The following is a 56,328-nucleotide window of genomic DNA, read 5'->3' as shown; positions in this document are numbered from 1 at the left end:
TCCGTGCCGCATCGCCCACGCCGCGCTCGACGCACCGTGGATGTGCTCGCCCGGGTCGACCCCGAGTCCTTCGAGGTAGTCGTACGCGGTCTCGATCCCGTCCATCGCGAACACTGCGGGGGCGAGTTCGCGCAGGAACGGTGACTCGGGCTCCCCGGTGTCGAGCGGCAGCCCGAGCGCGGCGGGGATCGCGTGCAGGGTGTCGACGACGTCGGGCAGGTCCTCGGACAGGTAGTAGTAGACCCCGCCCATCTCGCCGTTGTGCAGCGACACCAGCAGGTCCGGCTCGGTGTCGTCGATGAGCCGCATGAACGCGAGCGTCTCCGGCAGCACCTGGTCGAAGTACACCGACTTGTGGCTGTTCGGGAACGTCCACTCCACCTGGCTGTCCGGTGCCGGGCGGTAGAAGTGCCGCGAGTAGAACACCCGGTCGTGCGGGTCGTGGAACCACGCCTCGTTGAGCCGCATGCCGTCCGGGTCGATCGTCGGGACGATGTGCCAGGTGACGTCGAGCGCACGGGCGTCGTCGTCGGTGAGCACCGTCTCGGCGAGGTGCAGGGCCGTCCACGAACCGATCGGTTCGTTCGGGTGCACGCCGCCGACCACGACGGCGGCGTGCGACCCGGTGCCGATCCGGTAGGAGTGCAGTGGTTCGCCGAGGCGGCTGGTGCCGATCCGGGTGACCGTGACCTGGTCCGGGTGGGACGCTGCGAGCGCGTCGAACCGGGCGTGCAGGTCGTCGACGAGCGGGAAGCCGTCGTGGTCGGGGACCTCGGCCGCCAGGCGGAGGATGGTGCGCTGGTCCATGTGGTGGTGCCCTACTTCACGGCGATCTGCGCGACGACCGGGCTGCCGGCGACCGCGGGGAGCTTCGTGACCTTGTCGCTCGTGACGTACGAGTACTTGTCGAAGAAGGTCGGCACGACGGGGAAGTCCTCGAGCACGGCCTCCTGCGTCTTCGTGTAGTACTCGTTCGCCTCGTCCTGCGAGCCGGCCGAGTCCGCCTTCGCCAGCAGCGCGTCGACGGTGTCGGACTGGTAGTACCCGGTGCAGGGCGAGCAGCCGCCGGCCAGGGTGAACAGGGCGCGGAGGGTGTTCTGCTGGCTGATGTACAGCGCACCCCAGTGACCGAAGTGCGGGCCGGCGACCTTCTTGTCCGTCAGCTCGGAGTAGTACGAGGCCCAGTCGGTGGTGGCCTTCGCGACGGTGTCGACGCCCAGGTTCTGCCGGATCTGGTTGGCGTACGCCTCGTAGAGCGAGTCGAGGCCGCTGCCGCCGGGGTAGACGAGCGTGATCGTGCCGTCGAAGCCGCCGGACTTCGCCAGGAGCTTCTTGGCCGCGGCGGGGTCGAACTCGCACGCGTCGCCGCAGATGCCTTCTTCGGTGCCGGACATCGACGGGGGCGTGAGTGCGGTGGCGGGTTCGTACAGGCCGCCGTAGATGGCCGTGTTCACCTCGTCGCGGTCGATCGACATCGAGATCGCGCGACGGACGTCGGGGTCGGAGTACCGGTCGTCCCAGAGCGGGAAGCCGAGGTAGTCGATGCCCGGGGCGTCGAAGGAGTGCAGGCGGTCACCGAAGTCGGCCTTCGCGCTCGTCATCTTGTCGGTCGGCAGGAACAGCACGTCGGCGTTGCCCGCGAGGACGTCGGTGTAGGCGGTGTTCATGTCGGAGTAGCTCCGGAACGTGACGTCCTTCGTGACCGGCTTCGTGCCCTCGTAGTCCTTCCACGCGGTGACGGTGAACTCCTTGTCCGCCTTCCACGCCGACTGCATCTCGTAAGGGCCGTTCCCGATCGGCTTCTCGTCGTACGCCTTCAGGTCCTCGTAGGCGGCCGACGGCATCGGGTAGAACGCCGTCTGGGCCTGGCTGAGCTGCAGCGGGAACTGGCTGTCGGCGTGGGTGAGCGTCACCGTGAAGGTGTCCTTGCCGGTGACCTGCAGCCCCGACATCTCCTTCGTCTTCGGGGTGCCCTTCGCCGGGTTGAGGTCGGTGTACCCGACGATCGCGGCGAGCTGCCCGCTGTTCTCCCACGCGTTGGGACCGTAGGCGACGTGGTTCCAGGCCTTCACGTAGCTCTCCGGGGTGACGGCCTCGCCGTTCTGGAACGTCCAGCCGTCCCGGAGGGTGATGGTCCACGTGGTGGCGTCGTCGCTCTCGACGCTCTTCGCGGCGACGTCGTGGAGCTCGCCCTTCGCGTCGGTCTGCGTCAGCGGCGCGAACAGGCTCTGCACCTGGTCGAACGCGACGGTCTGTCGTCCGGGCGTCAGGTGGTCGGGCTCGCCGGTGGCGTACACCAGGCTCGATCCGCCGGCGGAGTCGGCCGTGCCGCTCGCCGAACAGCCGGTCACCACGAGCGCCAGTGTGGCTGCCGTGGCCAGGGCGGCGATGGTCCTGCGTCGCATGGGGGTCTCCTCGGGTCGTCGTTGATGAGTGAAGCTAGGCCTGTTCGAGCACCCGGCACAATGCTTCTTTCAATGAACTCTGAAACTTTTACCGTTCTGAAACACTCGCGAAACGACAGGTGTCGCGCTCGACCGGGGCCGTGTGCCACGCTCGGACCATGCGGCACACACCCCACTTCCTGATGACGGACGTCGACGAGGTCAAGCGCCTCGTCGCCGGCAACCCGTGGGCCACGATCGTGTCGCACACCGACGCCGGGATCGTCGCGTCGCACTACCCGTTCCTGCTCGAGACACCCGGGCCGGACGACGACCCCGACCAGGTCGTCCTCGTCTCGCACGTCGGCCGCCCCGACGAAGTCGCGCACGAACTCGGCCGCCACGAGGTCCTGGTCGTGGTGCAGGGTCCGCACGGCTACGTCTCCCCCGCCTGGTACCCACCCGAGCAGTTCGTGCCGACCTGGAACCACGTCACCGCCCACCTGTGGGGCACGCCGGAGCTGCTGTCCGACGACGAGAACTTCCGGGTACTCGGCGAGCTCGTCGACCACTTCGAGCGCGTCATGCCCGAGCCGGTGTCCCTCGAGATCGACGAGGAGACCGCACGCCGGATGGCGAAGGGCACCGTGGGCATCCGCATCCGGGTCACCCGGTTCGACGCCCGCGCGAAGCTCTCCCAGAACAAGGCACCCGAGGTCGTCGACCGGATCATCGCCGGCCTGCGCGGCGACGGCCCCTACGCGTCGCCGGCGCTCGCCGACGAGATGGAGCGGGTCCGGTCCGTCGGGTCCACGACGGACAGCCGGGAGGCGCGATGAGCGAGATCCTGCTCCGCACCGTCCGCAGGGTGGGCACCTCCGGGGCCCCTGCCGACGTCCGCATCGCCGACGGCCTGGTCACCGGGATCGCGCCTGCCGGCACGCTCGACCCCGCCGGTCCCGACACCGAGGTCGTCGAGGCGGCCGGCGCCTGGCTCGGCCCCGGCCTCCGCGACCACCACACGCACTTCGACCAGTGGGCCCTCGTGCGCCGCCGCGTCGACGTCTCCGGCTGCGACTCCGCGGAGTCGACCGCCGACCTCCTCGCCGCGGTCGCGCGGACCGGGGTGCCGGACCGCGTGCTGATCGGACACGGCTACCGCGACGGGTTGTGGCCGACCCCCGCACGACGCGAGCTGCTCGACCAGGCCGCACCGGGCCTCCCGGCCGTCGTCATCAGCGGTGACCTGCACGCGGTCTGGTGCAACGCCCTCGCGCTCGCGCACTTCTCCGCACGCGTCGGCCGCTCGCTCGAGGCGGGTGACGACGGGATCCTGCGCGAGCAGGACGCCTTCGACGTGACCGGTGCGCTCTCGCAGGTGCCGGACGACCTGCTCGACGGGTACGTCGCCGACGCCGTGGAGGCCGCTGCCGCGCGCGGTGTGACGGGCATCGTCGACCTCGAGATGCGCTTCGGCCTCGACCGCTGGACGCGCCGGATCCACGCCGGCACCGACGCGCTCCGGGTGTCGTCCGGCGTCTACCCGGCGGAACTCGACGCCGTGATCGACCGCGGACTCCGCACCGGCGACGTCGTCGACCGGACCCGCGGCCTGCTCACGATGGGGCCGTTCAAGGTCGTCACCGACGGCTCGCTCGGCACCCGGACCGCGGCCATGGCCGACGGCTCCGGCGTACTGGCGTGGGAGTTCGACGACCTCGTCGCGATCACCCGCCGAGCCGTCGACGCCGGACTCGTCCCCGCGATCCACGCCATCGGCGACCGGGCGAACACCCTCGCGCTCGACGTCTTCGAAGCCGTCGGCGCCCGCGGCACCATCGAGCACGCGCAACTGCTCGTCGACACCGACGTCGACCGGTTCGCCAGGCTCGGGGTGGCCGCCTCGGTGCAGCCCGAGCACGCCATGGACGACCGCGACATCGCCGACCGGCACTGGGCGGGCCGCACCGACCGCGCCTTCGCGTTCGCGTCGCTCGCCCGAGCCGGAGCGCGCCTGCTGCTCGGTTCGGACGCCCCCGTCGCGCCGCTCGACCCGTGGATCTCGATGGCCGCGGCCGTGGGACGCGACCGGGACGGCCGCGACCCGTGGCACCCCGCCGAACGACTCTCGGCGCTCGCCGCGTGGCAGGGGTCCACGGACGGTCGGGTCAGCGTCGCGGTCGGCGACGTCGCGGACCTGGTGCTCGTCGAGTCGGACCCGCTGGCGGCGTCGTCGTCCTCGTTGCGGTCGATGCGGGTGCTCGCGACCGCGATCGCCGGACGGTTCACGTACTCAGAGCTCTGAAGCGCGCTACTTCTGGTCCTTCGGGCACCAGTAGAGCTTCCGACCGGCCATGTCGGCCACCCGGATCTCGGTGCCGCACACCCGGCAGGGCTCACCCTGGCGGTGGTAGACCCAGTGCCGGTCCTTGCGCGACCGCTGCGCCTTCTTGTACTCGGCGTCGGACAGGCCGTCCATCGTCATCATCAGGCCGTCGCGGACGCCGTCGTGCAGCAGCTTCGACCAGTCCGCCCACAGCGCCTTCGCCTGCTTGACGGTGATCTTCTTGCCGACCTTGTACGGGTCGATGCGCTGCCGGAACAGCAGTTCGGCCCGGTAGATGTTGCCGATGCCGCTCACCACGGACTGGTCCATGAGCAGCTGGCCGATGGCGACGTTCCGCTTCCGGACGTTGTCCACGAACGTCTTCTCGGCCTCGGGACCGTCGTCGTTCATCGGGTCGGGGCCGAGCTTGTCCAGGGCACGCTGCACCTCGGCCGGGGTCTCCACCACGCAGGCCGTCGGGCCGCGCAGGTCGGCGACGGTGTCCTCGGTCAGGATGCGGACGCGCACCTGGCCGACGGGGTCCGGCGGGAAGGACTCGATCGGGTCCTCGACCTTCTCCTGCTCGGCCATCCGGTACCGCGCCAGGCGGGGAGCACCGATGGAGGTGAGCGATTCCTCGCCGTCGTCGTCGGCGGACAGCGCCGTGGCGGTCGACAGGTCGCCGGCGAAGTCCCACGCGCCGTAGAGCCCGAGGTGGACGCGCAGGAACAGATCACCCTCGAACTCGAGGAACATCTGCTTCGCCACCGCCCGGGCAGCGATCATCCGCTTGCCGTCGAGCTGCGCGGCCCCGGCGGCGAACCGCCCCTGCGGACTGGACACCTCGCAGCGCTTGCCGACGAAGTGCCGGGTGAACTGGTTGGCGATTCGGTGGACGGAGTGACCCTCGGGCATGGGACCTGTCTACTCGGCGGAGCCGTCGATCTGCTTGCCGGCGATGTGCCCCGTCTGCTCGTACTCGGCCAGCTGCGCGATGCGGCGTGCGTGACGCTCCTCGCCCGAGAACGGCTCGGCGATGAACAGGTCGACGAAGCGGATCGCTTCGTCCTCGGTGTGCTGGCGGGCACCGATCGAGATGACGTTGGCGTCGTTGTGCTGGCGTGCGAGGAGTGCGGTCGACTCGTTCCAGACGAGCGCTGCGCGGACACCCTCGACCTTGTTCGCGGCGATCTGCTCACCGTTGCCGGAGCCGCCGAACACGACGCCGAGCGCCTGGACGCCGGCCCGCTGGTCCTGCACCACGGCGTGCGCGGCGTTGATGCAGAACGAGGGGTAGTCGTCGAGCGCGTCGTACTCGGTCGGTCCGTGGTCCACGACCTCGTGACCGGCTTCGGTCAGGTGCGTTGCGAGGGTCTGGTTGAACTCGAGGCCGGCGTGGTCCGTTCCGAGGTGGATGCGCATGGAACCGATCCTATTCCTGCGACTACTGCCCCCGGACCACCACGACGACGTACCGCGTGGGCCCCTCGCCCGGGTTCCGGTAGACCACGTCGGCGGGGTCACCGAGCTCGATCCGGTCCCCCGCGGCGAGCCGCGTCGGCTCGCCGCCGACGACGAGCTCGAGCACGCCGTCGACCACCCAGATGCAGTGCCGCAGGAACGCGTAGGCGGACGCCGGGTAGGCCACTTCGCGGCCGGCCGGGAGGCGCACCTCGGTGACGTCCGCGGGGAACGCCGCGCTCGAGACCGGACGGCGGCGGTACCCGGTGTCGGGATCGGTCCAGGACTCCGCGGTCGCGCCGCGTTGGATGCCACGTGCGTCGTCGGGGTCGGTCGCCCTGGGCACCTCGTGCTCGAGGGCTTCGTCGAGGAGCTGCGAGATCGTCAGGCCGAAGGCGCCGGAGAGCCGGCCGAGGATCGTCGCGGTGGGGCTCGACACCCCGCGCTCGACGCGGTTGATCATCGCGCGGGAGACACCGGACTCCTCGGCGAGCTCGGTGAGGCTCCACTTCCGTTCGGTGCGCAGGCGCTGGAGGCGCTCGCCGAGGGCCCGTTCCGCGAGACCCGGCTCGTCGTCTACGATGTGAGACATGACGACAGCATATGCGACGAACGGGGCGGATCCGGTCGTGGTGCGCGATTGCGGACCCCGCGACCTCGACGTCGTGCACGCCCTGCACGTCGACGCCGTGCTGCACTCCACCGCCATCTGGCAGGAGACCCCGCACCCCCGCGCGTACTTCGACGACTGGCTGGCCGAGCGGCAGGGCGACGGGTACCCGGTGCTCGTCGCCGAGGTCGACGGCACCGTGGCCGGGTACGCCACGTACTCCCAGTGGCGGCCGCACCACGGGTACCGGCTGACCGTCGAGCACAGCGTCTACGTGGTCGAGTCGTTCCGCGGTCGGGGCATCGCCTCGACCCTGATGCGGTCGCTCGTCGAGCGCGCGACCGCCGAGGGCCGGCACGTCATGATGGCCGGGATCTGCAGCACGAACACCGGGTCGATCGCGCTGCACGAGAAGCTCGGGTTCAGCACGGTCGCGGTCGTGCCCGAGGTCGGACGCAAGTTCGACCGCTGGCTGGACCTGACGCTCATGCGCCTGCCACTCGCCTGACGCGAGCCGAAGGGCGGGGGCGAGCCGCGCCTCCCGTCCGCTTGCCGGAGCGTCAGGCGGTGGTGTCGAAGATCGGGCCGACGGTGCGCGAGCGCTTGAGCTCGAAGAAGCCGGGGTACTTCGCCACGGCGACGACGCCGTCCCACAGGTCGAGCGCTTCCTGGCCCTTGGGTGCCGGGGAGATGACCGGGCCGAAGAACGCGGTGCCGGCGACGGCGATGACGGGCGTGCCGACGTCCTGTCCGACGCGGTCGATGCCGTCCTGGTGGCTGACGCGCACGGCGGCGTCGACCTCGTCCGTCCAGGCGTACTCGAGCAGGTCGGCGTCGAGGCCGAGCTCCGCGAGCACGGCGGGGACCACCTGGTCGGGGTCCTGCTCCTGGCGGTGGTGGATGTGCTCACCGAGGGCGTCGTAGAGCGGCTTGACGATGTCCTGGCCGAGCCGGAGCCGCGCCGCCGTGACGATGCGCGGGTAGAGCTGCCCCTTGTGGATGCGCTCGCGGTACTCGTCGGGGATGTCCTGGTCCTCGTTCAGGACGAACAGGCTCATCACCTTCCACGTGACGTCGAGGTCGCGGTGCTCGGCGACCTCGCCCACCCAGCGGCTCGTCATCCAGGCCCAGGGGCAGTTCGGGTCGAACCAGAACTCCACGGTGGTGCGTTCGGTCGTGTGTTCCTTCGTGTGTTCCGTCGTGTGTTCCGTCGTCTTGTCCACAGTCGTCTCGCTCACGCTCCGAGCGTACGCGGCGTCGCTAGGCTGGGGATGACCGTCCCGCCGGTGCACGACGCCGTGCCGGGACTCCCCCTCGCGGACCACGATCGTCCGCGTCCTCAGCGAAGATGGAGCGTTGCGTGCCCGGAGAGAACCTCACCAGAACCGAAGCCCAGGAACGTGCCGGCATCGTCAGCGTGCAGACGTACGACGTCGAGCTCGACCTGACCCGCGGCGCCGAGACGTTCGGCAGCACCACCCGCGTGCGCTTCACCGCGACCGCCGGTGCGTCCACGTTCATCGACGCGATCACGAAGACCGTGCACTCCGTCACCCTGAACGGCACGGCGCTCGACGTCGCCGCGGTGAACGACGGCGTCCGCATCCAGCTCGACGACCTGCAGGAGCAGAACGAGCTCGTGGTCGTCAGCGACGCGCTGTACACGAACACCGGCGAAGGCCTGCACCGCTTCGTCGACCCCGTGGACGACGAGGTGTACCTGTACTCCCAGTTCGAGGTCCCCGACTCGCGCCGCATGTTCGCGGTGTTCGAGCAGCCCGACCTCAAGGCACAGTTCTCCTTCACCGTGACGGCGCCGTCACGGTGGCAGGTCGTGTCGAACTCCCCGACGCCCGAGCCCCACGTCGACGGTGAGAACGCGACCTGGGCCTTCCCGCCCACCGCGACCATCTCGAGCTACATCACCGCGCTCATCGCCGGCCCGTACGAGGTCGTCCGCGACGAACTCACGAGCAGCGACGGCCGGACCATCCCGCTCGGCGTCTTCGCGCGCAAGTCGCTGGCCGAGTACCTCGACCCCGAGTACGTGTTCGAGACCACGAAGAAGGGCTTCGCCTACTACGAGGAGAAGTTCGACGTCCCGTACCCGTTCGAGAAGTACGACCAGCTCTTCGTGCCGGAGTTCAACGCCGGCGCGATGGAGAACGCGGGCGCGGTCACGTTCACCGAGACCTACGTCTTCCGCTCGAAGGTGACCGACGCCATCAAGGAGCGCCGGGTCGTCACGATCCTGCACGAGCTCGCCCACATGTGGTTCGGCGACCTCGTCACCATGAAGTGGTGGAACGACCTGTGGCTGAACGAGTCGTTCGCCGAGTGGGCCTCCACGATCGCCACCGCCGAGGCCACCGAGTGGACCGAGGCCTGGACCACGTTCCAGGCGATGGAGAAGTCCTGGGCCTACCGCCAGGACCAGCTGCCCTCGACGCACCCGATCGTCGCGACGATCAACGACCTCGAGGACGTCCAGGTCAACTTCGACGGCATCACGTACGCCAAGGGCGGCTCCGTCCTGAAGCAGCTCGTGGCGTGGGTCGGCATCGACGCGTTCTTCGCCGGCGTCTCGGCCTACTTCAAGAAGCACCACCACTCGAACACCGAGCTGCGTGACCTGCTCGTCGAGCTCGAGGCCACCAGCGGCCGTGACCTGTCCGAGTGGTCGAAGCTCTGGCTCGAGACCGCGGGCGTCAACACGCTCCGCCCGGAGATCGAGGTCGACGCGTCCGGCGCGATCACCGCGTTCGCCGTCCTGCAGGAAGCGCCGGCCGACTACCCGACGCTCCGCCCGCACCGCCTTGCCATCGGCGTCTACTCCTTCGGGACGGACGACTCCGCGCCGTTCGGTGCCGACACCGCGTCGTCCGGCGGCAAGCTCGAGCGCGTGCACCGCGTCGAGATCGACGTCGACGGCGCACGCACCGAGGTCCCCGAGCTCGTCGGCGTGCAGCGCGGCGACCTCGTGCTCCTCAACGACGACGACCTGGCCTACGCCAAGATCCGTCTCGACGAGCAGTCCCGCACGACGGCGATCGAGCACCTCGCGGCCATCGCGAACCCGCTCGCGCGCTCGATCGTGTGGGGTGCGATGTGGGATGCCACGCGCGACGCCGAGTCGCCCGCCAGCGACTACGTCCGGCTCGCGCTCGGCAACATCGCGACTGAGTCCGAGTCGACGACCATCCGCACGACCCTGTCGCAGCTGCTCCTGACGACGCGCAACTACGTGGCGCCGTCGAAGGTCGACGCCACGGTCCGCACGGTGGGCGAGACGCTCTGGCAGCTCGCGGCCTCGGCCGAGGCCGGCTCGGACGCCCAGTTCCAGTTCGTGAAGTTCTTCGCGCAGATCGCGTCGACACCCGAGCACGTCGCCACCCTGCAGGGGCTGCGCGACGGTTCGGTCACACTGAACGGGCTCGAGATCGACACCGACCTGCGCTGGGAGCTGCTCGAGGGCCTCGTGCTCGCCGGTGCCGCCTCCGATGCCGAGGTCGACGCGGAACTCGCGGCCGACAAGACCGCGTCGGGTGAGCAGGCCGCGGCCCGCGCCCGTGCGACGATCCCGACCGCCGAGGGCAAGCTGGCCGCCTTCGCGTCGCTCGTCGACTCCTCCGAGCTGCCGAACGCGATCGTGCGCCAGACCACGGTCGGCTTCCAGCACGTGAACAGCCCCGTCGTGCTCGAAGGCCTCGTGCCGAAGTACTTCGAGGTGCTCACCCGCATCTGGGCCGAGCGCAGCTACCACATGGCCGACACCATCGTCTCGGGCCTCTACCCGGCGCCGCTCGCGTCGGCCGAGCTCCGCGACGCCGCCCACGCGTGGCTCGAGGCGCACCCGGAGACCCCGGCGCTGCGGCGGATCGTGTCCGAGAGCGTCGCGGGCACGGAGCGTGCGCTCCGGGTGCAGGCTGCCGACGCCTGAGTCGCTCGTGAACACGGGCGGGGCCTCGGCGTTCCTCATGGAACGCCGAGGCCCCGCCCTCTAGCATCGACCGGATCATGAGCCTCGCTGCAACCACCGATGAGACCACGAAGGCCGTCTCCAACGCCTTCACCGACTTCGTCACCACCTGGCACGACGCGATCGTCATCGTGATCACGATCCTCGTCGCGATCATCCTCCGGCTGATCCTGCGCCGAGTGATCCGTCAGGTCGTCGACCGCGTCGTCTCCGGCGTCAAGAAGCGACAGGGAGCGACCGACACGCAGGCGCTCATCGCGTCGCCGGTGCAGACCGCACGCGTCGTGCAGCGCACCCGCACACTCGGGAGCGTCCTGCAGAACCTGGCCACGGTCATCGTCGTGGTGATCGCCCTGGTCGTGATCATCCCGCTCCTGGTGCCGAACGCCGCCGTCGGCATCGTCGGTGGCGCTTCGCTCGTCGCCGCGGGCCTCGCCGTCGGCGCGCAGTCGATCGTGAAGGACCTGCTCTCCGGCATCTTCATGATCCTCGAGGACCAGGCCGGCGTCGGCGACGTCGTCGACACCGGGCAGGCCACGGGCGTCGTCGAGAACGTCGGGCTCCGTGTCATGCAGGTGCGCGACGTCAACGGGATCCTGTGGTTCGTGCCGAACGGGCAGATCCTGCGCGTCGGCAACCTGTCCCAGGGCTGGTCGCGGGTCCTCGTCGACATCACCGTCCCCTACGACACCGACATCGACGCCGTGCAGGACGCCCTGCTCGCGGCCGCCGTCACCATGTCGCAGGAGCCCCGCTGGCGCCAGCGCATCGTCGAGAAGCCGGAGATCTGGGGGCTGCAGTCGGTCTCCCCCGACGGCATGGTGTTCCGGCTCGTCGTGAAGACCCGCGCCTCCGAACTCGACGTCGTCGGCCGCGAACTCCGCGCCCGCCTGAAGCACGCCGTCGACGAGATCGGAGTCACCCTGCCGGCGATGGCGATGATCATGCCCGAGGGCTGGGAGAACGCGACCTCGATCAACGGGCTGCGGTCGGTGCAGACGCGTCCCACCCCGGCGCCGACCAAGCCGCGCCGCACCAAGCGCAACGTGCTCGGGCAACCCATCCGGACCGACGACCACCACGACGGCGGGAAGGACCCCCAGTGACCGATCCCACACCTCCGAGCAGCGGTCCCGGCGGGGCTGGCCTCGGCATGCCTGGCGTGCCCGGCGTGCCGGGTGTTCCGGCACAGCCGATCACGCTGCGGGTCGGCGAGCACGGGGTCTCGGCCACCGGATCGCTCTTCGACCGCATCGGTGGCGCCCCGACCTTCGACCGGCTCGTGCGCCGCTTCTACGAGGGCGTGCAGCAGGACGACGTCATCTGGCCGATGTACCCGGCCGACGACCTCGAGGGCGCGATCTGGCGCCTGTCGGCCTTCCTGCAGCAGTACTGGGGCGGGCCGGGCACCTACAGCGAGGAACGCGGACACCCCCGGCTCCGGATGCGGCACAACCCGTTCCGCATCACGTCCGAGGCCCGCGAGCGCTGGCTGCACCACATGCGCGAGGCCGTCGAGTCCCTGCAGCTCGCGCCCCTCGACGAGGCCGAGCTCTGGGCGTACCTCGACCGCGCCGCGCACGCCATGACGAACACCTTCGACTGACGCCTGCTCTTCTGCCGCCCAGGTTCCGACCGCCGTTCAGGTTCCGCCCGCCGCCCACGTTCCGACTGCCGTTCAGGTTCCGAAATCTGCACATCTCGGCGCCGCCTCGTCCCGTTCGTGGAACCTCGGCGAACGGTGCGCGGCATGTTGTGGAACCTCGACGGCGCTGACGCCGTCGTCGAGGGCCGTTCGTCGTCCTCAGCGCGCGTACGAGCCGGTGGCGAGGTCCTGGACCAGGGACGGGTGCGTCGGGTTCCAGCCGAAGGCGGAGCGGGCGTGGGCTCCGGACGCCTCCTGGTGCAGGAGCAGCGCGTCGGCGAAGGCCCCGCCGAGTCGCTCGCGCGAAGCATCGACGCTCTCGGCCACGACCGGTGCGCCGTGCGCCCCTGCTTCGGCGAGTTCGCGCACCGTCGGGTTGTCCCCGGTCGCGGCGACGATGTACCCGTCCTGCTCGGCACGCTCCAGCGCGAGGACGTAGAGCTCGCCGAGGTCGTCGACGTGCACCGTGGTCCAGCGCTGCGAGCCGTCACCGACCAGCGTGACCGGCTGGGTGCCGTCGCTGACGAACATCGCAGGGATGCCGGCACCCCGCCCGTACACGATGCCCGGGGCGACGATCGTGGTCCGCACGTCGCTCGCCCGCACGGCAGCCTCGTTCGCCGTGCGCCACGACGTCAGCTCGGGCGGATCGATCGGCGACTGCTCGGAGATGTCCGTCGAGTTGCCGAAGGTGAAGATGCCGCCGGTGTGCACGAACGGCTTCGGTGTGCCGGCGGACGCGCGCAGGACCGTCGCGGTGAAGTCCGGGTCGACGTCGGGCGCGGACGCCGTGTGGACGACGCCGTCGGTCTCGTGCACCAGTCGTTCGACGACCTCGGTGTCGGTGACGTCCCCGCCGAGGGCGTGCCCACCGGCGTCACGCACGTGCTGCGCCTTCTCGTCGGAGCGGACGATGGCGGTCACCTCGTGCCCGTGGGCGACGAGGGCGCGGAGGACGGAAGAGCCGATGTACCCGGACGCACCGGTGAGCAAGACGTGCATGCGGCCAGCCAACCACCTGGCCAGGACGTGACGTTCGCTACAGGTTCAGGGTCCAGGCGCGGCGTTTGACGAGCACGTGCCCGCGCGACGTCGTGAGACGGCTCCACGGACCGGTCTCGAACAGGCGGACCGGGTCGTGCCCGAGGAAGCCGAGGCTCTCCCCCGCGAAGCCTGCACCAGCGGGCAGGTGCTCGATGCCCGGCACCGGACGGCCCCAGACCTCGGATCGCACCTTGCGGATGATCGCCTCACCCGCGTTGGTCGGGACGGCGTCGGCGACCTCGGCGATGCCGTCACGGGTGGCGCGGCGCAGCAGCTCCGGCGAGACGTCGGGCAGCGGCACCCATCCGCCACGGGGCGGGGAGATCGCCGCCCACGTCACGGTGTGGACCTCGTGCGGGAGCTCGACCTCGATCGGGGTGGCCCGCGTCGGGTCGGCGCCGTCGGCGTGCTCGGCGTCCTGTTCCTCGGCGAGGAGCCGGAGCCGCTCGAGCAGGGACTGCAGCGGCACCACGGCGTCGATCGTCGCGGGCTCAGTGAGCGAGAACGTGCGGAGGCCGAGCACCGTCGGCAGCTCGTCGAGGAGTCCGAGGGGGTACAGGATCGCCGTGTAGACCGCGAGGACACCGGAGTCGGCGATGAACCGGACCGAACCGTCCTCGATCCGAGCGGCACGTCCGAGGTACGTGCGGAGGTCCCCGAGGGAGGCGGCGTCGGGAAGCGTGAACGAGGTGCCCATGTCGAACCGATCCTACCGGCGCACCCTGTGTTCGTAGACTGCACCACGTGAACGGCGAACCCGACTTCCTGCGGACCCTCCGACTCGAGGACACCGGTGCGAGCACGGGTGAGACGATCCTCACCGGCGCGAACCACTGGTCTCCCGGCGGGCGGGTGTTCGGCGGCCAGGTGCTCGCCCAGTGCATCGTCGCTGCGCAGGCCACCATCGAGGGGCGTGACATCCACTCGATGCACGGGTACTTCCTGCGCCCCGGCGACATCGACGTGCCGATCACCTTCGGCGTCGAACGCATCCACGACGGCCGGTCCTTCGCGACGCGGCGCGTGCAGGCCTACCAGCGGGGCGTGCCGATCTTCTCGATGATCGCGTCGTTCCAGGTGCCGGACACCGGGGTCGAGCACCAGGACCCGTACCCGGTGGACACGCCGTCACCGGAGTCGCTGCCGTCCGCCGCGTCGATCCTGTCCACCATCGACCACCCCGTCGCCAAGGCCTGGGCCGAGCGCTCGATCGACCTGCGGCACGTCGAGGGACCGGTGTTCGTCGACGTGCAGGGCGAGCACGTGCCGCACCAGGCGGTCTGGTTCCGTGTGCAGGGCGACCTGCCGGACGACCCGGCGCTGCACCGTGCGGTCCTCGGGTACGCCAGCGACCTGTCGATCCTCGAACCGATCATGCGGCGGCACGGCGTCGCCTGGGGCACGCCCGGCGTGAAGAGCGCCAGCCTCGACCACGCGATGTGGTGGCACCGCGACGGTCGGGCCGACGAGTGGATCCTGTACACGCAGGAGTCCCCCAGCGCGCAGGGCGGCCGGGGGCTCGCGTTCGGCCGGATGTTCTCCCGCGACGGATGCCTGCTGGCGACCGTGGCGCAGGAGGGCATGATGCGGGTCCCTACGGGCGGCTGAACTCCACCGGGGCCTCGAGGTACTGCTCGCACGCCGCACGCTCGGCCGCGGTCAGCCGCCGAGGACGGTTCGTGGTGGCGTCCACCATGACGAGCGCGGTCGTTGCCCGGGTGTAGAGCTCGGCCGGCTGCTGCCCGACCGGCGACCAGACCTCGTACGACACGTCGACGCTCGCCCCACCGAGCCGTCCGATCCACATCTGGATGTCGAGCGGCTGGCGCAGGTACGGGATCGACGCGAGGTACTCGAGGCGCTGTCCGGCGATCACCGTCATCGTGCCGGAGCCCGGCCGACCGTCGATGATCGGCTCGGGCAGGCTGCCGTCCGCCGACAGCTCACCCTCGTCCGGACCCCAGAACCCCACGATGCGCGCCTCTTCGAGCAGGCGCAGCATCGCGGAGTTGTTGACGTGGCCGTAGGCGTCGATGTCGCTCCACCGCATGCGGATGGGAGCGTGCAGTCTCGCCACGCGGGTCAGTCGCGGGTGAGCTTGCGGTACGTCGCGCGCCCGGGCTTCGCGGCATCGGCACCGAGGCGCTCGATCTTGTTCTCCTCGTACGCCTCGAAGTTGCCCTCGAACCAGTACCAGTTCGGCGTGCCGTCCTCGTTGAGGCCTTCCCACGCCAGGATGTGGGTCGCGATGCGGTCGAGGAACCACCGGTCGTGGGTGATGACCACGGCGCAACCGGGGTACTCGAGCAGGGCGTTCTCGAGGCTGCCGAGGGTCTCGACGTCCAGGTCGTTCGTCGGCTCGTCGAGGAGCAGCAGGTTGCCGCCCTGCTTGAGCGTCAGCGCGAGGTTCAGACGGTTGCGCTCACCACCGGACAGGATGCCGGCACGCTTTTGCTGGTCCGGACCCTTGAACCCGAACTGCGAGACGTAGGCGCGGGACGGGATCTCGGTCTTGCCGACCTGGATGTAGTCGAGCCCGTCGGACACGACCTCCCACAGGTTCTTGTTCGGGTCGATGCCGCCACGGCTCTGGTCGACGTACGAGATGTCGACGGTGTCGCCGATCTTGAGCGTGCCGCCGTCGAGGGGTTCGAGCCCGACGATCGTCTTGAACAGCGTCGTCTTGCCGACACCGTTCGGGCCGATGACGCCGACGATGCCGTTGCGGGGCAGCGTGAACGACAGGTCACCGATGATGACGCGCTCACCGAACTGCTTGTGCAGCTTCTCGGCGTCGATGACCTGCGAGCCCAGACGCGGGCCCACGGGGATCACGATCTCCTCGAAGTCGAGCTTGCGGGTGCGCTCGGCCTCGGTGACCATCTCTTCGTACCGAGCGAGACGGGCCTTCGACTTCGCCTGACGACCCTTGGTGTTGCTGCGGACCCAGTCGAGCTCGGAGGACAGGCGCTTCGCGAGCTTCGCGTCCTTCTTGCCCTGCACCTCGAGGCGCGCACGCTTCTTCTCGAGGTACGTCGAGTAGTTGCCCTCGTACGGGTAGAGGCGACCACGGTCGACCTCGGCGATCCACTGGGCGACGTGGTCCAGGAAGTAACGGTCGTGGGTCACGGCGAGGACGGCACCGTGGTACTGCTGCAGGTGCTGCTCGAGCCACTGCACGCTCTCGGCGTCCAGGTGGTTGGTGGGCTCGTCGAGCAGGAGCAGGTCGGGCTTCTGGAGCAGGAGCTTGCAGAGCGCGACGCGACGCTTCTCACCGCCGGACAGGTGCGTGACGAGCTCGTCCCCCGGGGGGCACTGGAGCGCGGCCATGGCCTGCTCGAGCTGCGAGTCGAGGTCCCACGCGTCGGCGGCGTCGATCTCTTCCTGCAGCGTGCCCATCTCGGCGAGGAGCGCGTCGAAGTCGGCGTCGGGCTCGGCCATCAGCGCGGAGATCTCGTTGAAGCGGGCGAGCTTCGCGTGGATCTCGCCGACGCCTTCCTGGACGTTCTCGAGGACGGTCTTCGTCTCGTCGAGCTCCGGCTCCTGCATGAGGATGCCGACGGTGAAGCCCGGCGTGAGCTTCGCCTCGCCGTTCGACGGCTGGTCGAGACCGGCCATGATCTTCAGGATCGTCGACTTGCCCGCACCGTTCGGTCCCACGACGCCGATCTTGGCGCCGGGGAGGAACGACATCGTGACGTCGTCGAGGATCAGCTTGTCGCCGACCGCCTTGCGGGCGCGGACCATCTGGTAGATGTACTCAGCCATATCGGCCCCAAGTGTAGTGACCCCGTCGGTGCGTCGCGCGCCCGGAACGGGATCGCCGCTTCGCGCACCCGGCGGGACGGGGGTCTGTCGGGATCCCTGGCGACGACGTAGGTTGTCCTCGCCAACCACCTCGGGGACCGTCGCTCACCACGACGCGGACCGATCCAGGATCACGGACGGGATGACAACCATGACCAGGCACGCCACACGACTGCGCCGACTCGCGCTCCCCTTCGTCGGAGCGATCGCGCTCACCGTCGCCCTCGTCGCACCGGCCGCGCCGGCATCGGCCGCCGGTGCCGTCCCGAAGGGGAACCCGTACCTGCTCTACACGGCGAGCATCAGCGCCAACGGGTCCGGCACGGGCTACTCGTCGTACATCAACGTCCACGACGCCCACAACAACGCCTACTCGTTCGGCATCCAGTCGGACAAGGGGTCCCCCGAGAGCAAGGGAAAGCCGCGCTACATCTGGGAGCGCGTGCAGAACGGCAAGTTCACCTACGGCTACCTCGGTCCGGCGACGAACAAGCTCACGCCGATCGGGATGCGCTGGTACAAGAACGACGTCGCGACGATGATCGTGAACCACAGGACGATCGGCACCCTCAAGCTCAACCTCGACGGCCGGCTGTTCTTCAACGCCGAGGCGAACGCCCGACTGAACGGCGACGTCGTGCACTCGACCGTGCAGAACACGCGCATCACCGTCGGCGACCGGAAGGGCCAGACCGGCTTGAACGGCACGTGGGACACGAGCTTCTCGTTCCGCGGGCTGAAGGCGACGCAGACGAACAAGCCGCGGATCCAGGGTGCGACCTTCAAGATCGACGGCCGGGTCGCCGGGCTGCCGCGCGGTGGGAACTGGGACACCGAGCAGGTGTCCGGCATCGCGATGATCGCGCAGAAGTGGTGACCGTCCGGCGGGTCTGACCGGACTCACGCGGCGACCCGGGCGAGGGGTCCGTCGTCGTCCGGCGACTCGGGGTCGAACGCGGCACCGTCCTGTTCGAGCATGCGCTCCGACGGCCCGACCGGGTCGGCTTCGTCGAGGGCGTCGTCGATCCCGGCCCCGGTCCCGTGGTCGCTCCCGGGTGCGTCACCGTCTTCGTGGCCGGCTCCGGCCCCGGGGTCGGACTCGTGCTCGTGCGCCTGACCGTCGAGCGCAGGAGCGGCGCCCAGCCCGCCGCCGTGCACCTCGCCGGTCCGGGGATCGACGCCCCGCACCCCGCCGTGCCCCGACGTCGTGTCGTTCACCTGCCGCGGCACCCGGACCCAGTTGCTGATGCCCCACGCCAGGTCGTGCCCGATGCCGTCGGCGTCGATCTCGACCGACGTTCCACCGCGGCCGTCGCGCTCCCAGGTGCGGATCCGGACGCGGCCGGAGACGACGATACGGTCGCCCTTCTTCAGGGACTTGAACACGTTCGACGCGAGGGAGCGGAACGCGGTGACGGTGTACCAGTTGGTCGCACCGTTGACCCAGGCCGCGCTGGCCCGGTCCCATCGACGTGACGGTGAGGCGAGTCGGAGGCTCGTGATGGCGATGCCGGTCTCGGTGACGAGGTGACGGGGTTCCGTGGCGACGATTCCGCAGACGGTGATGATGTCGTTCATGCGTCGATCGTCATCGAGCCCGGGGCTGCGGAAGCAGCCCCGGGCTCGATCTGTGGCGAGTGGACCCGATCAGGCGACCTGTGGAGGACGAGTCCCCCGGGCCTCCTGTCCGGCACTGGACCGCTAGTGCGCTCGGAACTCGGGCCGCGCCGCGAGCGGGCCGAGCGCGGCGTGGACCGCGCCCTTCGCCGACTCGAGCGACGGGTAGAGCCCGCCGGTGCGCCCTCGTCCGTAGAGCTCGACCTGGAAGCCGTCCGCGGCACGGTGGATGCTGCCCACCGCACCCGCCGGACCGATCGCGACCCAGGTCCCGGTGTTGTTCGTCATCGTTCGACCACCTCCTCGTGGCCCCGACGCCCGAGGATCAGGACGCCAGGATGTACTGACTGTAGGCCTTGCGGACCTTGTTCACCTTCGGCAGCGCCACTGCGAGGCAGTAGCCCTGACCGGGGTTCTTCGCGAAGAAGTCCTGGTGGTACTCCTCCGCCGCGTAGAACGTCGTGAGCGGCTCGATCGTGGTGACGATCCCGCCGTCCCAGATGTCGGATGCGCGCTGGATCGCCTGCTCGAAGAGCGCGCGCTGCGCGTCGTCCGCCGGGAACATCGCCGAGCGGTACTGCGTGCCGACGTCAGCGCCCTGCCGGTTCAGCTGCCGCGGGTCGTGCAGCGTGAAGAAGACGTCGAGGATGACCTCGGCCGGGATCACCGTCTCGTCGAAGGTGACCGCGACGGCCTCGGCGTGACCGGTCGAGCCCGTGCACACCAACTCGTACGACGGGTTCTCCACCCGACCGCCGATGTAGCCGGACTCCACGTCCTGCACGCCCTGGAGCGTGCGGTACACGGCATCGAGACACCAGAAACACCCACCTGCGAGCACGAATGTGGTCATGGCCACAACCTACCTCCCCGACATCCGTGCGGGGTTGGACAGGGGACACCCCCTCCACAGCACGCACCGCTCGTCCCGCCGTCCACGATGCGTCGACAGAGCCCCGGCGTGTCGGTGGTGGCCCGTAGCGTCGAGACCACACCGACCAGGAGGCCACGATGCAGACCACGACCGAACCCGCACTGCGGATCCGCACCGTCCCGCTCTCCCGGTCGCGCGGCGACTACCGCATCCTCGACGTCCGCGATGACCTGAGCCGCGTGACCCGAGCCAACGGCGAGATCGTCGGCTACGTCGACCGCATCGACGTCGCCGGTGACACCGCCTACCGCGCCCGTCGCTACGTCGCCACCGAGCGTCGGTTCGTCGAGCTGCCGAACGTGTGGTCCGCCGACGACGCCGTGGACTGCCTTCGTTGGTCATGATGTTCCAGATTGGAATCATCTCGGGTCGGATGCGCGGAACGCCGTTCGTCCTCCCCGGGGCCTGACCGTTTCGTGAGTATGGTGCGCGCATGGACTGGTGGAACGACCTGACCGACTGGACTTCGTCCGACGACGGGTGGCGGGTGATCTCGGGTGCCGTGATCCCCTTCGTCGCCATCGTCGTCGCCGGCGTCATCGCGGCACTCATCGGACGGGGTGCGACCAAGCGGGTCGTCGCCCTGCAGGAGCGCGAGTCGAAGAACGCCGCCGTCGCGGCGATCATCTCCGCGGCGCGCAAGGCCGCTGCCTGGGGCTCGCTCGGGCACGACGAACGCGGCTACGCCGACCACCTGGCAGAGGACGCCGACATCCGGCTCCGGTTGCTCCCCGTTCAGGGTGCGCCCCTCGCCGCCAGCTGGGCACAGCACGAGATCGCCGACATCAAGAAGAACTCGTCGACCTTCAGCTTCCAGGCCGACCAGTCGCTCGCCGAGTTCCGCGACCGCCTGCTCGAGTGGCAGGCCCGTCCGGGCCGCGCTCGCAAGCTCTTCAAGGCCGACCTCGAGCGCTGGAAGTTCGAGTCCCCCGACCCGGACGCCGACCTGATCAAGCGCCAGCAGGACTGGAACGCCGACCAGAACGGCGCCGCCCGACCGCAGACCCCGGCAGCGCCCGCTCAGGCCGCTCCCGTCGAGCGCCCGACGCCGACGACGACGTCCCTGCGTCCGGCACAGCGTCCAGGAGGCACGCCCGCCTCCGCGCCGTCGGCCCCGGCCAACGCCGGGTCGGCCCCCGCCGGTGGCGCCCCCGCTGCCGCAGCCGGGTCGGCGTCCGCTCCCGCCGCAGGACCCGGGTTCTCGGTGAACCGCGGTGGGTCGGACGCCAACGCCACCCGCTCGTACGGCGAGAACACCACCCGCGTCTACGGTGACGACGCCGCACCGCCCGTGCGCCCGGCACTCGGAACCCCCACGTCACCCGCACGCTCCACCCCGAGCCGCGGCACCGACGACACCGAGGTGGTGGACGACGACGCCGTCACCAAGGCCTTCGGTGACACCGACCGGGTGACCCCGGCCCGCGGCACCGACCGTCCCGCACCGTCCACCGTCGCGACACCGGCGCCCACCTCCGCCGACGCTCACGTCAACCGGACGCCCGCCAACGACGTCCCGACGACCCCGGGCGCACCGACGACCCCGGCGTCCGCTCCTGCTCCGAGGGTCGAGACCCCGGGCACGACGAACACGACGTCGATCCCGACCCGCATCACCCAGGCGCCGGCAGAGCCCACGGACGCGGACGAGACGTCCGAGGCGACGCACACTCAGCCGATCAGCGCCTCCGAACTCCGCCGCCGCGCCGCGGACGACGACGAGTAGCGGGCGCGGACACGCAGCACGCAGCGTCCGACACCCCCACGAACGAGCAACGGGCCGCCATCCGATCGGATGGCGGCCCGTTCGCGTCGTGCCCCCGGCAGGAATCGAACCCGCGGCACGGTGGGTAGAAACCACCTGCTCTATCCACTGAGCTACGGAGGCGAGCGACGTCGATTCTAACCGGGACCCGCCGCTCGAGCGGTTCCGGAACGGTTCGGCCGTCGTCTGCCCGCAGTTCGCCTCCGGGACACCCGCGCTTCGTACCGTCCGGGAGATGCACTCCTCTGCCACCGTCCTCGCCGTCGTCCCCGCACGCGCCGGCTCGAAGGGCATCCCGGGCAAGAACCTCCGGACGGTCGGAGGTCGATCGCTCGTCCGTCGGGCCGTGGAGTCGGCACGCAGCGCAGCACTGATCGACGCTGTAGTCGTCACGACCGACGGTGACGCCATCGCCGCCGAGGCCCGCGCCGCCGGTGCCGACGTGGTCCGACGGCCGGCCGACCTCGCGGGCGACCAGGCGTCATCGGAGTCCGCGCTGCTCCACGTGCTCGACGAACTCGAGTCCGCCGGCGATGCGCTGCCCGAGATCCTGGTGTTCCTGCAGGCGACCTCGCCGTTCATCGACCCGGACGATCTCGACACGGCGATCCGGCGCGTCGCGGAGGGGCACGCCGACGTCGTGTTCGCCGCAGCGCCGTCGCACGCGTTCCTGTGGCGCATCGCCGACGACGGTTCCGCCGTCGCCGTGAACCACGACGCGGCCACCCGTCCGCGTCGCCAGGACCGCGCGGCCGAGTACCGCGAGACCGGCGCCTCGTACGTCATGCGGACCGACGGCTTCCGGCAGCACCGGCACCGCTTCCACGGCCGCGTCGAGCTCATCGCCGTCGACCCCGCCGGCGCGATCGACATCGACGACGAGACCGACCTGATCGCGGCCGACGCCACGGCCGAAATCGCAGCCGAAGCCACGGCCGACGCCACGGCCGACGCCACGGCCGAATCCGCGGCCGAATCCACGGCCGACGCCACAGCCGACGCCGTCGCTCCCCAGATCCCGGACCACGACCCATCCCCGACGCGGGCAGCCCCCGCACTGAACGGAGCACCATGACCGTCACCATCGGCACGTCCACGATCGGCGCGGGCCACCCCGCGTACCTCATCGGCGAGATCGGCCTCAACCACAACGGTGACGTCGACATCGCGAAGCAGCTCATCGACGTCGCCGCCGACGCCGGGCTGCAGGCCGTGAAGTTCCAGAAGCGGACTCCGGCGATCTCCACCCCGGAGCACATGAAGAACACGCCCCGCAGCACCCCGTGGGGCGAGATGACCTACCTGGAGTACCGCTACCGCGTCGAGTTCGACCGCGACCAGTACATCGAGATCGGCGACCACGCGACGCTGCGCGGCCTGGACTGGTTCGCCTCGCCCTGGGACGAGCCGTCGGTGGACTTCCTCGAGGACCTCAACGTCGTCGCGTACAAGATCGCCTCGGCGTCGGTGACCGACCTCGGGATGCTCGCGGCCGTCGCCGCGACCGGCAAGCCCGTCATCCTGTCGACGGGCATGTCGACGCTCGAGCAGATCGACGCCGCCGTCGACGCCCTCGGAACCGACCGCCTCGTGCTCATGCACGCCACGTCGACGTACCCGCTCCCCGCCGAGGAAGCGAACCTGCGCATGATCGACACCCTCGCGCACCGCTACTCGGGCGTGCCCGTCGGGTACTCCGGCCACGAGCCGGGCCTGCAGATCTCGATCGCCGCCGTCGCCCTCGGCGCCACCGCGGTCGAACGGCACATCACGCTCGACCGCACGATGTGGGGCTCGGACCACGCGGCCTCGCTCGAGCCGCACGGCCTGAAGACCCTGGCGCGGGACATCCGGATCATCGAGACCGCGCTCGGTGACGGGGTGAAGCGGATCTTCCCCGGCGAGCGGGCGCCGCTCGCCAAGCTGCGCCGCGTCGGCGCGTGAGCGGCCCGGTCGACGAGACCGGCGCCCTGGACGTGCCGGCTGACGGGGGTGCGTCGACCGTCGGACGGGAGGCGCGCCTCCCGTCCGGCCCGTCACCCCGCGGCCGACGTGTGGTCGCCCTGGTCGACACCGACTCGTTCGCCAAGTGGGGCGCCCACCTGCTCGCGGCGGCACCGGCCGGCTGGGACCTCGACCTGCGGACCGTCGCGACGCCGCGTTCGGCCAGCGCGAAGCAGCTGCGCTCGGCGTTCCGCGGGCTCGACGCACGACTCGCGCACCTGCGGACGGCTCCGCCGTCGCCGAAGGACGTCGATGCCGTCGTCGAGGAGCTCCGCGTCGATCCGCCCGACGCCGTCCTCGTGTCCCTGATCGGCCCGGTCGCCGAACTCGTCATCGACGAGGTGCACCGCCGGATCCCGGACCGGCCGGTGCTGGTGTCCGGCCTGCCGGGCATCTCGTTCCCGGCGAAGTGGAAGGGCATCTTCTTCCGTGCGCGGGCCGACCTGTTCGTGCTGCACAGCCACCGCGAGGTGCGGGCGTACGAGGAGATGGCGATCGAGGGCGGTGTCGAGCCGCACTTCGCGCTCGCCACCCTGCCCTTCGCCCGGAGCGCGAGCGCCAGCGCCAGCACGGGCGCGACTGCGAGCGCCAGCACGGGCGCGCCCGCCAGCGCCAGCACCGGCGCGCCCGATGAGCCCGTCCGCGACGCCGTCGTCTTCGCTGCCCAGCCGAGCGTCCCGCTGGAGCGCGTCGACCGGGCCCTCGTCGTGGAGTGGCTCGTCGCGACCGCACGGCAGCACCCGGAGTGGCGCGTCGTGATCAAGACCCGCGCGGCCGCCGGCGAACACCAGACACACCGCGAGGAACACCCCTACCCAGACCTCGTGCCGGCCGACGCACCGGCGAACCTCGTGGTCGAGAGCGGGCCGATGGCCGAACACCTCGACCGTGCGGTGGCCCTCGTGACGATCAGCTCGACGGCGGTACTCGAAGCGGCCGCACGTGGTGTGCCGGCGCTGACGCTGACGGACTTCGGCATCGGCCGCCACCTCATCAACGAGGTGTTCGTGTCGAGCGGCCTCGAGGGCGACTCGGTCGACCTGGTGGACGGCCGGTTCGGCACGGTCCGACCGAGCTGGATGCAGGACAACTACTTCCACCCGGCCTCGGACGACGACTGGCAGCGCCGGCTCACCGAGCTCATGGCGCGGCGGGACGCCGGGACGCTCGTCGACCGGGAACCCGCACGCCGCAGCCGAGGCGGGGTGCTGCGCCGGGCCTGGGAGCGGAAGAACGCCCTGGGCGGAGCGGATCGCTCAGCGCTGGGCTGGCTCGCGCTCCTGATCGGGGCGCCGATCCGGACGACGAAGCGGCTGGCGCGGAAGGCCAGGGCGCTGGTCGACCCGCCGGAGCCGGTCGTGGTCGCGGCGCCGACGTCGCAGCGCGCGGCGGGCGGCGCGGGCGGCGAGCGCGTGGCGGCCGCCGGCAGCGCGGCGGGCGCAGCCGGGTCAGAGGGCCTTGGCGATCGCCAGCAGGAGCTGGTCGCGGGTAGGGACCCCGGGTGAACGGAAGACCTCGGCCCCGTCCTCCCGCCGCACGATGATCGTGGGCGTGGAACGGATGCCGAGGTCCTCTGCGTCATCGGGGTACGACGCCACGTCGCGTTCGGTCATGGCGAGCCCGGGGACGAGCGCCGACGCCTCGGCCGACACCCGGCGGGCGGCGGCGCACGGCGCACAGAAGGCGGACGTCCAGAGGTCGAGCTGCATGTGACCGTGCAACGCGGCGGCGCGGGGTTCTACTCCCGGTCGAACTCGCCGCTGCGGTCGCCACGGTCGGCGAGGTCGTCCACCGGGTCGGACTCCCCCGGCTCGTAGGTGAACTCGACCGAGGTCTGGTCGAGGACCTGACGGGACTTGGTGGCGCGGTAGGTGAAGGCCGTCTGCAGGCCCTCGACGTCGGCGAACACCGTGACCTCGTCGTCCAGCGCGTCGCTCGTCGCGGTGCGGGTGTCGGTCGTGCCGTCGAAGGGTCCGCCGTGGAAGATCGCGGTGTACTCGTCGCCTTCGTGGATGGTGATGTCGCTCATGCGTCCCTTCTACCAGGCGGTGCCTGTTGCGGCCTGGTGCGGCCTGTTGCGCAATGCATAGCATCGCTATATAGTTCAGCTATGGAAACAACGCGTGCGCAGACGATCGAGACGCTCCTCGTCTCCGTCAACCGCCTGATCCGCAGCGCCGCGCAGTCGACGGGCAACACCACGTCGGCCGCGGTCTGGCGCACGCTCGGCATCCTCGAGTCCGACGAGCCGCTCCGGCTCGGTGAACTCGCTGCGGCCTCGCGCGTGGCGCAGCCCACGATGACCCGGCTCGTCACGGGCATGCTCGCCGACGGCCTGGTCACGCGGAGCGTCGACCCCGACGACTCCCGTGGCCAGCTCATCGAGATCACCGACGCGGGCCGCGCCCGGCTCACCGCCTGGCGCGCCACGCTCACCGACACGGTCGGCCCGTTGTTCGCCGACCTCACCGACGACGACTGGGACGTGCTGCACCACGCGTCCGTCCTGATCGCCCAGCGCGCGACCACCAGAACGGAGACCACCGCGTGAACGCCCACGCACCTGCCGGCCAGTCCGGCTCCATCCTCAAGCAGTCCTCAGCGGTCTGGGCGATCGCCTTCGCCTGCGTCGTCGCCTTCATGGGCATCGGCCTCGTCGACCCGATCCTCCCCGCGATCGCTGGATCGCTCAAGGCGACCCCGGCGCAGACCGAGCTGCTCTTCACGAGCTACCTGGCCGTCACCGGCGTCGCGATGTTCTTCACGAGCTGGGTCTCGAGCCGCATCGGCGCGAAGCGCACCCTGCTCATCGGTCTGGCGCTCATCGTCGTGTTCTCGGTCCTCGCCGCGACGTCGAACAGCGTGTGGAGCATCATCGACTTCCGTGCCGGATGGGGCCTCGGCAACGCGCTCTTCATCTCCACCGCCCTGGCGACCATCGTCGGTGCAGCGTCGGGCGGGACCGCCTCGGCGATCATCCTGTACGAGGCAGCACTCGGCCTCGGCATCGCCGTCGGCCCACTCGTCGGCGGCCTGCTCGGGTCGGTGAGCTGGCGCGGCCCGTTCTTCGGTGTCACCACGCTGATGGCCGTCGCGTTCATCGCGATCGTGGCGCTCCTCAAGACCGGCAGCCTCGAGAAGCCCACGCCCACGAAGCTCTCGGCGCCGTTCCGCGCCCTCGGCCGTCCCGCACTCGCCGCACTCGCCGCGACCGCGCTCTTCTACAACATCGGCTTCTTCGTCCTGCTCGCCTACACGCCGTTCCCGCTCGGCTTCGGTGCGCTCGGGATCGGCTTCACGTTCTTCGGCTGGGGGCTCGGTCTCGCGATCACCTCCGTCTGGGTCGCCCCGATGCTCACCGCCCGTCTCCGCAGGACGACGGTGCTGAAGATCGCGCTGCCCCTGCTGGCACTCGACCTCTTCGCCGCGGCCGTCGTCGTGGACTCGCAGGTCGGCCTCATCATCTGCGTCATCATCGGTGGACTCGTGCTCGGTGTGCTGAACACGGTGCTCACGGAGTGCGTCATGGAGGCCACGGACCTGCCCCGCTCGGTCGCCTCGAGCGCGTACTCGGCCGTCCGCTTCATCGGCGGCGCCATCGCCCCGCCCGTCGCGACCCTGCTCGCCGACGCGTACGCCCCCTCGGCCGCGTACGTCTTCGCCGGAGCGTCCGTCGCCGTCGCGTTCGTCGTCATCCTCTGCACCACGAAGGTCCTGCGCCGCGTGGACGACGGTGCCGAGCCGGAGCGCGTCGAGGCCGAGGCGATCGGCGCCGGCGAGATGTCCTAGCTCTCCCGCGCCCTTCCCTTCCACGCCCCGCCCCCTCTTGCGCGAGCGGGCGAAACACCCGGGTGTCGCCAGACGCTGCCCGGGTACTTCGCCCGCTCGCGCTCTGCGCACTGAACGCGACCACATCCACTTGCCGTCGTCCGCCCAGCTGGCCGCGAGCGGGCGGAATGCCTGGGTCCCCTGCAACGTGGCCCGCGCATTTCGCCCGCTCGCGCTCTGCGCACTGGGCGCGACCAGCCTGGAGGCGCGGCGCCAGTCCGTCGGACCGCCACCGGGCCTCCCGGCAGTCACCACCACGGCCCCTCCGCCTCCGCCTCCGCGAGCGGGCGAAACACCCGGGTACCTCCCGACGCGGCCCGGGCATTTCGCCCGCTCGCGATGGCGCGGAGCGGCCAGAGCGCAGCCGCTCCCCAGCGTCTCGCTGAGCGTCTCGCCGAGCGGGCGAAATACCCCGCCACCCCGCCGCGCAACCGCGGCATTTCGCCCGCTCGCGCTCTGCGCACTAGACGCGACCAGCCGGGAGGCCCGACACCCGCCCGACGGACCGCCATCGGGCCTCCAGGCCGTCACCACCACCGCCCCACGCACCTCCGACACCGCCGCGACCGCGAGCGGGCGAAACACCCGTGTGCCTCGCGACGCGACCCGGGCATTTCGCCCGCTCGCGGGTTCGGGGACGCGACCGCGCACCAGCGCGCACCAGCCGCGGACGCGGCCGCGGACGCGACCGCGCACCGGCCGCGCACCACCTGCGCACGGGGCTCGCGCGGGCCGGGAATAGGATCGTGCACATGGCAACCGCGAATGACCGCCTCGTCTGGATCGACTGCGAGATGACCGGCCTCGACCTCGAGGTCGACGAACTCGTCGAGGTGGCCGTGGTCATCACCGACTTCGACCTCGAGCCCGTGCACCCCGGATTCGACATCGTGATCAAGCCGGACCAGTCCGCGCTCGACAACATGAACGAGTTCGTGACGAACATGCACGTCACGTCGGGGCTCATCGAGGAGATCCCGAACGGCGTCAGCCTGGCGGACGCCGAGTACCAGGTGCTCGAGTACATCCTCGAGCACGTCCCGGCCGAGGGCACCGCTCCCCTGGCCGGCAACACCATCGGCACCGACCGTGCGTTCCTGTCCAAGTACATGCCCCGCGTCGACGGCCACCTGCACTACCGCAGCGTCGACGTGTCGAGCATCAAGGAGCTCTGCCGCCGCTGGTTCCCGCGCGTGTACTTCAACTCTCCGGAGAAGCACGGTGGGCACCGTGCCCTCGCGGACATCCTCGAGTCGATCCGCGAGCTCGAGTACTACCGCCGCGCGGGCTTCGTCGCCGAGCCGGGGCCGACCACCGACGAGGTGCGTGCCGTCCAGGCCGAGGTCGTCGAGAAGTGGGAACCGCGCCTGGCGCAGCCCGCAGCCGAGTGACGACACGGGTGGTCGGCACCGCCCGCAGCATGTACTACTATTGAGTGGTCGCGCCGGTCCGCCGGTGTGTGCATGGTGGATATAGCTCAGTTGGTAGAGCGCCTGGTTGTGGTCTAGGAGGTCGCGGGTTCGAGACCCGTTATTCACCCCAGTCGAGGGAGAGCCCCAGTTGCGTGTGACGCAACCGGGGCTCTCCCTCTGTGTTTGTCTGGGCGCCTCCGGCGCCGTGCGGCTTCGCCGCGAGTGGTCAGGGCGGTGTGGGACGATCCCTGCGTGATGGAGATGTCCGCCGACGACTTCGAGCAGCTCGTGACCGACGAACTCGACCTGCTCCCCGACGAGATGGTCGACGGGCTCGACAACGTGGTGTTCGTGGTCGAGGACGAGCCGGAGAACGGCGAAGAGCTCTTCGGCGTGTACGACGGCATCGCGGCGACCGAGCGCGGGCAGTACGGCTTCGGTGAGCTGCCCGACCGCATCGTGGTGTTCCGCAAGCAGCACCTGGCCGAGTGCGACACCGTCGAGGAGCTCAAGGACGAGGTGCACACCACCCTCGTGCACGAGATCGGGCACTTCTACGGCATCGACGACGAGCGCCTGCACGAGCTCGGCTGGGCGTAGGCGCCCGACCGGCACCCGGCACCCGGCACCCGGCACCCGGCACCCGAGTTTCGGGCTCAGCGACACTCCTCGGGCGCACGAGCGCGAGAACTGTCGCTCACCGCGAAAGGTCGCGACGTGCCCGCGCCGCGCCCGCGCCCGCGCCGCGCGCGGCAGCGCCCCCTCAGAACCGCGTCGGCCCCACCTCGTGGTACTTCTCCCACGCGTCCACCGGCCCCCGCCCGTGCAGCGCGTACTCCCCCACGAGCCGCTCCTTGTAGACGGCCGGGTTGTGCGACGCCACGACGCGGGCGTTCCGCCAGTGCCGGTCCAGCGCGCGCGTCCGGTCGGCAGCGGACGCCCCGCCGACCTCGAACAGCTCGGAGCACGACCGCAGTACCCGCGGCCCGATCTCGACCTGCGCCTGGTAGACCGCGTTCTCGGCGGCGTCCAGCAGTGCGTGTTCGACCCCGACCCCCGGCTCGTTCGTCGCGACGACCTGGTCGAGCAGCCCCGCGGCAGCGACGACGAGCGACCGCGCGGTGAACGCCCCCGCGGACAACCGACCGAGGATCGCGAGCACCTGCGGGTCCCCGCCCGGCGTTGCCGCGTTCGCGTGGATGTACGTCCGGGTCCGCGGTCGCACGAAGGCGACCGCGTCGTCAGACACCGCCTGTCCGATCCCGGCCAGCACGGCCAGCAGGTACAGCTGGAAGAAGGCCTGGATGTGCGACAGCGGCGCGTCCTTGTACGCCGACACCACGGCGGGGTCGACCGGCACACCCTCGAAGACCGTGGTGCCGGACGCAGTCAGCCGCTGGCCGAACCCGTCCCAGTCGTCGACGCTCGTCACGCCCGGCGCGTCGACCGGCACGGCGAACGTCACGCGGTCGCCCGAGCGGTCCGCGGCCAGGTAGATCCAGTCGGCGTAGAGCGTGCCGGTCGAGTAGAACTTCCGCCCGTCGAGACGGAGGGAATCGCCAACAGGCGTCACCGTCGTCGAGATGTCGGCCAGGGTCGTGCCGGTCCGCTCCGAGGTCGCGTTCCCCACGATCGCCCCGTCGACGATCCGCTGCAGCCACTCGTCGCGCGACGCGGAGCCCGGCCGCAGCAGCACGAGTTCGGTGTACCCGAAGTGCCCACGCCACAGGTGCGCGATGTTCGAGTCCGCGGCCGCCAGGTCCGTCACCAGCTGCACGAGTTCGACCAGGGTCACGCCGAACCCGCCGCGGTCCTCGGGGACGCGCAGCCGGCCGAATCCGGCGTCGGCGAGTGCGCGGACCTCGGCGTGCGGCAACGGCCGGTCGCCGAGGCTGCCGGAAGCGAGCTCACGCTCGACCGCGCCCTCGCGGATGGTCGCGAACACGGGTGCGAAGCGTTCGCGCAGGGTCGCCAGACGATCGGCCGGGAGGCCCGTCACCCGTCCGTCGGTCGTCGTCGCGTCCGTCATGCGGTCACCTCCACGGCACGTGCCGCGTCCGCAGGCGCCGTCACGGTCGCGCTCACGCCGCCCGTGAACGCGCCGCGCCACTGCCGGGCGGGGTGCGAGTCCGGCAGCTGCGGGTGCCCGAAGAGCTTCTCGCGCAGGGTGCCCTCGCGGTACTCGGACTGCATCAGCCCACGCTCCTGCAGGGTGGGCGCGATGTGGTCGACGAACTCCTCGTACGAACCGGGCAAGGTCCAGTTGATGACGTTCACCCCGTCGACGCCGACGCGCTGCCAGTCCGCGAGTTCGTCGGCGATCTGGTCGGGCGTGCCGACGACCCGGGCACGGAGCTTGGCGGACAGGCGGGCGAGGTCGGCGATCGTGGGTTCGCGGTCGCCGGCGGCCTCGCGGAGCCACTGCAGGTGCGACTGCCCGGCGTGGGTGCGGACCTCGGACAGCGGGGTGTCCGGGTCGAGGGCCTCGCCGGTGTCCGGGTCGAAGCCGAGGTTCGAGTGCACCAGGAAGCCGTCGGCCGCCAGGTACTCGTCGATCTCCGCTTCCTTCGCCTTCGCCTCGGCCTCGGTGGACCCGGTGACGAAGGTCAGCCCGAGGAAGAACGCGATGTCCTCCCGCCGACGCCCGGCTGCCTGGGCGAGGTCGCGGGTCTCGCGGATGAGCTGCTCGGTGGCGTCGCGGTTCGAGGTCAGGATGAACTGAGCCTCGGCGTTCCGTGCCGCGAAGGCCCGACCGGCCGGCGAAGAGCCGGCCTGGAACAGCACCGGCGTCCGCTGCGGGCTCGGCGCGCTCAGGTGCGGCCCCTGCACGTCGTAGCGCTTCCCGTGGTGGTCGATGCGGTGCACCTTGTCGGGGTCGGCGTAGCCACGCACCGGGTCCTTCAGGACGGCGCCGTCCTCCCACGAGCCCTCCCAGAGCTTCGCGCAGACCTCGAGGTACTCCTCGGCCCAGACGTAGCGCTCGTCGTGCTCCTCGAGCCGGTCGGCGCCGAAGTTCCGGGCGGCGCTGTCGAGGGCGCTCGTGACGACGTTCCAGCCGATCCGGCCCCGGGTGATGTGGTCGAGGGTGGAGACCTTGCGGGCGAAGTCGAACGGGTGCGACTGGATGACGCTCGACGTGAACGCCAGGCCGAGGTGCTCGGTCGACACGGCGAGCGCGGAGAGCAGCACCGAGGGGTCGTTCGAGGGGATCTGCAGCCCCTCGCGCAGGTTGGTCGAGTAGTCGCCGCGTCCCGGCCCGTAGGTCCCGACGACGTCGGCGAAGAACATCGCGTCGAACTTGCCGCGCTCGAGGGTCTTCGCCAGGTCGGTCCAGAGCGTGACGTCGTCGAAGTCGGCCTGACGGGCGTCCGGGTGTCGCCAGAGGCCGTGCTGGATGTGCGACGTCGTGTTCATGACGAAGGCCGCGAAGCGCAGCGGGCGGTTCGGTGCATCGCTCATGCACCCCATCGTGGTCGGCGGGCACCGCCCGACGACAGCGACGTGACCTTCCGTTACGCGCGGTGTTCCCCCCGGCCCTGGAGGCGACCATGCTCCTGAGGCATGCCGACCCCGAGCACCGTCACCGCGCCTCCCGGCCGTCCCGCCGCACCGTCGACCACCGCGACCCGTCGTCGGGTCGCCCTCGCCTCGTTCGTCGGCACGACGGTCGAGTACTACGACTTCTACCTGTACGCGACGGCGTCCGCCCTGGTGTTCGCGCCCACGTTCTTCCCGTCGGTGACGCCGGCGGTCGGCGTGATCGCGTCGTTCGCGACCTACGGGGTCGGCTTCGTCGCGCGGCCGCTCGGCGGGGTGATCGCCGGGCACCTGGGTGACCGCATCGGACGGAAGAAGCTGCTCGTCGCCTCCCTGGTGCTGATGGGCATCGCGTCGACCCTGATCGGGGTCGTGCCGTCGGCGGCGACCATCGGGGTCGGTGCCGTCGTCGCGCTGGTGTTCCTGCGGCTGCTGCAGGGCGTCGCCGCCGGCGCGGAGTGGGGCGGGTCCGCGCTGCTGTCCGTCGAGCACGCACCCGAACGGCACCGCGGGCTGTTCGGGGCGTTCACGCAGATGGGGTCGGCGGGTGGGATGCTGCTCGCGACCGGCGTGTTCACCCTGGTGCGGTCCCTGCTCGGCAACGAGGTGTTCCTGGCCTGGGGCTGGCGGCTGCCGTTCCTGTTCTCCGCGGTGATCGTGGCCGTCGGCCTGGTGATCCGGCTCGGCGTGCAGGACGCTCCGGTGTTCCAGGAGCTGCGGGCCTCCGGCGGGGTCGAGCGGTTCCCGGTCTGGCAGGCGATCCGACACCACCCGCGCGCGATCCTGGTGACCGCCGGACTGCGCCTGGTGCAGCCCGCGCTGTACTCGATCCTGACGACGTACTCGCTGACCTACCTCGCAGCCGTACGGGGGCCGGCGGGCTCGGACGCCGGTCTGCAGGCGGTGCTCGTCATCTCGGCGGTGTCGCTCGTGTCGACGCCGTTCTGGGGGTGGCTGTCCGACCGGGTGGGACGCCGCGTGCTCACGATCTGGTCGGCCGTCGGCATCGCCGTGCTCATCTGGCCGTTCTTCGCGTTCCTCGACGCCGGGCCGCTCGTGCTGCTGCCGCTCGTGGCGCTGATCGGGATGTGCGTCTTCCACGACAGCATCTACGGGCCGCAGGCGGCCTGGTTCGCGGAGCAGTTCCCGACCGGTCGGCGGTACTCGGGGATGTCGCTCGGGTACCAGATCGGGTCGATCTTCTCCGTCGGGCTGACGCCGCTGCTCGCTGCGGTGTTCGTGGAGCTCGGTGGGGGCTCGCCGTGGATCCTGTGCGGGTACCTCGGGGTGTACGCGGTGTTGACCATCGTGGCGGCGGTGTTCGCGGTGGACCCGGTCGCGCGGGCGCGGGGCGCGGGGCGGGGCGGTGCGCGGGGCGGCGTGCGGGGCCGAGTCTCGCGGTGAGCGACAGTTCTCGCGCTCGGGCGTCCGTGAACTGTCGCTCAGCCCGAGACTCGGCGCGGCCAGCCCGAGACTCGCGGCGGCCGGTCCGCTACGTCCGCAGCACCACGTCGGCCAGGGACGCCGGGTCCTCGGCGGCGATGAAGTCCTGCTCCTGCGCCGCCCACCGGTCCCACTCGCGCGCGAAGGTGTCGCCGTCGCGGCCGATCGCCCGGTCCCAGCGGACTGCGTCGTCGGCCTCGAGCCACACCGCCAGCGAAGCCAACCGCACCGAGGCCCGGGACACCGCCCCGCAGCCCTCGATCACGATCGGCAGGTCGGGGTCGACCGCGGTCCACTCCGCCGGGCCGTCGGCCACCCAGTCCCACCGGCGGTACCCGCTGGGAGGCCCGAGCACGTCGCGGACCACGGCGTCGGCCGCCGCGCGGAGTCCGTCCCACCCCGGGTAGACGTCGTCGAGGTGCACGACCTGCGCCCCCAGCAGCTGCGCGAGCTGGTCGCCGAGAGTCGTCTTGCCGGTGCCGGAGCGGCCGTCGACGAGGACCACGAGGCGTCCGCCCGACGCTGCCGCGGCGCCGGCAGCAGCTGCGGTGACACCCGCGGCGAGACCGTCGCCGCCCGACGGGTCCACCGGGTCCGCCGGGTCCACCGGGTCCGCCGACTCACGCACGCCAGGTCCCCGCTGCCACGGCGACCGCGATCGACGCGACACCGATCCCGACGAGCACCGCGACCATCGCCCACTCCGGCCACGCGAACCGGGCGACCCGCGCCCACGTGCGTCGCCCGGGAGCCCCGAACCCGCGCGACTCCATCGCCACCGCCAACGTCGTCGCCCGTCGCAGCGCCAGGACCAGCAGCGCGAACGCCATCGACGCCCCGCGCCGCAGCCGTCCGGTGTCGGCAAGACCCCGCGCACGCCGCGCCATCGCGAGCTGCCGCCAGTCGTCCACCAGCAGCGTCATCATCCGGATGGCCGCGAGGGCCCCGAGCACGAACCGCGCCGGTAACCGCAGCACCTGCGCGAGCCCGTCGGCCAGGTCGGTGGGGTCGACGCCGATGAACAACGCGACCGCGGGCAGCCCCACCGCGAGCACGCGGAGCGCCGTCGCCAGGGCGAGCGTCAGCGACCCGTCGGTGACGTGGGCGAAGCCGAAGTCGAACCACTCCCGTCCGGAGGGTCGCCCGTACAGCGCGATGCTCACCGCCGTGAGCGGCACGGCCACCAGGACCGGTGACACCCGCAGCAGCAGGGTCCGCACCCGCAGCCGCAGGAGCGGCAGCAGGGCGAGCTCGACCGCGAGGGCGACGGCTGCGGACACGACGTCCAGGCTCAGCACGAGGCACACGCCGAGCGCGAGGACGCCGACGAGCGAGGCCACCGGTTGGACGGCGGCTCGGTCGGTTCGGTCGGTTCGGCCTGGAGGCGCGGCTCGGCCCGCCGCCGTCGGCACCGTCTCCGGGGTGGTCGCCGTCGCACCCCCCTGGTCGCGTTCCACGCGCTCTTGGTTGCCTTCCACGCGCCGGGCGCCGTCCGCCGCGAGCACGACCTCGTCGGCGTCGAGCGCCCGGATCAGGTCGCGGTCGTGCGTGACGGCGACGACGGTGGTGCCGTCGTCGGCGAGTGCTCCGAGGTGCCGGACGACGGCGTCCCACGTGGACCGGTCCTGCCCGGAGGTCGGTTCGTCGAGCACGACGACCGGCGGCCGCGCGGCGACGACCGCGGCGATGGCGAGCCGTCGCTGCTCGCCGCCGGACAGCGTGAACGGGTTGGCCTCGGCGAGGTGGGCGAGGCCGAACTCGCCGAGGAGCACGTCCGCCCGACCCGCGGCGTCCGGAGCACCGATCGCGCGGGGGCCGGCCTCGACCTCCTCGCGGACGGAGCCGGCGACGAACTGGTGCTCGGGGTCCTGGAAGACGGTACCGATGCGGGCGGCGAGTTCGCGGCTCGACCACGTGTGCGGCGCCGCGTCGAGGCCTGCGGCGAGGTCCGTCGTGGCCGTGAGCTCCCCCGCGACCGGAGGCAGGAGCCCCGCGAGCGTGAGGCCGAGCGTCGACTTGCCGATCCCGTTCGGCCCCGTGATCGCCAGGACCTGTCCGGCTCGGAGTTCGAGGTCGATCCCGCTGCCCACCCGCTGTCGCTTGCCCCGGGCAGTCCCGAGGTCCCGCGCCTCGAGCAGCGCGCCCGCTCCCGCGCCCACCCCCGCCCCGACGCCCGCGCCCTCGCCGAGCGGGCGAAATGCCGCGGCCCCCTCGGCCGCCGTCTCGGGCATTTCGCCCGTTCGCGCAGCCGCACGGAACTCGTCGCCCGCCACCTCTCCGGCCCCCTCGCCGAGCGGGAGAAATGCCGCGGTCCCCTCGGCAGTCGACCCGGGCATTTCGCCCGTTCGCGCAGCCGCAGCCACAGCCGCAGCCGCAGCACGCCGCCCGCGGGCCGCGCCACGCTCCGGCTCGGCGCCGGGCACCCACACCCCGGCCGCGGTGAGCGCTGCGCCGTGGCGCGCGAGCACCTCGGCAGGCGCGCCGTCCGCGACGACCCCGCCGCCGGGCTCGAGCAGCACGAGCCGGTCGACCAGGTCGAGCCAGGTGCCGATCCGGTGCTCCACCACGAGCAGGGTCGCCCCCGTCTCGTCGAGCAGTGCGCGCACGGCGTCGTGCACCTGGGCCACGCCGGCCGGGTCGAGGTTCGCGCAGGGTTCGTCGAGCACGAGGGCTCCCGGACGCATCGCGAGCACCCCGGCGAGCGCCAGTCGTTGCCGCTGGCCGCCGGAGAGCATCGCGGTCGAACGGTCGAGCGCCAGGTCGAGCCCGACGACCGCGAGCGCCGACCGCACCCGTGCCCAGGTCTCGTCGCGCGGGACGCCGAGGTTCTCGCACCCGAAGGCCACGTCGTCGCCGATCCGCGACATCACGGTGTGCGCCTCGGGGTCCTGCATGACGAGGCCGACACGCCCGCGGACCGCGCGGGGGTCGGCGCCGTCGACCAGGACCGAGCCCTGCACCGAAGCAGCGGTGTCGTCGGTGGGGTCGGGCTCGTCGGGCAGCACGGCGGCCACTGCCCGGAGCAGCGTCGACTTTCCGGAGCCGGACGGCCCGACGATCGCGACCCGCTCCCCCGGCTCGACGGTCAGGTCGACGCCACGGACGGCCCACTCGGCGCGTTCGGGGTAGCGCCATCCCCAGTCGCGGAACGCGATGCGCGCGGCGCGCACGCCGACGACGTCCGGGGACGTCGACGACGGAGCCGACACCGTCACACCAGTTCGCGCGGCCGACGCCGGCTGTGCTCCCGGCCGGCCGCGAACGAGGACAGCACGCCGGTGCGTGCGAGCGCCCGGACGACCAGCCACGAGCCGGCGCCCGCGATGACGGCGCCCGACACGATCGCGCACACGACGTAGACGACCTTGAACGCGGCGTCGAGACCCGGGTACCACAGCACGGTGTCGTTGATGCCGAGCGCGAGGCCGGCTGCGGCGCCGGCCAGGACGACGACCGGCAGCCGGTACACGCGGTACAGGAAGAGTGCGAGGACGATCTCGGCGCCGAGTCCCTGGACCAGTCCGGCCTCGAGCGTCAGCCACCCCCACTGCGTGCCGAACAGTGCCTCGACGGACGCGGCGACCATCTCACCGTAGAGCGCGGCGCCGGGCTTGCGGACGACGATCGCGACGAGCGGGCCGGCGAGCAACCAGACTCCGCCGAACAGGGCCTTCGTGCCCGGGAGGACGAGGTCCATGACGGCGCTGATGGGTTCGTAGCCGAACTCCCACAGCCGGAAGACGACGCCGAGTGCCACCGCGAGCACGCTCGCGACGACGATGTCGACGACCCGCCAGCGCAGCGATCGCCGCGGGGCGGTGTGGACGGTTGATGACGTGCCAGAAGACATGGTGCTGGACTCCTCCCTGCGCCGGCATGATCCGGATCAGGTTCGACGGTCGGAGCGCCACTCGCTCCCTCTCAGCCCGGCGGTCCCGGACTCCCGTGTGTGTCCCAGCAGTCTAGACGTGGTCGCGACCACGTGACGGGTCGCGACCACACATCGGACGGGAGGCCCGTGGCGGGTCCGCCACGGGCCTCCCGTCCGGTGTGTCGCTACTTCTTCAGGACGCGCACCAGTTTGCGGAGCACGGTGCCGGTCACCCAGACGAGCGGGATGCTCACGGCGACGAGCGAGATGAGGTTCGGCTCGAACTCGAGGTCCTTGCCGGGGCGACGGATGTACGCGCCGACCGGGATCGACGCGCCGCCGCCACCGCCGCCGCCGTTCTCGTCGTCCCCGCCGCCCCCGAAGCCGAACCAGCCGAGGGACACCGGGATGAGGGTCTGGTCGCCGACCTCGACGGGGTCTCCGTAGTTCGTGGAGACGCCGATCGGGCGTACCTTGTCTGCGATCTGCGTGACGATGTTGGCCATGCGCGCGACGCTACTCGTCCGTTCCTCCACAGGGCGGGCCACGCGCGCACGGGTACACAGCTGGTGCTTGTCTGCGGACGCGGACGGGTGTCACCGATATGTTGGCGCGACCATCACCTGGAGGACCGTTTGCACACCTGGCCCGGCAACCCGTACCCGCTCGGGGCGACCTACGACGGAAGCGGCACGAACTTCGCGCTCTTCAGTGAGGTCGCCGAGCGCGTCGAACTCTGTCTGTTCGACACCGACGGCAACGAAGAGTGCATCCCCCTCGTCGAGGTCGACGCCTACGTCTGGCACGCGTACCTGCCGAACGTCGGCCCCGGCCAGGAGTACGGCTTCCGTGTCCACGGCCCGTACGACCCCGACAACGGTGCACGCTGCAACCCGTCGAAGCTCCTGCTCGACCCCTACGCCAAGGCGACGAGCGGCGAGATCGACTGGGACCAGTCGCTCTTCGCCTACACGTTCGGCGACCCGGACTCGACGAACGACGACGACTCCGCGGCGCACATGATGAAGGGCGTCGTGATCAACCCGTTCTTCGACTGGCAGGGCGACCGCGCACCGCGCACGCCCTACGGCGAGACGGTCATCTACGAAGCGCACGTCAAGGGCCTCACCGAGACCCACCCCGACGTGCCCGAAGAGCAGCGCGGCACCTACGCCGGCGTCTCGCACCCCGCGGTCATCGAGCACCTGAAGCGACTCGGCATCACGACGCTCGAGCTCATGCCGGTGCACCAGTTCGTGAACGACTCGACCCTGCAGGACAAGGGGCTGTCGAACTACTGGGGCTACAACACCATCGGCTTCTTCGCGCCGCACTCCTCGTACTCGTCCTCGGGCGACCAGGGGCAGCAGGTGCAGGAGTTCAAGACGATGGTGCGGGAGCTCCACCGCGCCGGCATCGAGGTCGTGCTCGACGTCGTCTACAACCACACCGCCGAGGGCAACCACCTCGGGCCGACGCTGTCGTTCCGCGGCATCGACAACGCGGCGTACTACCGCCTGGTCGACGACGACAAGAAGTTCTACATGGACTACACGGGCACCGGGAACTCGCTCAACGTCGGGCACCCGCACTCGCTGCAGCTCATCCTCGACTCGCTGCGCTACTGGGTGACCGAGATGCACGTCGACGGCTTCCGATTCGACCTCGCCTCGGCGCTCGCCCGCGAGTTCTACGAGGTGGACCGACTGTCCGCGTTCTTCGAGCTCGTGCAGCAGGACCCGATCGTGTCGCAGGTCAAGCTCATCGCCGAGCCGTGGGACGTCGGCCCCGGTGGCTACCAGGTCGGCAACTTCCCGCCCCAGTGGTCCGAGTGGAACGGCAAGTACCGCGACACCGTGCGCGACTTCTGGCGCGGTGAGTCGTCGACCCTCGGTGAGTTCGCGTCGCGCATCTCCGGCTCGGCCGACCTGTACGAGCACGACGGCCGGACGCCCAAGGCGAGCATCAACTTCATCACCGCGCACGACGGCTTCACGCTGTACGACCTCGTCGCCTACAACGAGAAGCACAACGACGCCAACGGCGAGGACAACAACGACGGCGAGAGCCACAACCGGTCCTGGAACTCGGGCGCCGAGGGTCCGACGGACGACGAGTCCGTGAACGCCCTGCGGCTCCAGCGCCGCCGGAACTTCCTGGCGACCCTGCTCCTCAGCCAGGGCGTGCCGATGATCGCCCACGGTGACGAGCTCGGCCGTTCGCAGTCCGGCAACAACAACGTCTACGCACAGGACTCCGAGCTCAGCTGGATCGACTGGGACACCGCGGACGACGACCTCGTCCAGTTCACGGCCGACGTGGTCAAGCTGCGCCACGACCACCCGACGTTCCGTCGCACCCGGTACTTCAACGGGCGCCCGGTGCGCCGTGGTCAGGACGAGCCGCTGCCCGACGTGGTCTGGCTGACGCCCGAGGGCGACGCCATGTCGCCGGAGGACTGGGACTCCGGTTTCGGCAAGAGCGTCGGCATGTACCTGAACGGCGACGGCATCCGCGGGCGTGACTCCCGCGGCGAGCGCGTCACCGACGTGGCGTTCATCACGTACTTCAACGCCCACGACGACGTCGTGACGTTCACGCTGCCGACCGAGGAGTACGCACCCGGCTGGACGGTCCGCATCGACACCGCCGAGCCCGGTGCCCGCGACGAGATCGTCGAGGCAGGTACCCCGCTCGACGTGCCCGCGCGCTCGATGATCGTCCTGCGTGCCGAGCCGAACCACGAGGTCTCGGTCACCCCGGTCGAGGTCCAGCACCACGACGGGGCCCCCGAGCCCCGGTCCCCGCAGGACGCCGTCACCCCGGCCAACCCGGCCGGTTCCACCGCACCGAGCGGCACCGCGCGATGACGACCGGCACGACGGGGGCCGGGCGTCGCGTGCCCGTCTCGACGTACCGGCTGCAGGTGTCGGCGGACTTCGACCTGGCCGCCGCACGCGACCTCGTCGACTACGTGCACGACCTCGGGGCCGACTGGCTGTACCTGTCGCCGGTCCTGCAGTCGGAGCCCGGCTCGAACCACGGCTACGACGTCGTCGACCACACGCACGTCGACACCGACCGCGGCGGTGACGAGGCCCTCCGGGTCCTCGCCGAGGCCGCGCACGCGGTCGGGCTCGGCGTGCTGGTCGACGTCGTCCCGAACCACGTCGGGGTCGCCACCCCGGCGGTCAACCCGTGGTGGTGGTCCCTGCTCGAACTCGGCCAGGGCTCCCCCGTCGCCTGGGCGTTCGACGTCGACTGGGACGCCGGCGACGGCAAGGTCCGGGTGCCGGTCCTCGACGACCGGCTGCTCGACGCGGTCACGCTCGACACGTCCGACGCCGAGCACCCGGTGCTCCGGGTCGGCGACACTGCGTACCCGACCGCGCCGGGCACCGCCCACCCGGGCGACTCGGTCGAGGCCGTGCACGCGCTGCAGCACTACGCGTTCGTGCACTGGAAGCGTGCGGACCACGAGCTGAACTACCGCCGGTTCTTCGCGGTGAACACGCTCGCGGCCATCCGGGTCGAGGAACCCGAGGTGTTCGCGGCGTCGCACGGCGTCATCGGCGGCTGGTTCCGCGACGGCCTCGTCGACGGACTGCGCATCGACCACCCGGACGGACTGTACGACCCCGCCGGCTACCTGCAGGACCTCGCCGAGCTGACCGGCGGTGCGTACACCCTCGTCGAGAAGATCCTCGAACCCGGCGAGGAACTCCCGAGCTCCTGGCCGGTCGACGGCACGACCGGGTACGACGCGCTCGGCGTCCTGGACCGTGTGCTCGTCGACCCCGCGGGCGAACCCTCGCTGACCGCGGCATCGGGCGCGGAGCCCGCCGAGTGGCAGCAGCTGACGCACGACACCCGCCGCGGCATCGCCGACGGGATCCTCGGCAGCGAGGTCGAGCGACTCGCCCGACTGCTCGCGCCGGTCACCGCCGGAGCGGACGCGATCACGCACGAACGGCTCGTCGACGCCCTCGCCGAGGTCGTGGCGTCGTTCGACGTGTACCGCACCTACCTGCCCGAGGGCGCCCACCATCTCATCGCGGCGCTCGAACGCGCGGCAGAGGCCCGTCCCGACCTCGACGACGTCATCGACCGGATCGCCCCGGCGCTCGTCGACCCGGACAACGCCGCCGCGATCCGCCTGCAGCAGACGAGCGGCATGGTGATGGCCAAGGGCGTCGAGGACACCGCGTTCTACCGCACGTCCCGCTTGACGTCCCTGAGCGAGGTCGGTGGTGACCCGAGCGTGTTCGCGGTGTCCGTGGCCGACTTCCACCAGGCGCAGCGCGACCGGCTCGGCAGCTGGCCGCACACCATGACGACGCTCACCACCCACGACACGAAGCGCAGCGAGGACACCCGCGCACGCATCGCGGTCCTGGCCGAGCTCGGCAGCGAGTGGGCCGACACGCTCGACCGGTTGCAGTCCCTCGTCCCGCTCGAGGACCGCGTGTTCGCCGACCTGCTCTGGCAGGCGATCGTCGGTGCCCGTCCCGCGAGTCGTGAGCGGCTGCACGCCTACGCCGAGAAGGCATCCCGCGAAGCCGGCGACAGCACCACCTGGACCGAGCCGGACACGGCGTTCGAGGAGCGCATGCACGCCCTCGTCGACGCGGCGTTCGACGAGCCCGCCGTGGTGGCCGTGCTCGATGCCCTCGACGAACGGATCGACGCGGCTGGGTGGTCGAACGGGCTCGCGCAGAAGCTCGTGCAGCTCACGGCACCCGGCGTCCCCGACGTCTACCAGGGCACCGAGTTCTGGGACCGGTCCCTCGTCGACCCCGACAACCGCCGGGCCGTGGACTACGCCGAGCGGCGCCACGTCCTCGCCGAGATCGACGGCCCGGACGACGACGGCCCCGAGGACCTCCCGGCGATCGGGATCGACGGCGCCGCGAAGCTCCTCGTGACCGCCCGTGCACTCCGTCTCCGCCGCGACCACCCGGAGCTCTTCACGCGGTACCTCGCGCTCGAGGCGACGGGCAGCGCGGCGGACCACGTCGTCGCGTTCGACCGCGGCGGTGCCGTGACGATCGCCACGCGACTGCCGATCGGGCTCGAACGGGTCGGAGGCTGGGGTGACACCCTCGTGCACGCCGTCCCCGTCGACCGGGTCGACCTGCTCACCGGCAGGACCTTCGCGGCCAGCCGGGGCATCGCCCTCGCGGACCTGCTCACCACCTACCCGGTCGCGCTGCTCGTACCGGCCGCCACGGTCGGGGAACCCGGCCACGCCGACACGGTGACCGACGCGTCCGGCGCGGAACGGGCCTCCCGGTCGACCGCCCGGACCACCCCGGCGACCGAGTCCGACGCGCAAGCGGAGATCGACATCCTGGAGGGTCACGCATGACCGCACCCGACCGTTACGCCGTCTGGGCGCCCGAGCCGGACCGCGTCCGGCTGGTCGTCGACGACGTCGAGTACCCGCTGACCCGGGGCGACGACGACTGGTGGTCGACCGACGCGATCATGCCGGTCGTCGGTGCCCGCTACGGGTTCCGCCTCGGCGACGACGACGCGGTGCGCCCCGACCCCCGCAGTCGCTTCCAGCCGGACGGGGTGCACGGTACGTCCGCCGTCGTCGACCCCGCGCGCTTCGCGTGGACCGACGAGTCGTGGACCGGGCGTCCAGCCCGCGGCGCCGTGATCTACGAGATGCACGTCGGCACCTACACGCCGGAGGGCACCCTCGACGCGGCGGCGCAGAAGCTCGACCACCTGGTCGAGCTCGGCGTCGAGTTCGTCGAACTGCTGCCCGTGAACGGTGTGAACGGCGAGTGGAACTGGGGCTACGACGGGGTCGCCTGGTACGCGGTGCACGCCCCGTACGGCGGCCCGGACGCCTACGACCGGTTCGTCGACACGGCGCACTCACTCGGCCTGGGCGTCATCCAGGACGTCGTCTACAACCACCTCGGGCCGAGCGGCAACTACCTGCCGCTGTACGGGCCGTACCTGGTGCAGGGGCTCGCGAACACGTGGGGCGACTCGGTGAACGTCGAGCACCCCGAGGTCCGTCGGTACGTGCTCGACAACGTGCGCATGTGGTTCCGCGACCACCACGTCGACGGGCTCCGGCTCGACGCCGTGCACGCGATCCGCGACACCACGCGGCCGCACGTCCTGGCCGAGATGGCCGACGAGACGGACGCCTACGGTTCCTTCGTCGGTCGTCCGCTGTCGCTGATCGCCGAGTCGGACCTCAACGACCCGGTGATGTTCCGCCCGCGGGAAGCCGCCGGGTACGGGCTCGCCGGACAGTGGTCCGACGACTTCCACCACGCCGTGCACGTGGCGCTGACGGGCGAGACGAACGGCTACTACGCCGACTTCGCACCGCTGTCGGCGCTCGCGAAGGTGCTCGACCACGGGTTCTTCCACGACGGCACGTGGTCGTCGTTCCGTGGCCGGCGCCACGGGCAACCGATCGACCGCGGGACTTCCCCGGCGACTGCCCTGGTCGTCACGAACCAGAACCACGACCAGATCGGCAACCGCGCGGCGGGCGACCGTCTGGCGGCGACGCTCGACGACGAAGGCCTCGTCATCGCTGCGGCACTGACGCTGCTCGGTCCGTTCACACCCATGCTGTTCATGGGCGAGGAGTTCGCCGCGACGACACCGTGGCAGTTCTTCACGTCGCACCCGGAGCCCGAGCTCGGCAAGGCGACGGCCGAGGGCCGCATCCGCGAGTTCGCGGAGCACGGCTGGGACGAGTCGGCCGTGCCGGACCCGCAGGACCCGACGACGTTCACGAACTCGAAGCTCGACTGGGCCGACGTCAGTTCCGAGCGGGGTGCGGCGATCCTGCAAGCCTACCGGGTGCTCGTCGCCCTGCGCCGGACCGACCAGGCCTTCGTCGACCACCGGTACGAGGCGAACGCCGTGCAGTTCAGCGAGGACCGCCGGTGGCTGGTGCTCACGCGTGGGCTGCTCGGACCGGACGTGGCACCCGTGCACGTCGTGGTGAACTTCCTCGACGACGCAGCCGAGGTGCCGGTCCCCGGTGCCACCGGCGAAGAGCTCTACCGGTTCGGAGCGGCCGAGGTCGCGACGGACTGCGTGCGGTTCCGCGGGCGGGGCGTGGTGGTGCTGCGCTAGTCGCTGCACTGTCACCGAACCGAGACTCGGGGTGGGCGACGGTCTTCGTGCTGCACAGCACGAGTCCTGTCGCCCACCCCGAGTCTCGTCGAACGGTGGGCCAGCGGGTCAGGCCGCGTGGTCGGCCACAGCGTGCGCGTTCGTGCGGACGGACGGCAGCTTCCGGTGGTCCTTGACCAGGGAACGGGTCTCGCGGATGCGGCGGTCGATGCCCCACTTCGTCACGAGGGCCAGACTCTCGCGCACGATGTTGCCGCTCATCTTCGAGACGCCGAACTCCCGCTCGGTGAACGTGATCGGGGTCTCGACGACGCGCAGACCGGCCTCGAGGGCACGCCAGCACAGGTCGACCTGGAAGCAGTAGCCCTTCGACGCGACGCCGGCCAGGTCGATCCGCTCGAACGCCCGCGAGGTGAAGACCCGGAACCCGCCGGTGGCGTCGCGGACGGCGATGCCGAGGGCCAGGCGCGTGTAGAGGTTGCCGCCGCGGGAGAGCAGTTCGCGGTACCAGGGCCAGTTCTCGACCTTGCCGCCCTTGATCCAGCGGGACCCGAGGACGAGGTCGTTCGTGTCCGCGAGCTCGAGCATCCACGGCAGGTACTCGGGGTGGTGCGAGCCGTCGGCGTCCATCTCGACGAGCTTGGCGTAGCCGTGCTCGAGGCCCCAGGCGAACCCGGACAGGTACGCGCCGCCGAGACCGTCCTTCACCGTGCGGTGCATGACGTGCACGCGGTCGGTCTCACGGGCGATGGCGTCGGCGATGTCACCGGTGCCGTCCGGCGAGTTGTCGTCGACGACCAGCACGTGGACGTTCTCGTCGGTGGCGGCGAGCGTGCGCTCGACGATGGGACGGACGTTCTCCGCCTCGTCGTAGGTCGGGATGATGACCAGGGTCTCGCTCATGGTGCTCCTCGTGCTCCACATCGAATGTATCGGTCGGTGTTTGGGTCAGTCCGACGAGAGGTCTGCGAACACGATCAGATTGTCCGTGTAGTGCCCGGTGGCGGTGTCGAACACGCCGTCGCAGGTGATCAGTCGGAGCTGGGGGGTCGGGGTGGTGCCGTAGACGTCGCTCGTCGGGAACGCCGACTTGGCGGCGCGTTCCGAGCGGTCGACGGTGAAGGTGCGGGTGCTGCCGTCGGACATCGCGACGTGGATCTCGTCGCCGGCGACCAGTTCGTCGAGCCGGAAGAACACGGCGGCGCTCGTCGGGCTGTCGACGTGGCCGGCGATGACTGCCGGGCCGACCTCACCGGGGACGATGCCGTCGCTGAACCACCCGGCGCTGTCCCAGTCGACGGGCGGGTCGAGTTCGCCGGCCGTGCCGCGGTGCAGGTCCTCGAGGTTCGACTGCACGCCGATCGCGGGGATCGAGACGCTGACGGGGGTCGCCGCGGATCGGGCAGCGGGTACGGCCGGGTCCTGGAACCCCTCGATGCCCGACCCTGCAGAAGCAGAAGCAGAAGCAGACGCCGACGCCGAACTCGACGGCGCCGAACCGGCCCGCCCGTCCGACCCGTCACTGCCGACGGTCGACGCGAGCGCCACACCGGTGACGCCGCCGCCCACGACGACCGCGGCGAGCACGGCCCCGATCACCACGCCACGGCGTCCGAACACCGAACCACGCCCGGCGGACCGTCGGCCGGTCACGATGCGCCTCCGGCCGTCGTCGCGCAGCCGCCGAGCACGTCCGAGGTGAGCATGGTCGAACCGAGGGCGGCCCAGGCGTCCCCGTAGTAGGTCGGCGTGGTGGCAGCCGTCCGGTCGGCCCGCTCCAGGTCGTCGGCAGCCGCGCCGGAGGAACCGGCCGCGTACTCGGCGGCGGCCCGGGCGGTGTACGCCAGGGCGTTCGTGTCCCCGGTCACGGCGGTGCCGCCCAGGTCGAGCTGCGCCGCGAGCTGCGTCGTCCGACGCAGGGTCGGGGCGAGCGACCCGGCCAGGGCGCGGTCGTCGGCGGAGCAGGCCTCGGCGTAGCGAACGGGCGTCCGCATCGCGTCGTAGCCGTACAGCACGCGCTGGTCCCCACCGGTGGCGGGCATCGGGTCGACGGTACCGTCGGCGTGCACCTGCGACCAGTCGCTCGGCAGCTGCGACTCGTCGAGCACCGCCGCGGTCGCCGCGCGGGACCCCCGGTTCAGCGCGGTCCAACGGTCGTCGCCCGTGGCCTTCGCCAGCACCGCGAAGGCTGCCGGCGACGCGTACGAGGCGTTGTACCGGTACGGCTCGGAGTCCGCCCACGGCCCGGGCAGCAGGATCGTGCCGAGTTCCGTGGTCGCGGTCTCGTGTTCCAGGATCGCCGAGGCGATGCGCTTGCCGGCTGCCGTGTAACGGTCCTCGCCCCACGCGTCTCCGGCGAGCACCAGGGCCCGCGCGGCGTCGAGGTCGGCGTCACTGGCCGGCTGCTCGTCGGCGACACCGTCGTCGGGCGTCCAACGCCAGGCGAGCAGGTCGTCGTCGGTCAGCATGTGCGTCTTCGTCCACTTCCAGATGTCGTCGAACCGGTCGCGGTCACCGTTCGCGAAGGCGATGAGCAGCCCGTAGGCCTGTCCCTCGCTGACGGTGTCGTCGCCCTGGTCGGTGCGGACGACGCGGCCGTCCTGCACGTACCGGTCGAGGAACTCCGTGCGGAGCTCCTTCGGGGAGCGTGCCGCGTCGGGCGCGCTGGTCGAGGTCGGGGTGGCGACCGAGCCGCTCGAGGCCTCGGTGTCCTGCCCCCACGGGCGAACCGCGATGAGCGCGACGCCGACGGCGACGACCACCGCCGCTGCGGCGGTGACGGGTATCCAGGTCCTGCGGGTCATGCTGGCCTGCCTTTCCGTGGATGGTGACGATGGATCTGGACGGGAGGGGCGGATCACGTGAGCGTGTCGGCGCACGTGATCCGTGCCTCCCGGCCAGGGCGTCAGCGGTACAGCGAGCGGAGCGCTGCGATGGCCGTGTGGACGGCCTCCGTCATCGGGCGGTCGGCGGCTGCGCCGCCGCCACCCGTCTGCACGCCGCCGGTCGGCGTCGCGGCGGTGGCTGCGGCGTCCGTGACCGGCACGACCGTCAGGTCGCCCTTGCTGTCGTCGAGGACGAACAGGGTGGAGACCGTGTTGCCCGCGAGGTCGACGCTGGCGGTGCCCTGCTGGCCGCTGCCGGAGACGTCGAGCGTCCACTTGCCGGAGTCGACGGTGGCGTACTTGGTGGCGGTGCCGAACTTCGCGCCCTCGGCGATGGCGGTGCCCTCGGAGGTGCTCACGTCGACCTGCTTCGCCGTGGTGGCGGCCTGGACCAGCCGGAGCTTCGCCTTGCCGTCGCCGGGCTGCTGCAGGTCGTCGGTGAACGCCGTCGTCTTGAGGTCGGTGTTCTTGCCGTACGCGACGACCGTGCTCGCGTCGCCCTTGTCGACCTTGACGTCGGTGGAGATCACCGGCGTGGAGTCCGGGGCGTCCGAGGCCCGCATCGACAGCACGTAGGTGCCCACCGGGAGCTCCTGGTACTTGCTGACCTGGCCGTACGTGACGTCGTCGAGTTCGAAGATCGTCTTGCCGCCGGACAGGCTGGACAATTCGACGTCGACGCCCTTGGTGTCGGGCGAGAGGTGGCCGACGCGGAGCCAGCCCTCGTCGGCGGTGGCGGCGGAGGCGGTCTGGGGTGCTGCGAGTCCGACGGTCGCGGCGACGAGGGTCGCTGCGAGTGCGCCGACGACGACGGTGCGGCGTCGCTGGGTGTGTGCGGTCATGGTCGTGCTCCTTCGGGTCGTGGTGCTGGTCGAGTCGTGTGCGGTGGTGCTGCGGGCCGCCCCGGGGCCGTGGATGCGAGCGTCCCCGCGAGCCGCCCCGCGAGCGGGCAAAATGCCGGGGTCGTCACCCGGAGCACCCTGGTGTTTCGCCCGCTCGGCGATCCCGCGTGTGCGGGTGGTGCGAGCCGCCCCGCGAGCGGGCGAAATGCCGGGGTCGGCGGACGGAGCACCCTGGTGTTTCGCCCGCTCGGCGATCTGCTCGGCGATCCGGGCGGCGGACGGGGCGGCGGGTCGGCGGGTCACGAGGCGCTCGTCGCGGTCGTGGTCGGGTCCGCCGGGGTGTACGTGACGGTGAGGCGTTCGCTCTCACGCTCGACCGACGCCGGCCGGAACGAATCGGGCATCGCGTCGAGGGTGGCGGCCACGCGCTCCGCCGAGGCAGCGTCGCTCGTGTGCAGGACGGCGGTGCGGAACGGCTGCCCGGTCTCGCCCGTGAGCGGGGTGAACCGGTCGACGCGGACGTCCTGGTCGGCGAGCACCTGGCCGAGCGCGATCATCGCTCGCGAGTCGACCTGACCCGCACGGAACTGCGACTTCGTGCCGTCGTCGGCCCGGAGCGCCGGGTTCGACGCCAGCTCGGTGCCCATGGTCTTCCGCAGGTCGCTGGCCCGGGTGATCGCGGTCTGTGCGGCCGTCGATCCCTCGGCGTGGATGCGTCGGACCTCGACCTGCTGGTCACCGGACCCGAAGGTCGCGACGGCCGTCGAGTTCTCGATCGCCTGGCGGATGTCGGACGACGAGTTGCCGCCGGTCCGCATGGAGTCCGTCGTGATGACGTAGTCCGAGTCCTTCCACCCGTTGGGCGACTGCCGCTCCACGGCTCCGTCGGTGTCGAGCTTGTAGTACCAGACGACGTTGTTCCGGGCGAAGCCGTCCTCGACGAGGTCGACCCACATGGCGTCGTCCACCAGCAGTCGGGAGGACTTCGAGACGTTGTCCCCGACCCACTGTTCGGCCTGCTGCATCGGCAGGTCGAGGTTGCCCAGGACGAAGCCGCGCAGCTGTGTTCCCCAGAGCGGCACCGCCACGACGAGTGCGACAGCGGTCGTGACGGCCCAGGTGATGCCGAGACCACGACGGGTCCCGGCGCCGAGGCGGGTCCGGGTGCGGACCCGACCGGCGATCGCCAGGACGGCACGCTCGGCCGTGTAGGCGACCAGCAGGGCGGCGAAGGGGATGAGCATGATGACGTACGGCACCGGCAGGTACCCGTTCGGGCGGAACATCATCGCGAGCAGGAAGACGAGCATCGCGGCGATCGGACGGACCCGTCGCATGAAGAGCCCGACGACCGCGGCGGCCGAGCCGAGCACGATGAACACCGGGTCGAGCGCCCACCACTGCGACGCGGCGGCGTTGGCCAGGCTGCCCGGGTCGAACAGCGAACCCGATGCCGAGCGCGAGCCGAGCTGGTAGGTGATGCCCTCGAACAGGCTGACCCGACCGCTGCTCGGCAGCAGCTCGCCCTTGACCGCGGCGAGCAGCAGGTACCCGCCGCCGATGATGACGAGGACGGCGCCGGCGACGCTCAGCGTGTACCGGCGGGTGCTCTTGTCGGCGCGACGGATCGCCATCCAGATGAGGAACGGCAGGGCGAGCAGGTACGTCTCCTTGGAGAGCACCGCGATGCCGAGGCACGCAGCGGCGCCGGCGAACCCGGCGAGCTGCTGGCGACGGCTCAGGACGAGGACGAACGCGGCGAGCAACCACGGCGTCGCGACGTTGTCGATGTAGACCGTGCGGTGGTACTGCAAGGCGAGCGGCGACAGCGCGAAGACGAGTCCGGCTGCGGCAGCGGTGATCCGGCCGGCACCGAGGCGGCGGGCGAGGACGAACAGCAGGATGCTCGAGACGGCGGAGAAGAAGACCATCGCCTCGCGGCCGGCCTCGACGGCGAACGGGTAGCGCGCGAACGCCCCGGTCAGACCGGTGTAGCCGGCGATCTGGATCCAGCCGAGTGGCGGGTGGTCGTACCAGTACGTGTAGTGCGTGATCTCGCCGAGGTGCATGATCGCCCAGGCCTGCGCCGTGTACGTACCCTCGTCGTCGATCCGCTGCGGGGTGCCGGACATGTTCCAGGCCTGCACGATGACGGTGACGGCGACGACGGGCAGCAGCCACGTCAGGCTCGCGGCGTGCCGGCGGAACCAGGCGCCGATGCCGGTGTGGTTCCCCGCGACGGCACCGCGGATCGGGATGCCGGTGGTGTTCGTGATGCTGGCGGTCATCGGGTCCCTCCTGTGGTCGTGCCGGCGAGCTCACGCTCGGAAGACGAAGACGAAGACGAAGACGACGAAGGCGTCGCGCCCGCGGACCCGGATCCGGTCAACTCCGACGCGAAGCCGACGACCTCGGCGGGCTGCTCGGCGTTCCGGTGCTGGCCCGTGTGCTCCGTCTTCTCCCAGCCGTTCTGCCCCTTGGCGTGGCGGACGACGGCTCGGACGGCTGCTGCGGCGAGGAAGATCTGGTACGGCACGAGACCGAGCACGAGCTTCACGTAGTCGCGGAACCGGACCTTCTCCTTGTAGATGCGACCGAACTCGTTGAGGCCGACGACCTCGACGGCCAGCAGCATGAGCGTCGGTGCCACCGGGATGAACGACACCAGGGCGATCGCCGTCGGCACCTTGACGAACAGGATCATCAGGACGCTGAGCGGGATGAGCAGACCGGTGGCCGCCTGGATGAACGGCATGGTCAGCATGTACCGGGCGAAGAATCGCTGACGGAACGACGGGAGCTTCTTCCACTCCCCCTTGCCGAGCACCTGGAGGAAGCCCTGGTTCCAGCGCGTCCGCTGCTTGAGCAGCGAGGCGAAGGTCGGCGGGGTCTCCTCGCGGGTGACGGCCTCGGGGCTGTACGCGACGACGACCTTCGCGCCGTCGGCGGACAGCCGGACGCCGAGCTCGCAGTCCTCGGCGAGGCAGTGCGCGTCCCAGCCGTTCGACCAGTCGAGGCGCTCCTTCGTCACGAAGACGGTGTTGCCGCCGAGCGGGATGAACTTCGAGCCGGCGTGGAAGTGCAGGCGCGAGCGGAACCAGAAGTAGTACTCCAGGACGTTCCGGAGCGACCACCAGCTGGACTTGAAGTTCATCAGCTGCACGCCGCCCTGCACGACGTCGGCGCCGGTCTCCTGGAACCGCGAGTCCACCAGGGTGAGCAGGTGCGGGTAGACCTCGTCCTCGGCGTCGAACACGCCGACGACGTCACCGGTCGCGTACTGCAGCGCCAGGTTCATCGCCTTCGGCTTGTTCTTCGGCAGGGTGTCGTCGACGACCACCCGGATCAGCTCGGGGTGGCGGGCTGCGGCGGCGCGCACGACGGCGTCCGTCTCCGGGTCGTCCTCGCCGACGATCGCGATGATCTCGAAGTCGGGGTGGTCCTGCTTCGCGAGCATGTCGAGCGTCTGGCCCATGACCTCCTGCTCGTGCCGTCCGGGCACCAGCAGGGTGAAGCGGTGCGCGGCCGGGCGCGGGGTCTGGCTGAAGCTCGTCGACTTCAGCGCGTCCCGCGAGCGCCACGCGTGCAGCATCCACCACAGCGTCGTGAGCGCGACGATCGTGAGCAGCACGGAGATCGCGATGAGCGCGGAGTAGCCGATCCACTCACCCAGCGACCACGCGGCCTGCTGGACGGCACCGGAGCCTCCGGTCGGGACGTCGGTGGTCCCTCGGTTCGGGACGCTCGACGGAGCGGTCCCCTCGTTCGGCTGGAGCAGCGGCCCTGCGGCCGTCAGCAGCGTGGCGGAGATGGTCATGCGGCGAGCCCCTTCGTGCGACGAGCATCGGTGGAACGGAAGACGAGGGCCTTGTACGCGGCGAACCGGAAGGCGGTTCCGAGCACGAGGCCGACGCCGTTGCCGGCGACGTTGTCGGCGAGGGTCGAGGTGAACCCGAGGACGTAGTGCGAGACGAACAGGCAGGCCGCGGCGATGCCGAGCCCGATCAGGTTCGTGGCAGCGAAGAGCAGCCCCTCGCGCACGGTCTCGCGGCGGCCGGTCTGGCGCTCGGCGCGGAACGTGATGAAGCGGTTGCCGATCCACGCCACGGCGGTCGCCACGACGGCCGACACGATCTTCGCGGCGATGGGACCGTCGGGCATGACGGTGGCGCGCAGCAGGTTGTAGATGCCCAGATCGATGACGAAGCAGACGGCACCGATCGTGCCGAACGACGCGAGTTGCCTCGCGGTGGCGAGCAGGCGCGCAACCGTGCCGGGTCGCACGGTCGGCACCGTACCGGTGTCGGGCGACACCAGAACGGGGGTATCAGTTCGGGTCATGCCCCCGATTCGGGGGTAAGTGGCTCGTGGTTTGGGTGGGGTACGGGCTTACCCAGGTGTCTGCCAGTTCCACGACACGTGCCGTTCATCCGGGGTACGGACGGCCGATCTGTGCAGACCGGACCGGTCTGTGCAGGCCAACAGGGCTGTACGGCCGACCGAAAAGCGGACGGGAGGCCCGTGGCGGCGTCGCCACGGGCCTCCCGTCCGATGGTGGGTCGCGTCTCAGGCGGGACGCTGCGCCGGGGACACGGTCTTGGCCGCGTCGCGCTCCGGGAGGTCACCCAGCGCCTCGTCGATGGCGGCGAGCGCGTCGGCATCGAGCGTGACGCCCGCTGCCTTGACGTTGTCCGTGACCTGCTCCGGACGCGAGGCACCGACGATCGCGCTGGCGACGTTGTCGTTCTGCAGCGTCCACGCGATCGCGAGCTGCGCGAGGGTGAGGCCGGCCTGGTCGGCGACGGGCTGCAGGCGCTGCACGGCCTCGAGGACCTCGTCGCGCATGAACCGCTTGATCATGTCGGCGCCGCCCTTCTCGTCCGTGGCGCGTGAGCCCTCGGGCAGCGGCTGACCCGGCTTGTACTTGCCGGTCAGCACGCCCTGCGCGATGGGCGACCAGACGATCTGCGACAGGCCGAGCTGCTTCGAGGCGGGGACGACCTCGCCCTCGATGACCCGCCACAGCATCGAGTACTGCGGCTGGTTCGAGATGAGCTGGAAGCCGAGCTCCTTCGCCAGCGCGGCGCCGGCGCGGATCTGCTCGGCGTTCCACTCGCTGACGCCGATGTAGAGCGCCTTGCCCTGGCGGACGACGTCCGCGAAGGCCTGCATGGTCTCTTCGAGCGGGGTCTCGTGGTCGTAGCGGTGCGCCTGGTAGAGGTCGACGTAGTCGGTCTGCAGGCGGGTCAGCGAGCCGTTGATCGACTCGAGGATGTGCTTGCGGGAGAGTCCGACGTCGTTGTGCTGCTTGGGGCCGGTGGGCCAGTAGACCTTCGTGAAGACCTCGAGCCCCGCACGCCGCTCGCCCTTGAGTGCTTCGCCGAGGACGGTCTCGGCGGCGGTGTTGGCGTACGTGTCCGCGGTGTCGAACGTGGTGATGCCGGCGTCGAGCGCTGCCCGCACACACTGGGAGGCGACGTCGTTCTCGACCTGCGAGCCGTGCGTCAGCCAGTTGCCGTAGGTGATCTCGGAGATCTTGAGTCCGGAGTTGCCCAGGTACCTGAATTCCATGTTCCCGACGCTACTGGACCCCGCCGACACGTGAGGGGCCCCGCGAGTGCCTGCCGCCCGCCGCGGGGTGGGGCGGGTGCGGTGCGTAGCGGGGTGCGGTGCGGTCGGCCGCCGCGAGCGCGGGTCCCGCGAGGGCCGGTCCCGCGAGCGTGGATTCCGCGAGCGGGGGTCCCGCGAGCGTGGGTTCCGCGAGCGGGCGAAATGCCAGCGTGCCCGACGGCGACACCCGGCCAATACGCCCGCTCGCGTCGTCGCTGAGGTCGCGACCGCGGCAACCTCCCCGCGACGGGCGGGCTGACGCCGTCGCCGCGGTCCCGACCGCTGCGCTGACCGGCCGGGCGGGCAGCGCTGCGGTCCGCGCCGTCGGGCGCCCCCGCGAGCGGGCGAAATGCCGCGGTCGCCACGCAGCCGGACCCCGGTGTTTCGCCCGCTCGACCGCGGCGAGATTCCTCCACAGGGGCGCCAGGATCGCGGGCCGTCCACACTGGAGGCACGACTCGCCACCGTCGCGCCCGCTCGGCTCCACGATGTGGAGATGACCGCCAAACGCCGACTCCCGTTCGCGCTGCGGGATGCCTCGTTCCGCGTCCGTGACGCACTGCATCGAGGGGTGTCCCGCGGCCGCCTCGAGGCACGTGACCTCGTCCGCCCGTTCCACGGCACCCGATCCGCGGTTCCGCCGCGAACCGTCGACGAACGCGCCCGGGCGCTGGCTCCCCGGCTGCGCCCCGACCAGGTGTTCAGCCACGTCACGGCCGCCGCGATCCTCGGCATCCCGCTCCCCCGCCGGTTCGAGGGCACTCCGCGGCTCCACGTGACGACGATCGGGGTCGATCAGGCGCTCCGCGTCCGCGGCGCCGTCGGACACCGCGCCCACCACGGCAGGGTCCGTGCGACCACCAGCCGAGGTGTGCGTCTGACGACGCCAGCGGACACGTTCGTCGCGCTGAGCACGATGTTGACGCTCGACGAACTGATCATCGCGGGTGACGCCCTCGTCGGGTGGCTCGGATGGGCGACCCTCGACGAGCTGATCCTGGCAGTCGGCCGGCGGCGCGGGCTCCGGGGCGTCGTGAAGCTGCGCCACGCTCTCGCCGAGATCAGGCCGGGTTCTCGTTCCCCGGGTGAGACCAGGGCACGGCTGACCCTCGTCCGCCAGGGACTCCCGGAACCCGCCCTGAACCACGACGTGATCGTGGACGGCAGGTGGATCGCGTGCGTGGACCTCGCCTACCCCGCAGCACGGGTGGCGATCGAGTACGAGAGCGATCTCCACCGCACCGACCCGGCCACCTTCCGGAAGGACCTCACCCGCGGTGAGCACTTGAAGGACGTGGACTGGTGGTTGGTCCGGGCCACGGCGGACGACGTCGGCCGAGGTGTCGATCGATTCGTACAGCGTGTGAGACGCCTCCTGCAGGCCGGGCTCAGCGCACCGCACGACCACCGCTTCGCGACGCTTCGGTGAACAATGGTTGACGCTTCAACCAAAAGGGTGCACACTGGCGTAGTATCAGGTTGATGCAGGCGCATGGATCGCGTCGCACCACAGACTCTCGTTCGGAAGAAGGACCACCATGACGCTCACCGCCACGACCATCCCCGGCTACCAGACCGGCACCTGGAAGATCGACCCCACCCACTCCGAGGTCACCTTCTCGGTCCGCCACCTCGCCATCAGCAAGGTCAAGGGCAAGTTCGAGACGTTCGACGCCACCGTCGTCACCGCCGAGAACCCCCTCGAGTCGACCGTCGAGGCGAACATCGACGTCGCGTCGATCAACACCGGCCAGGAGCAGCGCGACCAGCACCTGAAGACGAGCGACTTCTTCCTCACCGAGGAGCACCCGCAGCTCACCTTCCGCTCGACGAGCATCGAGGCCAAGGGCGACGACCTGCACATCGCTGGCGACCTGACCCTGCGCGGCGTCACCAAGCCCGTCGTCCTCAAGGCCGAGCTCGGTGGCTTCACGACCGACGGCTACGGCCAGGTCAAGTTCGGCGCCGAGGCGACCACGAAGATCGACCGCACCGAGTTCGGCGTGAACTGGAACGCAGCGCTCGAGGCCGGTGGCTTCACCCTCGGCAACGACGTGACGATCAACCTCGACGTCCAGTTCGTGCTCCAGGCGGCCTGAGTCCCTTCGGACTCGCTGCCTGACTGAGGGCACCGAACAGCACCACCCGAACCCGAGACACGCGCCCCGGCTCCCCACGGAGCCGGGGCGTTCGTCGTCCCCGCGG

The 56,328-nt window shown here is 71.0% G+C and carries 52 protein-coding genes, 2 tRNA genes and 1 riboswitch (1 of these 55 only partly in view); of the genes, 24 read left to right on the top strand and 30 right to left on the bottom strand.

Translation table 11 applies throughout. The annotated features are described in order from the left end of the window. Positions 1-807 carry the 5' portion of a M14 family zinc carboxypeptidase gene (locus tag EDF23_RS10900; protein ID WP_131921655.1) on the bottom strand. The gene continues 588 nt to the left of window position 1, outside the view, so 807 of the gene's 1,395 nt are visible here — the first part of the coding sequence; the start codon lies at positions 805-807; the stop codon falls past the left edge of the window. A gap of 11 nt (positions 808-818) precedes the next feature. Further along, the gene (locus tag EDF23_RS10895) at positions 819-2,405 is read right to left on the bottom strand and encodes an ABC transporter substrate-binding protein (RefSeq protein ID WP_243648891.1); all 1,587 of its coding nucleotides are present in this window, start codon (positions 2,403-2,405) and stop codon (positions 819-821) included. A gap of 158 nt (positions 2,406-2,563) precedes the next feature. Here EDF23_RS10895 and EDF23_RS10890 point away from each other — a divergent pair, with 158 nt between their 5' ends. Beyond that, positions 2,564-3,223 (top strand): FMN-binding negative transcriptional regulator, encoded by a 660-nt coding sequence (locus EDF23_RS10890; protein WP_131921654.1) that lies wholly within the window; start codon positions 2,564-2,566, stop codon positions 3,221-3,223. Continuing rightward, entirely contained in the window at positions 3,220-4,689 is a 1,470-nt protein-coding gene (locus EDF23_RS10885; RefSeq protein WP_131921653.1) for an amidohydrolase family protein, read from the top strand. Before EDF23_RS10890 ends, EDF23_RS10885 begins: the two co-directional genes overlap by 4 nt. A 6-nt stretch (positions 4,690-4,695) precedes the next feature. Here EDF23_RS10885 and EDF23_RS10880 read toward each other — a convergent pair whose 3' ends face one another. From EDF23_RS10880 to EDF23_RS10870, 3 genes are read right to left on the bottom strand one after another with little or no spacing between them, the layout of a single operon-like run. Continuing rightward, positions 4,696-5,625, bottom strand: coding sequence for a DNA-formamidopyrimidine glycosylase family protein (locus EDF23_RS10880; RefSeq protein WP_123293993.1), 930 nt, complete (start codon positions 5,623-5,625; stop codon positions 4,696-4,698). 9 nt (positions 5,626-5,634) lie between these two features. Further along, positions 5,635-6,132 carry a ribose-5-phosphate isomerase gene (locus EDF23_RS10875; RefSeq protein WP_123293994.1) on the bottom strand — a complete coding sequence of 166 codons (498 nt, stop codon included), beginning with the start codon at positions 6,130-6,132 and terminating at the stop codon, positions 5,635-5,637. A gap of 22 nt (positions 6,133-6,154) precedes the next feature. Further along, complete coding sequence (locus EDF23_RS10870; protein ID WP_123673322.1) at positions 6,155-6,763, bottom strand: XRE family transcriptional regulator; 609 nt, start codon at positions 6,761-6,763, stop codon at positions 6,155-6,157. Here EDF23_RS10870 and EDF23_RS10865 point away from each other — a divergent pair. Beyond that, a complete protein-coding gene (locus EDF23_RS10865; protein WP_131921652.1) occupies positions 6,762-7,289 on the top strand; it encodes a GNAT family N-acetyltransferase in 528 nt (175 codons plus the stop codon). The two genes, EDF23_RS10870 and EDF23_RS10865, sit on opposite strands and share 2 nt — an antisense overlap. Positions 7,290-7,341: 52 nt before the next feature. On the opposite strand, the gene EDF23_RS10860 is transcribed toward EDF23_RS10865, so the two are convergent. Next, entirely contained in the window at positions 7,342-8,019 is a 678-nt protein-coding gene (locus EDF23_RS10860; RefSeq protein ID WP_131921651.1) for a DsbA family protein, read from the bottom strand. A 122-nt stretch (positions 8,020-8,141) separates the two neighbouring features. Here EDF23_RS10860 and pepN point away from each other — a divergent pair, with 122 nt between their 5' ends. The 3 genes from pepN to EDF23_RS10845 all read left to right on the top strand — a co-directional run bounded on the left by pepN (position 8,142) and on the right by EDF23_RS10845 (position 12,366). Continuing rightward, on the top strand, positions 8,142-10,721 hold the full coding sequence (gene pepN, locus EDF23_RS10855) for an aminopeptidase N (protein WP_131921650.1): 2,580 nt from the start codon (positions 8,142-8,144) through the stop codon (positions 10,719-10,721). Between the two features lie 77 nt (positions 10,722-10,798). Continuing rightward, positions 10,799-11,866, top strand: a complete 1,068-nt coding sequence (locus EDF23_RS10850) for a mechanosensitive ion channel domain-containing protein (RefSeq protein WP_131921649.1) — start codon at positions 10,799-10,801, stop codon at positions 11,864-11,866. Next, complete coding sequence (locus EDF23_RS10845) at positions 11,863-12,366, top strand: globin (RefSeq protein WP_279388202.1); 504 nt, start codon at positions 11,863-11,865, stop codon at positions 12,364-12,366. The genes EDF23_RS10850 and EDF23_RS10845 overlap by 4 nt, the downstream gene beginning before the upstream one ends. Positions 12,367-12,564: 198 nt before the next feature. Here the strand turns inward: EDF23_RS10845 and EDF23_RS10840 are convergent, their stop codons facing one another. Further along, the gene (locus EDF23_RS10840; RefSeq protein WP_123938882.1) at positions 12,565-13,407 is read right to left on the bottom strand and encodes an NAD-dependent epimerase/dehydratase family protein; all 843 of its coding nucleotides are present in this window, start codon (positions 13,405-13,407) and stop codon (positions 12,565-12,567) included. Positions 13,408-13,444: 37 nt separating this feature from the next. Next, positions 13,445-14,146: a hypothetical protein gene (locus tag EDF23_RS10835; protein WP_131878469.1), complete on the bottom strand. Its 702-nt coding sequence runs from the start codon at positions 14,144-14,146 to the stop codon at positions 13,445-13,447. A gap of 47 nt (positions 14,147-14,193) precedes the next feature. On the opposite strand from EDF23_RS10835, the gene EDF23_RS10830 reads away from it, so the two are divergent. Then, complete coding sequence (locus tag EDF23_RS10830) at positions 14,194-15,057, top strand: acyl-CoA thioesterase II (protein ID WP_131921648.1); 864 nt, start codon at positions 14,194-14,196, stop codon at positions 15,055-15,057. Here EDF23_RS10830 and EDF23_RS10825 read toward each other — a convergent pair. Both EDF23_RS10825 and ettA read right to left on the bottom strand, forming a co-directional pair. Continuing rightward, a complete protein-coding gene (locus EDF23_RS10825; RefSeq protein ID WP_131921647.1) occupies positions 15,044-15,499 on the bottom strand; it encodes a thioesterase family protein in 456 nt (151 codons plus the stop codon). The two genes, EDF23_RS10830 and EDF23_RS10825, sit on opposite strands and share 14 nt — an antisense overlap. Before the next feature lie 32 nt (positions 15,500-15,531). After that, positions 15,532-17,217 (bottom strand): energy-dependent translational throttle protein EttA, encoded by a 1,686-nt coding sequence (gene ettA / locus EDF23_RS10820; RefSeq protein ID WP_111086790.1) that lies wholly within the window; start codon positions 17,215-17,217, stop codon positions 15,532-15,534. Between the two features lie 190 nt (positions 17,218-17,407). Here ettA and EDF23_RS10815 point away from each other — a divergent pair, with 190 nt between their 5' ends. Beyond that, entirely contained in the window at positions 17,408-18,133 is a 726-nt protein-coding gene (locus tag EDF23_RS10815) for a hypothetical protein (protein ID WP_131921646.1), read from the top strand. Between the two features lie 23 nt (positions 18,134-18,156). On the opposite strand, the gene EDF23_RS10810 is transcribed toward EDF23_RS10815, so the two are convergent. The 3 genes from EDF23_RS10810 to msrA all read right to left on the bottom strand — a co-directional run bounded on the left by EDF23_RS10810 (position 18,157) and on the right by msrA (position 19,726). Next, a complete protein-coding gene (locus EDF23_RS10810) occupies positions 18,157-18,834 on the bottom strand; it encodes a single-stranded DNA-binding protein (RefSeq protein ID WP_131921645.1) in 678 nt (225 codons plus the stop codon). A gap of 123 nt (positions 18,835-18,957) precedes the next feature. After that, positions 18,958-19,161 (bottom strand): methyltransferase, encoded by a 204-nt coding sequence (locus EDF23_RS10805; RefSeq protein ID WP_111086793.1) that lies wholly within the window; start codon positions 19,159-19,161, stop codon positions 18,958-18,960. A 37-nt stretch (positions 19,162-19,198) separates the two neighbouring features. Further along, complete coding sequence (msrA, locus tag EDF23_RS10800) at positions 19,199-19,726, bottom strand: peptide-methionine (S)-S-oxide reductase MsrA (protein ID WP_123294007.1); 528 nt, start codon at positions 19,724-19,726, stop codon at positions 19,199-19,201. A 158-nt stretch (positions 19,727-19,884) separates the two neighbouring features. Between msrA and EDF23_RS10795 the strand changes: the two genes are divergently transcribed. Next, positions 19,885-20,151, top strand: coding sequence for a hypothetical protein (locus EDF23_RS10795; protein WP_111086795.1), 267 nt, complete (start codon positions 19,885-19,887; stop codon positions 20,149-20,151). 89 nt (positions 20,152-20,240) lie between these two features. Then, positions 20,241-21,533 carry a hypothetical protein gene (locus tag EDF23_RS10790; RefSeq protein WP_131921644.1) on the top strand — a complete coding sequence of 431 codons (1,293 nt, stop codon included), beginning with the start codon at positions 20,241-20,243 and terminating at the stop codon, positions 21,531-21,533. An 89-nt stretch (positions 21,534-21,622) separates the two neighbouring features. On the opposite strand, the gene EDF23_RS10785 is transcribed toward EDF23_RS10790, so the two are convergent. Then, positions 21,623-21,695: transfer RNA gene (locus EDF23_RS10785), tRNA-Arg, on the bottom strand. A gap of 112 nt (positions 21,696-21,807) precedes the next feature. On the opposite strand from EDF23_RS10785, the gene EDF23_RS10780 reads away from it, so the two are divergent. The 3 genes from EDF23_RS10780 to EDF23_RS10770 are packed head-to-tail and all read left to right on the top strand — an operon-like array spanning position 21,808 to position 25,081. Further along, positions 21,808-22,647: an acylneuraminate cytidylyltransferase family protein gene (locus EDF23_RS10780; RefSeq protein ID WP_131921643.1), complete on the top strand. Its 840-nt coding sequence runs from the start codon at positions 21,808-21,810 to the stop codon at positions 22,645-22,647. Beyond that, the gene (locus EDF23_RS10775; protein ID WP_123294011.1) at positions 22,644-23,516 is read left to right on the top strand and encodes an N-acetylneuraminate synthase family protein; all 873 of its coding nucleotides are present in this window, start codon (positions 22,644-22,646) and stop codon (positions 23,514-23,516) included. The genes EDF23_RS10780 and EDF23_RS10775 overlap by 4 nt, the downstream gene beginning before the upstream one ends. Next, complete coding sequence (locus EDF23_RS10770; protein ID WP_131921642.1) at positions 23,513-25,081, top strand: DUF6716 putative glycosyltransferase; 1,569 nt, start codon at positions 23,513-23,515, stop codon at positions 25,079-25,081. The genes EDF23_RS10775 and EDF23_RS10770 overlap by 4 nt, the downstream gene beginning before the upstream one ends. Here the strand turns inward: EDF23_RS10770 and EDF23_RS10765 are convergent. Continuing rightward, positions 25,025-25,285, bottom strand: coding sequence for a thioredoxin family protein (locus tag EDF23_RS10765; RefSeq protein ID WP_131878457.1), 261 nt, complete (start codon positions 25,283-25,285; stop codon positions 25,025-25,027). The genes EDF23_RS10770 and EDF23_RS10765 overlap by 57 nt on opposite strands. A 29-nt stretch (positions 25,286-25,314) precedes the next feature. Then, on the bottom strand, positions 25,315-25,605 hold the full coding sequence (locus EDF23_RS10760) for an oligoribonuclease (protein WP_111086801.1): 291 nt from the start codon (positions 25,603-25,605) through the stop codon (positions 25,315-25,317). 81 nt (positions 25,606-25,686) lie between these two features. Between EDF23_RS10760 and EDF23_RS10755 the strand changes: the two genes are divergently transcribed. The 5 genes from EDF23_RS10755 (at position 25,687) to EDF23_RS10735 (ending at position 29,416) form a co-directional block, all read left to right on the top strand. Continuing rightward, positions 25,687-26,127 (top strand): MarR family transcriptional regulator, encoded by a 441-nt coding sequence (locus EDF23_RS10755; protein ID WP_131921641.1) that lies wholly within the window; start codon positions 25,687-25,689, stop codon positions 26,125-26,127. After that, complete coding sequence (locus EDF23_RS10750; RefSeq protein WP_131878453.1) at positions 26,124-27,365, top strand: MFS transporter; 1,242 nt, start codon at positions 26,124-26,126, stop codon at positions 27,363-27,365. The genes EDF23_RS10755 and EDF23_RS10750 overlap by 4 nt, the downstream gene beginning before the upstream one ends. A gap of 791 nt (positions 27,366-28,156) precedes the next feature. Beyond that, positions 28,157-28,795, top strand: coding sequence for an oligoribonuclease (orn, locus tag EDF23_RS10745; RefSeq protein ID WP_123294017.1), 639 nt, complete (start codon positions 28,157-28,159; stop codon positions 28,793-28,795). A 75-nt stretch (positions 28,796-28,870) separates the two neighbouring features. Continuing rightward, positions 28,871-28,946 (top strand) — tRNA-His (locus EDF23_RS10740). A gap of 125 nt (positions 28,947-29,071) precedes the next feature. Next, positions 29,072-29,416 (top strand): metallopeptidase family protein, encoded by a 345-nt coding sequence (locus tag EDF23_RS10735; RefSeq protein ID WP_123341128.1) that lies wholly within the window; start codon positions 29,072-29,074, stop codon positions 29,414-29,416. A gap of 163 nt (positions 29,417-29,579) precedes the next feature. Here the strand turns inward: EDF23_RS10735 and EDF23_RS10730 are convergent, their stop codons facing one another. After that, a complete protein-coding gene (locus tag EDF23_RS10730) occupies positions 29,580-30,845 on the bottom strand; it encodes an acyl-CoA dehydrogenase family protein (RefSeq protein ID WP_131921640.1) in 1,266 nt (421 codons plus the stop codon). Next, the gene (locus EDF23_RS10725; RefSeq protein WP_131921639.1) at positions 30,842-32,275 is read right to left on the bottom strand and encodes an LLM class flavin-dependent oxidoreductase; all 1,434 of its coding nucleotides are present in this window, start codon (positions 32,273-32,275) and stop codon (positions 30,842-30,844) included. Before EDF23_RS10725 ends, EDF23_RS10730 begins: the two co-directional genes overlap by 4 nt. A gap of 102 nt (positions 32,276-32,377) precedes the next feature. On the opposite strand from EDF23_RS10725, the gene EDF23_RS10720 reads away from it, so the two are divergent. Next, complete coding sequence (locus EDF23_RS10720) at positions 32,378-33,757, top strand: MFS transporter (RefSeq protein WP_131921638.1); 1,380 nt, start codon at positions 32,378-32,380, stop codon at positions 33,755-33,757. An 88-nt stretch (positions 33,758-33,845) separates the two neighbouring features. On the opposite strand, the gene EDF23_RS10715 is transcribed toward EDF23_RS10720, so the two are convergent. The 4 genes from EDF23_RS10715 to EDF23_RS10700 all read right to left on the bottom strand — a co-directional run bounded on the left by EDF23_RS10715 (position 33,846) and on the right by EDF23_RS10700 (position 38,173). Further along, entirely contained in the window at positions 33,846-34,424 is a 579-nt protein-coding gene (locus EDF23_RS10715; RefSeq protein ID WP_243648890.1) for an ATP-binding protein, read from the bottom strand. Further along, positions 34,417-36,966: an ATP-binding cassette domain-containing protein gene (locus EDF23_RS10710; RefSeq protein ID WP_207895478.1), complete on the bottom strand. Its 2,550-nt coding sequence runs from the start codon at positions 36,964-36,966 to the stop codon at positions 34,417-34,419. The genes EDF23_RS10715 and EDF23_RS10710 overlap by 8 nt, the downstream gene beginning before the upstream one ends. A gap of 41 nt (positions 36,967-37,007) precedes the next feature. Next, entirely contained in the window at positions 37,008-37,646 is a 639-nt protein-coding gene (locus tag EDF23_RS10705) for an ECF transporter S component (protein WP_123294023.1), read from the bottom strand. Further along, a riboswitch (TPP riboswitch) is annotated at positions 37,642-37,753 on the bottom strand. (Overlaps the previous gene by 5 nt.) Before the next feature lie 99 nt (positions 37,754-37,852). Further along, positions 37,853-38,173 carry a hypothetical protein gene (locus EDF23_RS10700; protein ID WP_111086838.1) on the bottom strand — a complete coding sequence of 107 codons (321 nt, stop codon included), beginning with the start codon at positions 38,171-38,173 and terminating at the stop codon, positions 37,853-37,855. A gap of 129 nt (positions 38,174-38,302) precedes the next feature. Here EDF23_RS10700 and glgX point away from each other — a divergent pair, with 129 nt between their 5' ends. Genes glgX through treZ form a run of 3 tightly spaced genes read left to right on the top strand, consistent with a single transcriptional unit; the run spans position 38,303 to position 44,786 of the window. Beyond that, the gene (gene glgX, locus EDF23_RS10695) at positions 38,303-40,537 is read left to right on the top strand and encodes a glycogen debranching protein GlgX (RefSeq protein WP_131921636.1); all 2,235 of its coding nucleotides are present in this window, start codon (positions 38,303-38,305) and stop codon (positions 40,535-40,537) included. Continuing rightward, a complete protein-coding gene (gene treY / locus EDF23_RS10690; RefSeq protein ID WP_131921635.1) occupies positions 40,534-43,035 on the top strand; it encodes a malto-oligosyltrehalose synthase in 2,502 nt (833 codons plus the stop codon). Before glgX ends, treY begins: the two co-directional genes overlap by 4 nt. Beyond that, complete coding sequence (gene treZ / locus EDF23_RS10685) at positions 43,032-44,786, top strand: malto-oligosyltrehalose trehalohydrolase (protein WP_131921634.1); 1,755 nt, start codon at positions 43,032-43,034, stop codon at positions 44,784-44,786. Before treY ends, treZ begins: the two co-directional genes overlap by 4 nt. Positions 44,787-44,894: 108 nt before the next feature. Here the strand turns inward: treZ and EDF23_RS10680 are convergent, their stop codons facing one another. The 8 genes from EDF23_RS10680 to EDF23_RS10645 form a co-directional block, all read right to left on the bottom strand. Next, positions 44,895-45,689 carry a polyprenol monophosphomannose synthase gene (locus tag EDF23_RS10680; protein WP_123294027.1) on the bottom strand — a complete coding sequence of 265 codons (795 nt, stop codon included), beginning with the start codon at positions 45,687-45,689 and terminating at the stop codon, positions 44,895-44,897. A 45-nt stretch (positions 45,690-45,734) separates the two neighbouring features. Continuing rightward, complete coding sequence (locus EDF23_RS19225; protein ID WP_165901096.1) at positions 45,735-46,439, bottom strand: class F sortase; 705 nt, start codon at positions 46,437-46,439, stop codon at positions 45,735-45,737. Then, positions 46,436-47,590 (bottom strand): glycosyl hydrolase family 8, encoded by a 1,155-nt coding sequence (locus tag EDF23_RS10670; RefSeq protein ID WP_131921632.1) that lies wholly within the window; start codon positions 47,588-47,590, stop codon positions 46,436-46,438. The genes EDF23_RS19225 and EDF23_RS10670 overlap by 4 nt, the downstream gene beginning before the upstream one ends. Before the next feature lie 101 nt (positions 47,591-47,691). After that, positions 47,692-48,513, bottom strand: a complete 822-nt coding sequence (locus tag EDF23_RS10665; RefSeq protein ID WP_123294030.1) for a DUF4397 domain-containing protein — start codon at positions 48,511-48,513, stop codon at positions 47,692-47,694. Positions 48,514-48,812: 299 nt separating this feature from the next. Further along, complete coding sequence (locus EDF23_RS10660) at positions 48,813-50,801, bottom strand: glycosyltransferase family 39 protein (RefSeq protein WP_131921631.1); 1,989 nt, start codon at positions 50,799-50,801, stop codon at positions 48,813-48,815. Further along, positions 50,798-52,330, bottom strand: a complete 1,533-nt coding sequence (locus EDF23_RS10655; protein ID WP_207895477.1) for a glycosyltransferase family 2 protein — start codon at positions 52,328-52,330, stop codon at positions 50,798-50,800. The genes EDF23_RS10660 and EDF23_RS10655 overlap by 4 nt, the downstream gene beginning before the upstream one ends. Further along, entirely contained in the window at positions 52,327-52,797 is a 471-nt protein-coding gene (locus EDF23_RS10650; protein WP_243648889.1) for a GtrA family protein, read from the bottom strand. Before EDF23_RS10650 ends, EDF23_RS10655 begins: the two co-directional genes overlap by 4 nt. A gap of 282 nt (positions 52,798-53,079) precedes the next feature. Beyond that, positions 53,080-54,084: an aldo/keto reductase family protein gene (locus EDF23_RS10645; RefSeq protein WP_131845390.1), complete on the bottom strand. Its 1,005-nt coding sequence runs from the start codon at positions 54,082-54,084 to the stop codon at positions 53,080-53,082. A 535-nt stretch (positions 54,085-54,619) separates the two neighbouring features. Here EDF23_RS10645 and EDF23_RS10640 point away from each other — a divergent pair. Both EDF23_RS10640 and EDF23_RS10635 read left to right on the top strand, forming a co-directional pair. Then, positions 54,620-55,552, top strand: coding sequence for a hypothetical protein (locus EDF23_RS10640; RefSeq protein WP_131921629.1), 933 nt, complete (start codon positions 54,620-54,622; stop codon positions 55,550-55,552). A gap of 109 nt (positions 55,553-55,661) precedes the next feature. Beyond that, positions 55,662-56,222: a YceI family protein gene (locus EDF23_RS10635; protein WP_111086826.1), complete on the top strand. Its 561-nt coding sequence runs from the start codon at positions 55,662-55,664 to the stop codon at positions 56,220-56,222. Positions 56,223-56,328: the final 106 nt, after the last annotated feature.

The sequence above is a fragment of the Curtobacterium sp. PhB128 genome, from assembly GCF_004340725.1.
In the GTDB taxonomy this organism is placed as follows: Bacteria; Actinomycetota; Actinomycetes; order Actinomycetales; family Microbacteriaceae; genus Curtobacterium.
Note: the sequence above shows the minus strand (reverse complement) of the source record. Positions and strands in the feature narration are given on the sequence as shown.

Coding starts and splice junctions, on each gene's coding strand:
- EDF23_RS10895 (WP_243648891.1), bottom strand. CDS start 2,405: ATGCGACGCAGGACCATCGCCGCCCTGGCCACGGCAGCCACACTGGCG.
- EDF23_RS10890 (WP_131921654.1), top strand. CDS start 2,564: ATGCGGCACACACCCCACTTCCTGATGACGGACGTCGACGAGGTCAAG.
- EDF23_RS10885 (WP_131921653.1), top strand. CDS start 3,220: ATGAGCGAGATCCTGCTCCGCACCGTCCGCAGGGTGGGCACCTCCGGG.
- EDF23_RS10880 (WP_123293993.1), bottom strand. CDS start 5,625: ATGCCCGAGGGTCACTCCGTCCACCGAATCGCCAACCAGTTCACCCGG.
- EDF23_RS10875 (WP_123293994.1), bottom strand. CDS start 6,132: ATGCGCATCCACCTCGGAACGGACCACGCCGGCCTCGAGTTCAACCAG.
- EDF23_RS10865 (WP_131921652.1), top strand. CDS start 6,762: ATGACGACAGCATATGCGACGAACGGGGCGGATCCGGTCGTGGTGCGC.
- EDF23_RS10870 (WP_123673322.1), bottom strand. CDS start 6,763: ATGTCTCACATCGTAGACGACGAGCCGGGTCTCGCGGAACGGGCCCTC.
- EDF23_RS10850 (WP_131921649.1), top strand. CDS start 10,799: ATGAGCCTCGCTGCAACCACCGATGAGACCACGAAGGCCGTCTCCAAC.
- EDF23_RS10840 (WP_123938882.1), bottom strand. CDS start 13,407: ATGCACGTCTTGCTCACCGGTGCGTCCGGGTACATCGGCTCTTCCGTC.
- EDF23_RS10835 (WP_131878469.1), bottom strand. CDS start 14,146: ATGGGCACCTCGTTCACGCTTCCCGACGCCGCCTCCCTCGGGGACCTC.
- EDF23_RS10825 (WP_131921647.1), bottom strand. CDS start 15,499: ATGCGGTGGAGCGACATCGACGCCTACGGCCACGTCAACAACTCCGCG.
- ettA (WP_111086790.1), bottom strand. CDS start 17,217: ATGGCTGAGTACATCTACCAGATGGTCCGCGCCCGCAAGGCGGTCGGC.
- EDF23_RS10815 (WP_131921646.1), top strand. CDS start 17,408: ATGACCAGGCACGCCACACGACTGCGCCGACTCGCGCTCCCCTTCGTC.
- EDF23_RS10810 (WP_131921645.1), bottom strand. CDS start 18,834: ATGAACGACATCATCACCGTCTGCGGAATCGTCGCCACGGAACCCCGT.
- EDF23_RS10805 (WP_111086793.1), bottom strand. CDS start 19,161: ATGACGAACAACACCGGGACCTGGGTCGCGATCGGTCCGGCGGGTGCG.
- msrA (WP_123294007.1), bottom strand. CDS start 19,726: ATGACCACATTCGTGCTCGCAGGTGGGTGTTTCTGGTGTCTCGATGCC.
- EDF23_RS10795 (WP_111086795.1), top strand. CDS start 19,885: ATGCAGACCACGACCGAACCCGCACTGCGGATCCGCACCGTCCCGCTC.
- EDF23_RS10790 (WP_131921644.1), top strand. CDS start 20,241: ATGGACTGGTGGAACGACCTGACCGACTGGACTTCGTCCGACGACGGG.
- EDF23_RS10780 (WP_131921643.1), top strand. CDS start 21,808: ATGCACTCCTCTGCCACCGTCCTCGCCGTCGTCCCCGCACGCGCCGGC.
- EDF23_RS10775 (WP_123294011.1), top strand. CDS start 22,644: ATGACCGTCACCATCGGCACGTCCACGATCGGCGCGGGCCACCCCGCG.
- EDF23_RS10765 (WP_131878457.1), bottom strand. CDS start 25,285: ATGCAGCTCGACCTCTGGACGTCCGCCTTCTGTGCGCCGTGCGCCGCC.
- EDF23_RS10760 (WP_111086801.1), bottom strand. CDS start 25,605: ATGAGCGACATCACCATCCACGAAGGCGACGAGTACACCGCGATCTTC.
- EDF23_RS10755 (WP_131921641.1), top strand. CDS start 25,687: ATGGAAACAACGCGTGCGCAGACGATCGAGACGCTCCTCGTCTCCGTC.
- orn (WP_123294017.1), top strand. CDS start 28,157: ATGGCAACCGCGAATGACCGCCTCGTCTGGATCGACTGCGAGATGACC.
- EDF23_RS10735 (WP_123341128.1), top strand. CDS start 29,072: ATGGAGATGTCCGCCGACGACTTCGAGCAGCTCGTGACCGACGAACTC.
- EDF23_RS10730 (WP_131921640.1), bottom strand. CDS start 30,845: ATGACGGACGCGACGACGACCGACGGACGGGTGACGGGCCTCCCGGCC.
- EDF23_RS10725 (WP_131921639.1), bottom strand. CDS start 32,275: ATGAGCGATGCACCGAACCGCCCGCTGCGCTTCGCGGCCTTCGTCATG.
- EDF23_RS10720 (WP_131921638.1), top strand. CDS start 32,378: ATGCCGACCCCGAGCACCGTCACCGCGCCTCCCGGCCGTCCCGCCGCA.
- EDF23_RS10705 (WP_123294023.1), bottom strand. CDS start 37,646: ATGTCTTCTGGCACGTCATCAACCGTCCACACCGCCCCGCGGCGATCG.
- EDF23_RS10700 (WP_111086838.1), bottom strand. CDS start 38,173: ATGGCCAACATCGTCACGCAGATCGCAGACAAGGTACGCCCGATCGGC.
- treY (WP_131921635.1), top strand. CDS start 40,534: ATGACGACCGGCACGACGGGGGCCGGGCGTCGCGTGCCCGTCTCGACG.
- treZ (WP_131921634.1), top strand. CDS start 43,032: ATGACCGCACCCGACCGTTACGCCGTCTGGGCGCCCGAGCCGGACCGC.
- EDF23_RS10680 (WP_123294027.1), bottom strand. CDS start 45,689: ATGAGCGAGACCCTGGTCATCATCCCGACCTACGACGAGGCGGAGAAC.
- EDF23_RS10670 (WP_131921632.1), bottom strand. CDS start 47,590: ATGACCCGCAGGACCTGGATACCCGTCACCGCCGCAGCGGCGGTGGTC.
- EDF23_RS10665 (WP_123294030.1), bottom strand. CDS start 48,513: ATGACCGCACACACCCAGCGACGCCGCACCGTCGTCGTCGGCGCACTC.
- EDF23_RS10660 (WP_131921631.1), bottom strand. CDS start 50,801: ATGACCGCCAGCATCACGAACACCACCGGCATCCCGATCCGCGGTGCC.
- EDF23_RS10655 (WP_207895477.1), bottom strand. CDS start 52,330: ATGACCATCTCCGCCACGCTGCTGACGGCCGCAGGGCCGCTGCTCCAG.
- EDF23_RS10645 (WP_131845390.1), bottom strand. CDS start 54,084: ATGGAATTCAGGTACCTGGGCAACTCCGGACTCAAGATCTCCGAGATC.
- EDF23_RS10640 (WP_131921629.1), top strand. CDS start 54,620: ATGACCGCCAAACGCCGACTCCCGTTCGCGCTGCGGGATGCCTCGTTC.
- EDF23_RS10635 (WP_111086826.1), top strand. CDS start 55,662: ATGACGCTCACCGCCACGACCATCCCCGGCTACCAGACCGGCACCTGG.